The organism is Nocardia sp. NPDC004340 (assembly GCF_053602575.1).
The window spans coordinates 1,147,525-1,205,009 of sequence record NZ_JBSGDW010000001.1; the positions used below are offsets into that span (position 1 = coordinate 1,147,525).

Sequence of the window (57,485 nt, forward strand, 5' to 3'; positions counted from 1 at the left end):
TATCGCGCGGAAATCCGCGGACGGTCAGCGCAAGGTGACCTGACGCGAGCGCAGGCCGTCGCGGGAACGACGCTCGTCGGAGGTCAGCGGGGCGTCCGACTTCAGCGCGGCCGCCAGCTTCTCGCCGAATTCGCGTGCGGGGGCTTCCCATTCGCTGGCGTGGCGCTCGCGGTCCAGGTCGAAGACCGGCACCAGCAGGCCGTGGGTGCGGAAGGAGCCCGCGAACCGCGAACCCTCGCCCAGGTGCAGGTCTCCGGCGGCGTGCAGGCGGGCCAGGGCCAGCATCAGCTGGTCCTCGTCCTCGGGGCGCACCCAGCGGATGTGCGCCTTCTCGCCGGCGTCGACCCACCAGGCCGCGCCGATCGCGTCCGCGCCCAGCTCCAGGCGGGCCGACGGCATGATGGCCCGGTTGGCCTGCTCGATGGTGGCGGCCACCTGCGGGTCCGGGGTGACGCCCGCGGGCACCCACCAGTTGAAGTCCTGGTGCACCGTGAGGTCCAGGGCCGCACCGGAATCCAGCACCTCGGTCAGCGGGGCGCCGCCGACGCTGGCGGCGGCGAGCGAGTCGCCGGGGGTGGCGGACTGGGTCCACAGGATGGCGGCGGCCAGATCCGCGGCGGGATCGGCCGACTGGAACTGCACCTGCGTGCCAACGAAACCGACCGGCTCGTCACCGGCCCGCACCAGCGCGGCGACCGCACCCGGCAGCACGGTGGCGAGGGTGACCTCACGCTCCGCGCCGACGCTCGGCGTCAGCTTCAAGGTCGCGGTCGCCGACGGCACGAACTCCCGTAGCGCGACCAGATCGCATTCCGCGGCCAGGCCCGCGAAGGGCCGCGTCACGGTCGACGCCGCCGCCTCCTGTTCGGCACGGCGGGCGGCCAGCTTCTGCGCCCGATTGGAGTCCGGCTTGGGACTGTTGCGCTTGCTCTTACCCATGGTTGGCAAACCTACTGTGCCTTTGGCCCTACGCTGCGCTCCGGGCAGGGTTCGCGGCCCCTGGTCCCGATTCTTCCCTCCTCCGCTCCTCCGCTTCGCTCCCCCGCTCCAAGGCGGAGGTCTATCAAGCCGCAGTCCAGAATCGGGACGGCCGCGAACCTTGGGTAATGCGCCTTGCAAGGGCGAGGGTTATGCGGTGGTGAGCACGGCCTTGGTGCGGGCGGGGTGGTTGGTGGCCACCCAGTCCACGCCGAGGTCGGCGCAGAGCTGAATGTCCTCGGGGTCGTCGCAGGTCCAGACGTAGGTGGCGCGGCCCGCGGCGGCGGCCTTGTCGACCAGATCCGGGTGCTCGCGCAGGGTGCGGACCGACGGGCCGATGGCGGTCGCGCCGACGGTGTGCGCCGCGCCGCCGGACAGGTACAGCGAGGACTCGCCCAGCAGCACCGTCGGCAACAGCGGGGCCGCGCGGCGAATGCGCCAGACCGCGGTCGCGGCGAACGACATGACCACGGCGCGTGAATGATCCGCGGAGGCGGGTGCGCCGATGCCGTAGTGGTTCAGCTCGTTGAGCAGGGTGGTCTCGACCAGCGCGCCGTACCGGACCGGGTGCTTGGTCTCGATGAAGAGCTTGGTGGGACGGCTCTTCCAGTCCAGCACCAGCTCGATGAGCTCGCGCAGGGTGAGCACGCCCTCCGGTTCCGCGGCGGTGCCGAAGTTCAGGGCCTTCAGCTCCTCGAGCGTCATCTCGCTGACCGCGCCGGTCCCGTTCGCGGTGCGGTCCACCGTGCGGTCGTGCACGCAGACCAGGTGCCCGTCGCGGGTCAGGCGGATATCGCATTCGACGCCGTCGGCGCCCTCCTGCAGGGCGAGATCGTAGGCGGCGAGGGTGTGTTCGGGTCGCGCCACGGACGCCCCCCGGTGCGCCACCACGAACGGCGCGCGACTGGCCCGGCTCACTTCGCCACTACCTCCTGTTGCTCCGCGTCCGGAGCTGCCTGTACAGCGTTCCCGGCGGCGGCCTCATCCCCGACCACAGCATCATCCCCGACCGGAGCCGCGGGCGCGCGCCGCACGGGCTCGATCAGCGGGCGCGCCGGGCCGGTCGCGATCAGCCAGCGGCGCGGCACCTTCGGACGACCCTGCAGATCCAGGCCCGCGAACGCGCGCACCAAGCCCAGCGAGGCCACCGCGACACCGGCCGCGACCAGATCCGTCCACATCGCCACCAGCACGCCGTCGGCCTGCACCTGCAGCGAATCCGTCAATCGGTAGCCCAGCGCCACCAGCACCAGCACCGCGTTCGACAGCCAAGCGGCCCACCAGATCCGGACCGCGCGCAGCAGCCGCGGATCACCGTCGCCGGTGCGCTGCGCCGCCTCGGTCAGGAAGATGCCCGGCCAGATCAGGTTCGCGACCGGCACTACACAGCCGAGCACCAGCGACAGCAGCGACCGCGAATCCGACTCGCCCACATTCGCGTACGCGGCGCGGCGGGTCTCGGCGAGCCAGCCGACCAGCGCCACCGCCGACAGCAGGGCCAGCGCCAGCGCCAGGGTCGCCGAGACGGTCACGGCGGCATCGGAGATCCACAGCAGCCAGGGCTGGATGAGCCGGGTGCGATTGCGCAGCAGGATCCCGTAGCGGCCCAGTTCGGCCAGCGCCGCCACCACGAAGACGGCCGCGGTCGCGATGAGCAACCGGTCCAACCGGTCGGTCCAGGCGGCCAGCGGGCGGTACGGCTCGGGAGCTTCGGCCGGGGGCCGGTCGTGCAGTCCCCAGCGCGGAATCTGCTGATAGCGCGGCGTCTCCGTGGAACCCGGGCGCCGGACGGGCTGGGCAGCAGGGGATTTGCGCCCCGGCGGGCGGGCCACCCAGCGGTAGTTGCGGCGGTCGGCGGGCGCGTCCACCGGGGCCGGTGACAGCAGCACGCCGTGACAGCGCGGGCACCAGTGCAGCGGTTTGCCCTGAACCGCCCAGCGAGCACCGCAGCGGGCGCACGGCTGTACAACGGCGGATCGCGATCGGCCCACCTGTCCCCCGTTCATCGCTCCACCTCTCCGCGCCTAGTAGATCTTCGCCTCGGGACCGTCCCCGGCGAGCGGACGGCCGGTCTGCTGCCAGGCCACCATGCCACCGGAGACATTGATCGCCTCGTAACCGATCTGGTTCAGGAACTCCACCACCGCGATGGACCGGCCGCCCTGCCGGCAGATCACGTAGATCTCGGCGTCGATGTCCAGGTCGTCGAGCCGGGCGGGGACGTCGGTCATGGGGATGTGGATGGCGCCGGGCGCGCGGCCGAGCTGCCACTCGTCGTCCTCGCGGACGTCGAGGAGCTGGGCCGGTACGGGCGCGGCGGAGCCCCAGCCGTCCGCGGCGTCGAATTCCGCGGGCACCTCATCGATGGGCACCGAGGGCACGTGGGGGTTCGTCACGGTTTCGATCCTGCCACGCGCGCGCGAGGGCTGTGGAGTTCCGTACCTGCACAGGGTTGGTTTCGGGAGTTATCCACATAATCCACAACCTGATCCACAGGTTGATAGACGACTGATTCGTCCGGGTCGGCCGATCCGGAAGTCCCCTCCCCGTTCCGGAGCGGCCGACCCGAAGGCCTGTCTCAGAAGGCCTCATCCAGTCTGACGCCGCAGGTCGGCCCGCGGTTCCATTCGCACCGGAAAAACACGACATAACTAGAGAAAACCGGAAATCCACGGTCCAGCCAGGCAAGATCGGTAGCCTGGCGCTATGACTGTGAGCAGGGGGCTACTCGACGGCCTGGATATCAAGGGACTGAACCTCGCGCTGTCGGAGGCGACCTGCCTCGGCATCGACGTCGATCCGGCGGCGGCCACGCTGAGGCTGGAATTGGACGTCTTGACTCTCCCCGCGGACGGCCCGCCACCGGCCGACTGCGACATCTACCTCAACCTCCTCGGCGTCAGCCGGATCGCCGCCTCCCTGCGCCGCCAGCGCTGGGACGACCTCGAGCCGATTGTGCTTCCGCTCACCGTCGACGGCCTGCACGACGCCGTCAACAGCTTCGGCGGCGGCGCGCTGCACGGGTGGGACTTCCTCGACCTCAGCGACAGCTCCTGGAGCCAGTGGCGCAAGCTGCTCAGCTTCGACACGGTGCTGCGCGACGAACCCGGCGCCCACCTGATGGAGTTCTCCCAGGAGGAGGGCATCGACCCGCGCGAACTCGACATCCGCGTCTGGTTCGACGCCGCCGAGGTCACCGACAAGCAGGGCAATCCGATCCCGTTGCCGGAGTTCATCGCCGGCGGCGTGCGCTGGTGGCAGGCCCACGACGCGGGCGACCCGCGCACCCAGCGACCGGACGTGGTCCCGCCGCTCTAGGCGGCGGTCACCCCGGTCGCATGATCGGGGCAGTAACCGCCGGGGTTCTTCGCCAGGTACTGCTGGTGATAGCCCTCGGCGTAGAAGAACGCGGAAAGGTCCGGGAGCGGGGCGATCTCGGTGGTGATCTCCCCGAACCCGGCCGCCGACAAGCGTTCCTGATAGTCGGCCCGCGACGCCGCGGCCGTCCGCGCCTGCTCGTCGTCGAGGGTGAAGACGGCCGAACGGTATTGGGTGCCGCGATCATTGCCCTGCCGCATGGTCTGGGTCGGATCGTGGTGCTCCCAGAACCGCCGCAGGATCGCGGCGTAGTCGATCACCCGCGGATCGAAGACCACCAGCACGGATTCGGTGTGACCGGTACGGCCCGAACAGGTTTCCTCATAGGTCGGGTTCGGGGTGTAGCCGCCCGCGTAGCCCACGGCCGTGCAGTACACGCCCTCCAATTCCCAGAACCCCTGCTCGGCGCCCCAGAAACAACCCATGGCCAGCACCGCGAGTTGCGTGCCCGCCGGAAACGGGGGTTTGAAGGAATGACCGCTGACGTAGTGCTTGCCGGGCACGACCAGCGGTTCGGAACGCCCGGGCAGAGCTTGCCCGGGAGTCACCATGGTCGGCTCCGGCAGTCGCAAGCGACCGACGAACTCGTCGTACCACGACATGACTCCAGGCTACGGGACGTGTAGGAGATATATCTGGGCCGGAATGCGGGGGCACGCAGCCCGGTTGCGAACGAGCGGGTGTACGAATGATGGTTGGGTGCGCCTCGGATCATGCCGAGGGCACGCGGCCCCCCGACACGGAAAGGGACATCGTGGCTGTTTACACGTTGCCAGAACTCGATTACGACTACAGCGCCCTGGAGCCCTTCATCTCCGGGCAGATCAACGAGATCCACCACACCAAGCACCACGCCGCCTACGTCGCGGGCGTCAACGCTGCCCTCGAGAAGCTGGAAGAGGCGCGGGCCAAGGACGACCACGCCGCCATCTTCCTCAACGAGAAGAACCTCGCGTTCCACCTCGGTGGCCACGTGAACCACTCCATCTGGTGGAAGAGCCTGTCCAAGGACGGCGGCGACAAGCCGGTCGGCGACCTGGCCTCGGCCATCGACGAGGAGTTCGGCTCCTTCGACAAGTTCGTCGCGCAGTTCTCCGCCGCGGCCAACGGCCTGCAGGGCTCCGGCTGGGCCTGGCTGGGCTACGACACCCTGGGCAACAAGCTGCTCACCTTCCAGCTCACCGACCAGCAGGGCAACGTGCCGCTCGGCATCATCCCGCTGCTCGGCCTGGACATGTGGGAGCACGCCTTCTACCTGCAGTACAAGAACGTCAAGGCCGACTACGTGAAGGCGTTCTGGAACGTCGTCAACTGGGCGGAGATCCAGGACCGCTACTCCAAGGCGGTTTCGCAGGGCAAGGGCCTGATCTTCGGCTGACGCCCCCTCATGCTTGCGGAGGCCCGCGAACCGGTCGGTTCGCGGGCCTTTCGGCATTTCAGGGGGCCGGGTGCTAGCACTCTTTGGTACTTGTGTGCCAGTTAGCTTCGGGTACAACCTGGTGTTCCCACTGGCAACACCGGGCACAGCCGCCCCCTGGGAAGTTCGGGAGGCACATCATGAGTGGTCAGATCGGCGTCATGCCCTTCCAGGCCCATGGTTCGCTGCAAGGATTCGTGATCTCCGGACGCTGGCCCGACTCCACCAAGGAATGGGCGCAACTGCTGGTACTGGCCGTGCGAGTGGCCGGATTGCCGGGCCTGCTGCCCACGTCGACGGTGTTCGGAGCACGGGAAGAGCTGCCCGACGACCCCGATCCGGCCATGGTGGGGCTGGTGATCGCGGAAGGGCCCGTACTCGGGGACGAAGCGTTGCAGCCCGGCAGGTTTGCCGGACATGTGCCACCGGCCTTGATCATGTTGCATCCGCCGCGCGAAACGCGACCCTCACTGCCCGAGTGCTCGGGCGCGGCCTCGGGCTGCCTGCTGCTGCCGGGCCTGCCGCATCTGGGGCTGGAACACCGCGCGGCCTGGGTGGAGACCGATTCCGACGGTGCGGTGACCTCGATGGTTTCGCGAGTCGGGGTGGATCCGATCAGTGATCCCGACACCGCGGTTCTGGCTATGCTGCTGGCCGCGTAAGGGAACCCGAAACCTTCCGGCAGCATCGCCAAACTTATTGCGCGCATTGCGATTTGGACGACAGCGGTTTGCATGCGCCCGGTTTGCCGGAGTAAAGTTGCCCCCGAGCGAAGGGGAGTAGCCCCCAATCACGTCGTCGACATACTGATCCCCCGGGATCCGGCACGTGAACCGGAGTCTTCCGGTGGGCGAGACCTTCGGCCGACAAGAACCAAACCGATTTACCGGTGCGGTGTCGGCTGAAGCGCCCCCGCATTCAGCCGACAGGCCGGAGACCTGGGAGCTGACTTCATGATCGCCACGATATTGCTGAGTTTCGGCGTGCTGTTCCTCGCCGAACTGGGCGACAAATCTCAGCTCATGGCGCTGACCTTCGCGCTGCGCTACCACTGGTGGACCGTGCTGTCCGGCATCACCGTCGCCAGCGTGCTGGTGAACCTGATCGCGGTCGGCGTCGGCCACTTCCTCGGCGCGGCCCTGCCGACCGGCGTCATCTCGCTGTTCGCCGCCGCCACCCTGATCGGCGTCGGCCTCTGGACCCTGCGCGAGACCCTCTCGAACTCCTCGGACGCCGATGACGAGGTCGCGCCGCAGGTCAGGTCCCGGTCCGCGTTCCTGGTCGTGCTGTCGGCCTTCCTGCTCGCCGAGCTCGGCGACCGCACCATGTTCGCCACCATGGCACTGGCCACCAACAACAACTGGGTCGCGGTGTGGATCGGTTCGGTCGCGGGCATGGTGGCCGCGGGCGCGCTGGCCATCGTGATCGGCGTGACCGTCGGCAAGCACATCCCGGAGCGGATCATCGCGGTCTGCTCTGGCCTGCTGTTCCTGTACTTCGGTGCGCTCACCCTGCTCGAGGCCTTCGCGCACGGGCTGGGCACCCCGCTGGCCGCGCTGCTGTCGCTGGCGCTGCCCGCCCTCGCCGGCGGCGTGCTGCTGGTGCTGCGCCGGCGCGCCGGGACCCCGGCCGGTTCAGTCGCCGAGCACGTTGTCGCCGAACAGGTCCCCGCTGCGCCGCACGAGGTCCAGTAGCGGCGCGCGCAATTCGCGCAATCCCTCCGGGTCGCCGACCGCGATGCGCGCGGTGACCATCGAGCTCAGCGCGGCGACCAGGGTCTGACAGGCGAAACGCTGCGACTCGGTCTCGGCGCCCAGCACGTCGGCGACCATGGCCACGAAGGTTTCCTGCAGGTGGGTGCGCCGCGCGATGGCCTCCGGGCCCGCGGCGTACACCTCGACGAGAAACACCCGGGCGTAAGCCGGTTGGGCGGCCAGCGCCTCCAGATACGCGCCGAGCAGCCGTTCCATCCGTTCGGTGCGCGTCTCCCCGTCGAACTCGGCGCCGGTGGCCGCCAGGATGCCGGTCAGCATGAGTTCCGTGGCCCGCTCGTAGGCGGCCTCGAAACAGTCCTCCTTGGAACGGAATTGCTCGTAGAAGGTTTCACGGGAAACCCCCGCGCGCTTGATGACCGCGGCCACCGGCGTTCCGACATAACCGTTCTCGGCCATCGCCTCGGCCATGGCGGCCAGGATGCGGTCGCGCTGGGCGGCCACCACGTGCTCCCGGGGCAGGCCGTGACGGCCGCGGGGTAGTTGGCGGGTTGCCGATTCGGTCATACGCGGGACTCCAGGTGGCCTCGGTCGTTCAGGCGAGCTTTCTCATTCTGCGGGGCCGGGCCGGTTGCTCGGTGGTGAACCCCGTTGGTTCCGTATCGGCGATGGCCAGTCCACTCGCTACACCCCGGCGCAGCGAGAAGTCGATCAGGTGCTGGGTGAGCGGGCGGCACCACAGCGCCATGCTCACCCAATACGGCGAGACGATGTGGCGGGAACGGCGGGCCAGCGCCCGCTCACAGGCGTCGATGGCCGGGCCCAGCGGGGCGACGCCGGAGACGGTGGACCGGCCCAGAATGCTGCGGGCGGCCTCGGTGCCGAAGCCGCGGCTGGTCATCTCGGTGTCGAGTTCGGCGAAATAGGCCATGCCCACTTTGGCCCCGGTGTGCCGCAATTCGATGCGCAGGGTGTCGCCGAGCGCCTCGACCGCGGCCTTCGAGGCGCTGTACGCCCCGGCCAGGGGCAGATGGATGGCGGCGGCCAGCGAGGAGACGATCAGGATGTAGCCGCCCGGGTGCGCGATGTGCGGTCCGGCGGCGCGCATCGTGTAGTAGACGCCCAGCACATTGACGGCGAGGGTCTCCTCGAGCACGGTCGGGTCGCCGCCGAGCAGGGACAGCTGCCGGGCGATGCCCGCGTTGCAGACCACCGCGTCCAGGCCGCCCAGTTCCGCGGTCAGCGAGTTCACCACCCGTTCCACCTGGGCCGGGTCACCGATATCGCAGTACCGCCAGGGCGCGTCGCCGCATTCGCTCGCGACCTGGGCCAGCAGCGTCTCCTCGATGCCGAGCAGCGCGACGTGCGCCCCGTGCGCGTGCAGCTGACGGGCGAGCGCGGCCCCGATGCCGCGGGCCGCGCCCGTGATCAGGATGCGTTTGCCGGCCACGCGCGGGATCCGGCGGCGGAAACCACGGCGATGACCGACCGTGCTGGCGTTCATGAGCTGAAAATACCACTTCGACGAACACCCGTGTTCGCAAATCTCGAGAGCCTGTTGTGTAGGCCCGCACACAGTCCCGCTAGGGTGCCTATTGACGGATGGCCAGCGAGAGGGCCGTCCCTTGTCGAGAGGACCAAACCGTGGAGATTTCGGGCTCCGCCGCCATTGTCACCGGAGGTGCTTCCGGTCTGGGTGCGGCCACCGCCAAGCGTTTCGCCGATGCCGGCGCGACCGTGTTCGGCCTGGATCTGGCTCAGTCCATCGAGCGTGCGGGTGACAATGTCCCGGCCGGCGTCACCCTCATCCCGACCGACGTCACCAGCGGTGACGAGGTGGCCGCCGCGGTCGCCAAGGTCGTGGAATCCGGTGTGCCGCTGCGCATCGTCGTCAACTGCGCCGGCGTGGGCTGGGCGGGACGCATCCTGTCCAAGAACGGCCCGCACGACCTCGAGCTGTTCCGCACGGTCATCACCGTGAACCTGCTCGGCTCCTTCAACGTCATGCGCCTGGCCGCCGACGCCATCGCCAAGACCGATCCGGTCGACGAGTACGGCTCGCGCGGCGTCATCATCAACACCGCCTCGGTCGCGGCCTTCGAGGGCCAGATCGGGCAGATCGCCTACTCCGCCTCCAAGGGCGGCGTCGCCGGCATGACCATCCCGGCCGCGCGTGACCTCGCGCAGTTCGGCATCCGCGTGAACACCATCGCGCCCGGCATCATCGACACCCCGATGCTCGCCGGCGTCACCGAGGAGTACCGCAAGGGCCTCGAGTCCGGCGTGCCGTTCCCGTCCCGCCTCGGTCGCCCGGACGAGTACGCGCAGCTCGCGCAGTACATCACCGAGCACGACTACTTGAACGGCGAGACCATCCGTATGGACGGCGCCCTCCGTATGGCTCCGCGCTAACCGCTGTGAACAACACAAGGCCCGCACCGGAATCCGGTGCGGGCCTTGTTATTTCACGTGTGGGGAGCGGGGTGCGACCCCGCGGCCTCCCTTAGTGCGGGCGAACAGCGGCCGCCTGGGGGCCCTTCTTGCCCTCGGTGATCTCGAACGAGACCGCCTGGCCCTCCTCGAGCTGACGGTAGCCGTTGCCCTCGATCTCCGAGTAGTGGACGAAAACGTCGGGGCCGTCCTCGCGGGCGATGAAGCCGTAGCCCTTCTCCGCGTTGAACCACTTGACGGTGCCCTGAACCATTACCTTCTCCTGACGAGGTGTTTCTTTTTATTGCGTGGGCGTCGCGGCTGCGACACCCGGGTCGATCAGAAGGCGGCTTGCAACTTGACTGGCAAGGTGAAGCAACGCCCGCACACTGTTCCGCGCGAGCATGTTGAAACACGAACACGAAAAACTTACGACCAAGACATACAACGTACGCCCCGGCCGCTAGTTCCCGGAAATCACCGAGCATGCGCACCGTCACATCTCGACCCGGCTGAGCATGACCGATTCCCGCTCGCTATGGATCGGGAACGTAGCGGCGACGCCGCCACGACCCGATCCGGCGCGCCAGGTCAGAGCGTGCGGGTGAGCCGATCGGCGAGGATCCGGGCGAAGTGCGCCGGGTCCTTCAACTCCCCGCCCTCGGCGAGAACCGCCGTGCCGTAGAGCAATTCGGCCGTCTCGGTGAGGGCGAGCGGCTTGTCCTCGTCGCCGGACACCTGCGCGTACGCGTCGCGCAGACCCGTCACCAGAGCGTGGTCCGGGTTCAGTTCCAGGATGCGCTTGCTGTGCGGCAGCTCCTGGCCGGAGGCGCGGTACATGCGTTCCAGCATCGGAGTGAAATCGAACACATCGCCGACGATGCAGGCCGGGGAGGTGGTGAGCCGGTTGGTCAGGCGCACCTCCTTGACCTCCGCGTCGAGGGTCTGCTGGAGCCAGCCGAGCACGCCGGAGAAGTCCTTCTCCTGCTGTTCGCGCAGCTGCTCGGAGGCCTTCTTCTCGTCCTCGGTCTCGAGGTCGACCTCGCCCTTGGCGATGGAGACGATCGGCTTGCCCTCGAACTCGGTGACCGAGCCGACCCACATCTCGTCGACCGGGTCGGTCAGCACCAGCACCTCGAGACCCTTGGCCCGCAGCGCCTCCATGTGCGGCGAGTTCTCGATCTGCTGCCGGGACTCGCCGGTCATGTAGTAGATCGCCGACTGGGTCTCGGGCATGCGCTCGACATACCCGGCCAGCGTGGTCAGTTCGCTCTCGGAGTGCGTGGACGCGAACGACGAGACGCCCAGGATGGTCTCGCGGTTGTCGGCGTCGGAGAGCAGGCCCTCCTTGAGCACCCGGCCGAACTCGCGCCAGAACTCCTGGTACTTGGCCTGGTCCTCGGCGTTCTTCAGATCCTTGACCGTGGACAGCACCTTCTTCACCAGGCGCTTGCGGATCATCTGGATCTGGCGGTCCTGCTGCAGGATCTCGCGGGACACATTGAGCGACAGGTCCTGTGCGTCGACCACGCCCTTCACGAAGCGCAGATACTCCGGCATCAGCTCTTCGCAGTTGTCCATGATGAACACCCGGCGCACGTAGAGCTGCACGCCGCGCTTGTGCTCGCGGGTGAACAGGTCGAACGGCGCGTGCGAGGGAATGAACAGCAGCGCTTGGTATTCGAAGGTGCCCTCGGCCTTCATCGGGATGATCTCGAGCGGATCGTCCCAGGCGTGGGCTACGTGCTTGTAGAACTCCGTGTACTCCTCGTCGGTGACCTCGCTGCGCGGGCGGGTCCACAACGCCTTCTGGGAGTTCAGGGTCTGGGTCTCGACGATGGTCTTCTCGACCTTGTCCTCGCCGTCGCCCTCCATGACGGTGCGCTCGACGTCCATCCGGACCGGCCAGGCGATGAAGTCCGAGTACTTCTTGATGATCTCGCGGAGCTTCCACTCCTGCGTGTAGTCGAAGAGGTGATCGTCCTCGTCGGCCGCCATCAGGTGCAGCGACACCGCGGTGCCCTGCGGGGCGGTGTCGAGTTCCTCGATCGTGTAGGTGGGGCTACCGGCCTCCGATTCCCAACGGGTACCGGTGGTTTCGCCCGCCTTGCGGGTGGTCAGGGTGACCTTGTCGGCCACCATGAAGGTCGAGTAGAAGCCGATGCCGAACTGGCCGATCAGCTCCTCGGCCTGCTGGTCGCCCGCCTTGGCCTCCAGCAGCTGCTGACGCAGCGCGGCGGTGCCCGACTTGGCGAGGGTGCCGATCAGGTCCACCACCTCGGCGCGGGACATGCCGATGCCGTTGTCGCGCACGGTGAGCACGCGGTTGTCGCGGTCGACCTCGAGCTCGATGTGCAGATCCGAGGTGTCGGCGTGCAGGTCCTTGTCGCGGAAGGTCTCCAGGCGCAGCTTGTCCAGCGCGTCGGAGGCATTGGAGACCAACTCCCGCAGGAAGGTGTCCTTGTTCGAATACACCGAGTGGATCATCAGCTCCAGCAGCTGATGGGTCTCGGCCTGAAACTCCAGGTGTTCGACGTGTTCGGTCACGACGCGATATTACGACGGTCGAAGTCGGCGATGGCGGGAACCTCGGCGTCCGCGCGGTCGGTCATCCAATCCCGCAGTACCTGGGTGGCGCGGCAGTCGTCCTCGTTGTACTCGAAGATGCGGGTGCGCTGCGACAGGTCCGGTTCGCCGCCGTCGTAGGCGACGGCCAGGCGGTACCAGGCCATCGACGCCTCGCCGCCGGCCTCCGCGTCACGCCAGTGGAAGCCCGCGACCGGCGCGATCTTCTTGAGGCCCTTGCCGTTCGGGCAGATGAACTGCTCCGACACCGCCTGAAACATGTCCACCCACTGCGGCCCGTCCACGAACCGCTGCACCTCCCGCTCGGTGGGGATGCCGGGGCGGCCCGCGAACCGGCGCGCCGACTCGTAGAGCCACTTGTCCTCGGCGGTGCGCGAATAGCAGTAGGCGGCAAAGGATTTACCATCGGCGGCGGCCTGCGCGCGCACGCCCATCAGCCAGGTCCAGAACTCCGCGAAGGAGCGGCCCTCGTCCTCGGTGGGCAGCGGATCCCAGGTGACGAACGGGCGGTACACGCCATCGAGCAGGGTGCCCCACAGGTAGGCGCCGTGCTCCTGGAAGCTCTCCAGGTCCACGTCCACCTCGACATCGGCGCGGGTCACCCGCACCCGGTCCACCCGGCGGACCAGCGGCGCGCCCGTCGCCCAGGCGCGGGCGGTGACCACGGCCTCGGTGAACGGCTCGTACTGCCAGTCGTCCGGGTCGTCGCCGCTCCAGGCGGCCAGCTCGTCGATGGTCTCGACGCCGTGGCGGCGCAGCACCTCCGCGCGCGAGCCCGGGGCCACCAGACTCACGTCACGGTGGTCGGCCAGCCACTGCCCACAGCTGCGGCCACCCTCCTCGGGGGCCCGGCCCCACCAGGGGCACTGACGGCATTCGGGGACTTTCGAAGGGACGGTGGGGAGTTCGCCGCGCACCACCGCGATGCGGTCGGCGTAGCGGATGTCGTAGTCGTCCAGCAGCAGGGCCAGGTCGTGCACCAGGATGCGGTCGAAGTGGTAGCCGATGGCGCCGCCGGTCAGGCTCGGGCTGGCCAGGCCGTGCCGCTGCAGCATGCGGTACAGGTGCGCGAGGCGCTGGAGGTCGCGCGGCTGCGGCCGGGTGCGGACGTGCCTGTCCTCCTGGGGATTCCACTCGTACAGGCCGCTGGTCACCGGGTGGTGGTCGGCCGGGTCCGGCTGGCGGGGGTCGGTCACCTTGTGGTTCACCACGATGACCGGGCGGTATCCGCCGCGATCGGTGTCTCGCCACAGGATTTCGCACCCGCCGCGACGGCCGGTGTCGGCCTCCTGCGGCAACAGCCCGCCCCAGATGCGGTCGGCGCCCGCGGCCATGGCGGCCATGGTGGCGGCGGCCCGCGCGGTCGCGGGCTGCTTGGGATCGATCACCGTCCAGCTCTCGGGCGCCGCGGCGACCAGGGTGTCGCGCACCTGAGATCTGTGCGCGGCCGCCGCTTCTCGTCGCTGTTGCACGCCGGCGTCCTCGGCGACTCCGGTCAACACGCCCGGATGGGTGGCGTCCAGGAAAAGCCGGTGCCGGCACCCGATCAGCGCGCGCGCGTCCACGAACGCCGTCCGCTCGCCATGGTCACCGATACCCGAATACACGCCAGTCAGTATGGCCTCATCCCCCGACAGGGTCGGCGGGCCGCCCTGTTTCCGCCAGGCGCTCGCTCCGGCGGGAACCCACCCGTTAGGGTGATTCGCACACTGCGTTTCATGGGCGGACAGGCATTTCCCCCGGCCCTGTACTGCCATGGCGAACCAGCATGACGGAGGCCATCAATGGGGTTGTTCACCAAGCGCAAGAAGCGGGTCAGCCGCCGAGCCGAGGCGAAAGCCCTCAAGCACAAGGCCGGCATGGAGGCCAAGCTCGGGGCGCGCAACGAGCGCAAGCGCAACCGCGCCGAGGCGCGCACGCAGCAGCAGGTCGCCAAGGCCGAGATCGCGAAGCTGCAGGCCGAGGAGAAGGCCGCCGAGAAGGTGGCCGCCCGCGCCGAACGGGACCCGTTCAGCGCTGCCTCGATCCGCAAGTACCTCGGCGTGGCCCGGATCCTGGTGCCGGTGCTGGCGCCGCTCGCCTACCGCGGTGCCACCTTCGTGCGGGGGCAGCTCGACACCCGCCGCGCCCAGCAGCTCGGCGTCGGCCTGGACCAGCTCGGCGAGTTCGCCGGGCCGGGCGCCAAGCTGCAGGCCCGGATCGCGGGCGTGGAGTCGACGCTGGCCGAGATCGAGGCCAAGCACACCGACACCGAGACCAAGAAGTTCGTGGCCGCCAGCCGCGACCGGCTCGACAGCCTGTCCGCGGCGGTCCGCACCGCCGCCCAGATGCCGGTGCCGCGGCGCCGCGCGGTGCACGCCTCGATCTCCAACGAGCTCTCCGGCATCGAGGCCGACGTGCTCAACCGGCTCGGCGTGCGCTGAGTCACCCATGAGCTCGGTGCGCGGCGGATCGGCCGGGGTGGCCATGGCCGCCCTGGCGGTCGGCGCGCACGGGTTCGCGGGCGGCGGCTACCCCGGCACCTCCGGGCTGATGCTGCTGATGCTGGCGGCGGCCGCGCTCGGCGCGATCGCCGCCGTGCTGCGGCCGCCCGCCGCGCTGCCGCTGCTCATGCTGGCGGGCCAGCCCGTCTGCCACGTCGCGCTGAGCGGCCTGGTGCAGCACGGGCACGCCGCGCGGGCAATGGAATTCACCACGCACGGGCCGATGGTGTTCGCGCACGCGGTCGCGGGCCTGGTCTGCGCGTTCGGGATCCTGGTCGCCGAGCGGCTCTACGAACTGATCTCCCGGGCCGTCCGAGTCGCGCTCACCCGCCCCGCCGGACCGCCCGCGCGGGTCGCGCGGCTGTGCCCGGCGCACCACTCCCCCACGTCGAAAACCCTTCTCGCACTGGGCGCGGCCGGACCGCGCGCGCCCCCGGTCACGGTGTAACCCCGCTCCCTAACTTCCCGTAACCATTGTCAGAGAAGGCAATACATCCATGAACACCTCTCTTTCGCGTGCCCTGATCACGTCGGCGGCCGCCGCGGGGCTGCTGCTGTCCGGCGCGGGCATCGCCGCCGCGCACGTGGTGGTCGACGCTCCCGGCGCTACCCAGAAGGGCTACACGGTCGCGACCTTCCGGGTGCCGACCGAGTCCGACACCGCTTCCACCACCAAGGTTTCGGTGACGCTGCCGAATCTGAAGAGCGCGCGCACCGAGCCGATCGCCGGTTGGACCGCCAAGGTCGAGAAGAACGCGCAGGGCCAGGCCGTGTCGGTCACCTGGACGGCCGATCCCGGCAACCCGGGCGTGGCGCCGGGGCAGTTCCAGCGCTTCGCGGTCTCCCTCGGGCCGCTGCCCGAACAGGCGAAGGTCAGCTTCAACGCCAGCCAGACCTACAGCGACGGCAAGGTCGTGGACTGGAACCAGCCCGCGAACGCCGACGGCACCGAGCCCGAGCATCCGGCCCCCACCCTCACCCTCGCCAAGGGCACCGGCCACGATGACGACGCGCCCGCCGCCGACGCGGACAAGGGCGACAAGGCCACCGACGACACCGCCCGCTGGCTCGGCGGCGTCGGCCTGGCGCTCGGCGCGCTGGGCGCGGCGCTCGGCCTGGGCAGCGTCATCCGGGGACGGCGGTCATGAGCCGCAAGGTCGCCGGTCTGATCACCGGCCTGCTGGTCACCCTGTTCGCGTTGCTCGGCGGCGGTGTGGCGGGCGCGCACTCGGCCGTGGTGGGTTCCACCCCGGAGAACGGCGCGCAGATCGACACCTCCCCCGCGACGGTCAGCGTCACCTTCAACGAGAGCCTGCAGCCCGCCTACCCGTCCATGACGGTCACCGGGCCGGACGGCAATCTGTGGTCGAAGGGGCAGCCGAAGGTGGACGGCGCGACGCTCAGCGTCGAGGTCGGTGAGCTGGGTCCGGTGGGCGAGTACAAGATCGCCTACCGGGTCACGTCCGCCGACGGGCACCCGGTCAGCGGCACCCGGTCGTTCACGCTCACCAAGGCGGGCAACGGAACTCCGGGCCCGAAGTCGGACGCCGGCGCCAAGTCGGGCGGCTCCGACGGCGGGGTGCCGCTGTGGATCTTCATCGTGTGTGCGGTGGTGCTGTTCGGCGGCGGCCTGGCCTTCGCGCTGTTGGGTGGACGGGGTAAGCGGCGCTCGTGAACCGGCCCGGCCGCATCGATCGTCGCCGGGAGCGCGGGACGACCGGCGGTAGCAGCTCACCGAGATGGCTACTGCTGCTGGTCATTCCTGCCGCCCTGGCCGGGGCCGGGCTGGCCTGGGCGCTGGCCGCCGAGGATCCGGTGCAGGCCGAGGCCCCGGTCCGGGTGCTCGCGGACTGCGCGGGGGCGACCGTGCTGGGGCTGGCGGCGCTGCCGCGGCTCTCGGACCGGTTGACCCCACACTGGCGGGCGCTCACCGTGGCCGCCGCCGCGTGGGCGGTCATGGAATTCGCCATGCTCGTGCTGGAAGCCGCGGAGGTGCAAGGGATTCGGGCGCGGCGGCTGAGCGGGACCCAGTTCGGCGACTATCTCGCGCACGTGAGCGGCGGGCAGATCGGAATCGCGCTGCTCATCGGGACCGGGGTGGTGGCGGCCTACAGCGCCTTCGGTTTCCGGCGACCGGATCGGGCCACCGCGGATCTGGTGCTGGTCTTCACCGCCGTGACGCTGGCGCTGCGGCCGATCACCGGGCACATGTCGCAGCAGACCTTCGGGTCGGTCCTGGCGGCGGTGCACGCGCTGGCCGCGGCGGCCTGGTTCGGACTGCTGCTGGCGCTGGCGATGACCGTGCGCACCCGCGGCGAATGGGCGGCGCTGCTGCCGAAGTACTCGAATCGGGCGCTGCCGCTGGTGGTCACGGTGGCCGTCACCGGGCTGGTGAACGGGCTGGTGCGGATCGGCGGGGTCAGTCCCCTGGTGACCACCGGGTACGGGCGGATCCTGCTGGCGAAGACGGTGCTGGTGGCGGTGCTGATCGGGCTGGGCTGGTGGTGGCGGCGCGGCTGGGTGCCGAAGGCCGCCGATCACCGGATGACGGCGGAGCAGTCGCTGCGGCGCGCGATTGTGGAAGTCCTGGTGATGGCGCTAGTGTTCGGGTTGGCCGCGACGCTGGCAGTGACCGCGTGATAGATGGCATGCATCACAACCCCTGCGACAAAAACTAGAACACGTTACAGTTGCGCCCATGACAGAAGTCAAGATCGTCGCGGATTGCGCCGCCTCGGCCGAATCCGCCTTCGCCTATGTCAACGATTACCGGCATCTGCCGAAATTCATCAATGAGATCAGCGCCTTCACGCCGCTGACCGAACAGATCGAGGGCGTGGACGCCACCTTCGACGGCACCATTCAGCTCGGGCCGATCGCGCTGCACTCCACCATCAAGATCGTGCGGCACGAGCCCGGATACGCCATCGCGGTGAAATCCATCAAGGGCTTCGAAATCGAATCCACCTTCCTGTTCCACGACAAGGGCGCCGAATCCTGCACCATCGACGCCATCGTCGACTATCGGGTTCCCGGCGGCCTGGCGGGCAAGATCCTCGGCAAGACCATCGAGCCCTTCGTGAAGCTCGCGGTGAAGAGCTCCACCGGCAACCTGGTCAGCCAGGTCTCGGCCTTCCACGCCGAGCGCACCGGCGCCGAGCCGGACCGCACCAACGCCTGATCCAGTCCACGGGTCGTCAGAGCCGCCGACCCCCCGCGGTTGTCCGCCGCGCGCTCCCTGAGGGATCCTGGGCGCATGTCCGAACGCACCACCCCCAGCCCGCTGCAGCGCCTCGGCTACATCTGCGGCCGGCCCCTCCCGCCGTCCATGCGGGACTGGGTGCTTCGTGACCTCACCGGACCCGGCGCCACCCGCCGCTACCTGCTGCGGATCCTGATCCCGATCATCCCGGTGCTGTGCCTGTTCCTGCTCATCCCCGGCCCGCTGTGGATGGGCCTGGCCATGATGGCCCTGCTGTATCTGCCGCTGATCTACTTCACCGCGGCCCTCACCTACGTCTTCCGCCGCAATCGGCTCATCAAGAACGGCCTGGACCCCGCCCTGGCCGACGCCGACCGCCGCGCCCGCGAGGCCGCCGACCGCACCGCCTACGAACAGCGCCACGGCCGCGCCTGACCCTGTGTCCCCGGTCTCGATTCGAACCCCCCGACCGCCGCGAGGAATACGCTCGAAGGCAGTGATAATCGGCTTCGGGTTCGATGGAGAACCAGATGGAACCTCAATGGGCGGCACCGCAATTCCTGGCGAGTGATGCTGATCGGGAACACGCGATCGAGGCGCTGAAACAGAGTTTTCAGGCCGGGCGGATCACGGTCGAGGAATTGTCCGAACGCATCGGGCACGCGCTCACCGCGCGGACCTGCGGGGAAATCGACCGGGTGATGAGCGGATTGCCGTGGCAACCGGTCACCCCGATGCGATATCCCGCGTATTACGCGCCCTATCCGCCGCCGCCCGCGCGGTCGAAGGGCATGGGGATCGCCGCGTTCGTGCTCGGAGTGTTCGGCTTCCTGTGCGGATTCACCGCGGTCCCGGCGGTGGTGCTGGGCCTGGTCGCGCTCACCGTCGAACCCGAACGCCGCGACGATCGGGGATTCGCGATCGCGGGGCTCGCGGTGGGCGCGATGTGGATGCTGGTCTTCGGGTGGATCTACTTCAGCTGACCGCTCGCTCGAAGGCCAGCAGGTCGGCCTCGGTCTGGCGGAACAGCCAGTAGTCGCCGAGGAAGCCGAGCACGCCCGCCACACACAGGCCGTAGAGCGGGACCAGCACCAGCGCCACCTCCCCCGTGTCGAGGAACATCAGGCTGGCGATCACCCCGACCAGCGGAATCGCCACGGCGACCGCCAGATAGCGGGTGCAGCGGCGGCCCAGCGCGCGCAGCGCGTCCCGATCCTCGGCCGTCTCGCCGTGGGTGAGCAGCCGCGGATAGAAACAGCGCACGATGAAGAAGGTCACCACGAAGAACGGGTAGGCGACCGCGATCGCACCCGAAACCAGCAGCGTCGCGACCAGATTCGCGATCCGGCCCGGCGACAGGTCGGTGAGGACGACCAGCGACACCGCCGACACCACGGCCGCCAGCACCCACCACACGAAGGCCAGCAATGCCACCCGGTCACCGTTCTTCAACGTGTCCCGGCGGGCCAGCGACAGGGCCGCGGAATCGTAGGTGCGGCCCCGGCGCAGACCACGCCACACGATGAAGGCCCGGCGGCACAGATAGTTGGTGACCACGATGGCCGCGGGCGTCGAGATCAATACCAGCGCATTGCCGACCACCTGCAACCGCGCCCGCTCCTCGGGCGTGAACCACAGCGCCCACAGCGGATGGTTGTGCAGATTCGCGTAGGTCATGCCGAGCGCGTCGCCGACCAGGCTGGCCACCGTGATCAAGGCCAGCAGCGACCACGGACCGACCCGGGCCCGCCAGCTGTGCTCGGGCGGATCCACCAGATCGCGGGCCCGCTCGTCCAGGCACAGCTCCAGCTGCTGGGCCAGGGCCGCGCCGTCCGCCCAGCGGTTCTCGCGGTCGGGGGCCAGGCATTTCAGCAGCACCCGGCGCAGGGTCGCCGGGCAGTCGGACGGCAGCGCCTCGAGATGGACCGGATCCACCTCGTGGCGGCGCAGTCGCAGCATGCGCTCGAGCGAGGACTCCGAATCGCCCGCGCTGGTCTCGTCGTCGAAGGGGCGGTGGCCGGTGAGCAGTTCCCACAGCACCACCCCGAGGGCGTAGACATCGCTGCGCCCGTCCAGCGCCTCGGCCGTCTCCGGCAGGTGCGGATGGCAGGCGGCCAGCTGTTCCGGGGACATGTAGGCCAGGGAGCCGCCGAAGTAGGCCAGCGGACTCGCGCCCGCCACGTGGGTGCTGAAACTGATGTTGAAGTCCGCCAGCTTCGGGCTGCCGTCCGCGGTGAGCAGCACGTTGGCGGGCTTGATGTCCCGGTGCAGGACGCCGTTGGCGGAGGAGTAGTCCAGCGCGCGGGCCAGCCGGGCGCCCAGCCACGCAACGGTTTCCGGCCAGGTCCGCTCCGCGTGCTCGGTGCGCGTGGCGGATTCGCCGGGCACCAGGCCGCCCTTGTCGCGCATGGCGGCGTTGACGGCCTCCAGCAGGATGCCGCCGTTCCGTTCGGCCGGTTCCCGGGAACGCACCAGCCCCAGCACCTTCGACAGCGTGCCGCCCGGAAGGTACTGCATGTAGAGCAGTTTCAATTCCCGGTCGGCCAGCAGCCGCTGATCGAAGACGCGCACGATGTGTTCGTGGTCGAGCTGGGCCAGGGTTTCGGACTCGGTGCCGTGGTTCTGCGAGATCTTCACCGCGACCAGGCGTTGCATGGATCGCTGCCGGGCCAGGAAGACCCGGGCGAAGGCGCCCGCGCCCAGTTCCACCAGCAGATCGAAGTCGTCCATCCGGTCGCCGACCTCGATGCCCTCCAGCGCGTGCTGAGCCTGCGGGCGGGCGATCAGGGTGCTGCGGTAGTCGTGCTCGGCCCATTCGGTGGGAGCCGCCTCGGTCGGGTAGCAGCTGATGTCGAGGGCGATGCCGGAGCGCTCGAGCGCGTGGAACTCCTCGTAGGCCAGGTCCGGGGGCAGTGGGCCGGAACGCAATTCGTCGAACTCGCCGCGGTATTCGGCCAGGCGTTTGGGGAAGTCGTAGCGGATCCAGCGGTATTCGAGGTCCACCTTGATCAGTTCGATCAGCGCGACGCGACGCAGTTGCGGCGCGCGCGGCAGGAATTCGACCAGGTTCGGCGGGGCGCCCGCGGCCTCCCAGGCGGCCTGGAACCCGGCGATGGTCGACGCCAGCAGAGATCGGATCTCGTCGACGCCATCGGAGTCGATCACCGGTTCCACGTACATGCCTCCCCCGACCTGGATTCACCGGGTGGTCGCCAGTATGCGCCCGAGAATCCGACTGAGCGGTTGATTCATTCCTGTAGATAGATCGCGGAGCGAGCGCGGAGCGCATCACCCCCGGCTCGGGGCAGCCGGCCGGAGCCCCCGCACGGCCGGTCGCGGAGCACTATTGTCGCGGTATGAGTGAGCAGTTCCCGGAACGGATCTGGGGTTCCCGTACCAACCTGCTGTCCCGGCTGGCCAGCCCGTTCGCCGCCACCAAACTCGGATCGCTGGTCATCCGCAAGCTGACCCCGCTCGATCGCCGGGTGATCGAACGCAGCGGCGGCAAATACACCGTCCTGGGCCCGATCGGCGCGCCCGTCATCCTGCTCACCACCGTCGGCCGCAAGTCCGGCGCACCCCGCACCACCCCGCTGCTCTACGTGCACGACGGCGACATCCTGTACGTGATCGGCTCCAACTTCGGCCAGGCCCACCACCCCGCCTGGACCGCGAACCTGCTCGCCAACCCGGCCGCCGAGGTCGCCATCGCCGGGCAGCACCTGCCCGTCACCGCCGCCCTGGTCACCGACGAGGACCGCAAGCGGGTGATCTTCGAACGCTTCGAGGAGACCACCGAGGCGTACACCGCCTACCGCAATCGCACCGGCCGTGACTTGCGGATATTCGCCCTGACAAGATAGTTCTCGTGACCGAATCAACGAACGTAGTGGCAACCGCCGACCTAGCCGACGAGATCGGCCCCGAGATCCGAAGCTGCGACACCCAGTTCATTCAGTTCGGTGGCCGCGACACCTTCGCCGGCCGCATCGTGACCATCAAGACCTTCCAGGACAACCTGCTGGTCAAGCAGACCCTCGGCGAGCCCGGCGCGGGCCGCGTGCTGGTCGTCGACGGCGGCGGCAGCATCCACACCGCGCTGGTCGGCGACATCATCGCGGGCCGCGGCGTGGACAACGGCTGGGCCGGCGTCGTCATCAACGGCGCGGTCCGGGACTCCGCCGTGCTACGCACCATGCCCATCGGCATCAAGGCGCTCGGCACCAACCCGCGCAAGAGCACCCAGAAGGAGGGCAACGCCGAGAAGGACGTCACGGTCGAATTCGGCGGCGTCAGCTTCGTCCCCGGCGACATGCTCTACAGCGACCATGACGGCGTCGTGGTTCGCAGCGAAGACTAGGCCGACTCTCGGGAAGCTCTCAGCGGCTGGAGCCCGGAACCCCCGACAATGGGAACCCGTGTGCCTTCAGCCGCTGGTGACCCGAGCCTTGTGCCCGGCCAACGCCACCACATCCCCGGCGTGTAGCTGCCGTCCGCGGCGCAGCTCCACCTCGTCGTTGACACGTACCAGGCCCTGGGCGATAACGGTCTTGGCTTCCGAACCCGAATCGATGAGGTTCGCCAGCTTCAGGAACTGGCCGAGTCGAATGACCTCGTCCTCGATCGGGACATCGAATGGATCCGACATGGGATACATCCTCACCCGCGACCGCCGCGAGACCAAACCGCGCCCCCGCCACCGGCCGCCACGCGGCGGTGACCGCCACCGGCCGCACCGCGGTTTCCCCCACCAGCCGCACCGCGGCGACGAGACACGAACCGGGTTCTGAGTGCACATGGGTACGGGCAACATTCACACTGGTGCGGTGACTTCCACGCAGGACCGGCCGCACCCCGACTCCGACCACAGACCGGAGCCGCGGTCCCCGGAGGTGCCGCACCGTGGGCACGGCCGGTTGCGGGAGCTTCCGCACCTCGCCGGCACCGCGCTCGGCATCTTCTCGGTCCTCTGCTTCGCCTGGAGCATCTCGCCCGGGCTGCGCTACCTGACCACACACCTGCGCCACTTCGTCGACACCTACTACTTCGACGCACCCGACACCTCGCTGGTGTGGGCCCTGGTCATCGGCCTGCTGGCGGGCGCGACCGCCAGCCGCAAGCGCATCGCCTGGTGGCTGCTGGTCGCCTATATGGCGGCCTTCGCGCTCGCCAACGCCCTCGACTTCGCCTCCGAGGGCGACATCAACGCCCTGGTGGCGTTGATCATCCACGTCGCGGTGATCGGCGTCCTGATCGCGTCCTGGTCGGAGTTCTACACCCACGTGCAGCAGGGCGCGGTGTGGCGGGCGCTGGGCGTGCTCGCGGGCGGACTGGCCGTGGGCAGCCTCGCCGGATGGGGTCTGGTCGAACTGTTCCCCGGCAGCCTGCCCGACCACACCGAGCGCGCGCTGTGGGCGGTGTCGCGGGTGACCGCCACCATCCTGGTCTCCAACGAGGACTTCGACGGGCATCCGCCCCATCCGGTGAACCTGCTGCTCGGCCTGCTCGGCGCCATCGCGCTGCTGGCCGCGGTGATCACCCTGTTCCGGTCGCAGCGCTCCTCCAACGCGCTGACCGGACTCGACGAATCCGCGCTGCGCGGGCTCATCGAACGCTCCGACGTCGAGGACTCGCTCGGCTACTTCGCCACCCGCCGCGACAAGGCCGTGGTGTTCGCGCCGAGCGGCAAGGCCGCCATCACCTATCGCGTCGAGCTCGGCGTCTGCCTGGCCTCCGGCGACCCGATCGGGCCGAAGGAGGCGTGGCCGCACGCCATCGACGCCTGGCTCCGGCTCACCGACCAGTACGGCTGGGCCCCCGCGGTGATGGGCGCCAGCGAGCTCGGCGCCACCGCCTACCGGCGGGCCGGTCTGTCCGCGCTGCGCCTGGGCGACGAGGCCATCCTCGAGACCCGTACCTTCTCCCTCGCCGGACCCGATATGAAGCCGGTCCGGCAGGCCGCCAATCGTCTTGCCAAACAAGGCATCACGGTGCGGGTGCGCCGCCACAAGGAGATCTCCCTCGAGGAGATGCAGGACGTCATGCGGCGCGCCAACGAATGGCGCGACACCGAGACCGAACGCGGCTTCTCCATGGCCCTGGACCGGCTCGGCGACCCGCTCGACGGCGACTGCCTGCTCGCCGAGGCGGTCGCGCCCAACGGGCAGGTGCTCGGCATGCTGTCGTTCGTGCCGTGGGGCCGCACCGGCGTCTCCCTCGACCTCATGCGCCGCGACCGCACCGGCCCCAACGGGCTGATGGAACTGATGATCTCGCGGCTCGCCCTCACCTCCGACCAGTACGGCATCACCCGGATCTCGTTGAACTTCGCGGTCTTCCGCGCGGTCTTCGAGGAGGGCGGCCGGATCGGCGCCGGACCGGTGCTGCGGCTGTGGCGCGGCGTGCTCATGTTCTTCTCACGCTGGTACCAGCTCGAGGCGCTGTACCGCTCCAATGTGAAGTACCAGCCCGAATGGGTGCCGCGGTTCTCCATGTTCGAGGAACGCCGCCACCTGCTGCGGGTCGCCACCGCCAGCGCGCTCGCCGAGGGCTTCCTGCCCCGCTTCGGCCGCGAACACGACGCCTCCGCCCACACCGGTCTGCGGCCCTCGGTGCCCGCCGGCGTCACCGGCCTGCACGCCGACGGCAGCCCGCCCGACCTGCCGCCCGAGGAACTCGAGGAGAACGGCCGGCGCCGCCCCGAACAGGTGCGGGTGCGGATGGACAAGCTGGCCAAACTCCAGGACTCCGGCGTCGAGGCCTACCCGGTCGCCTATCCGCCCACCCACACCGTGGCCGCGGCCCGCGGCTGCCCGCAGGGCACCACGGTGCGAGTCTGCGGGCGGCTCTTGCGGATTCGCGACTACGGCGGCGTCATCTTCGCCGTGCTGCGCGACTGGTCCGGCGACATCCAGCTGCTCATCGACAGCGGCCGGGTGGGCGCGGACCGCAGCGAATCGTTCACCGAGTTCTTCGATCTGGGCGACCTGATCGAGGTGAGTGGCCAGCTGGGCCGCAGCCGCCGCGGCGAGCTGTCCCTGCTCGCGCAGGACTGGCGGATGATCGGCAAATGCCTGCACCCGCTGCCCGACAAGTGGAAGGGTCTCTCCGATCCGGAAGCCCGGGTGCGGCAGCGCTACGTCGACATGGCCATCAATACCGACATCCGCGAGGTGATGGCCAAGCGCAGCGCGGTGGTGCGGTCGCTGCGGGACAGCCTGCACGGCTGGGGCTTCCTCGAGGTCGAGACCCCGGTGCTGCAGCAGGTGCACGGCGGCGCCAACGCGCTGCCCTTCACCACCCACATCAATGCCTACGACCTGGACCTGTACCTGCGCATCGCGCCCGAGCTGTACCTCAAGCGGCTGTGCGTGGGCGGCATGGAGAAGGTGTTCGAACTGGGCCGCGTCTTCCGCAACGAGGGCGTCGACTACAGCCACAACCCCGAGTTCACGATCCTGGAAGCCTATGAGGCGCACAGCGATTACGAACGCATGATGCACGCCTGCCGCCAGCTCATCCAGGCCGCCGCGGTCGCCGCCAACGGCAGGATGGTGGCGCTGCGCCCCGGACCCGACGGCGTGCTCACCGAGGTCGACATCTCCGGCGACTGGACCGTCAAGACCGTGCACGGTGCCGTGTCCGAAGCGCTCGGCGAGACCATCACCCCCGACACCGACGCCGAACGCCTGCGGCTGCTCTGTGAGAAGGCGGGCGTCCCGTTCCAATTGGGCTGGGACGCCGGGCAACTCGTGCTCGAGATGTACGAGCACCTGGTGGAGGCCACCACCCAGAACCCCACCTTCTACATCGACTTCCCCACCTCCGTGTCCCCGCTCACCCGCGCGCACCGGCACATCGCCGGTGTCACCGAACGCTGGGACCTGGTCGCCTGGGGCGTCGAATTGGCCACCGCCTACAGCGAATTGACCGATCCGGTGGAACAGCGCCGCCGCCTCACCGAACAGTCCATGCTGGCCGCCGGCGGCGACCCGGAGGCCATGGAACTCGACGAGGACTTCCTGCAGGCCCTCGAACACGCCATGCCGCCCACCGGTGGCCTCGGCGTCGGCGTGGACCGGGTGGTCATGCTGCTGATCGGCCGCAGCATCCGCGAAACCCTGCCCTTCCCGCTGGTGAAACCGCGCGGCGCGGGCAGCTGAACCCGGCAGGACCGGGGTAAACCCTGATTCCCGCGGCCGTCTCCCCGGTTAATCTGGGAGTTCGGCCCGGGAGGGCCACCGGCCACACCGATTGGGGACTCCATGCATTACCTAGATCTCATGACCCAGGCGACACTGCTGGACCACCATGTGTGGACCCACCCCGACACCTGGAACGCCGCCCTCGAGAACACCGCCGCCCGCCGCTCCAGCAGCAAGCGCGGCATGAGCTTCTGGGGCTTCCTGGGCGTCTGCTGCATCGGCATCGTGATCCTGATCCTGGGCATCGTCTACCTGATGCGCCGCAAGAAGGGCTGACCCCCGGCACCCCCGGGGTGCGCTGCGGGCCGGGTGCGGCAGAGTGGGGGTGTGCAGTTGATCCTCGTCCGCCACGCCCAGCCGCAGCGCGTCCAGGCCGAATCCGGCCACGCCGACCCGGATCTCACCGCGCTCGGGATCGAACAGGCGGGCCGGGTTCCGGCAGCACTCGCCCAGCACCGGATCGCGCGGGTGGTCAGCAGCCCGCAGCAGCGGGCCCGCGAGACCGCGCGGCCCACTGCCGAGAAGCTCGGGCTCGACATCGACATCGTGGACGGGCTCGCCGAATACGACCGCGAGCTGCCGATGTACATCCCCATCGAGGACGCGCAGCGGGACTTCCAGGAAACCTACGAGCGGATCAAGGCCGGGCATCTGCCCGAGCAGATCGACGGGGATGCCTTCATCGCCCGGGTGCGCGACAGTGTCACCGCCATCGTGGCGGCCGCCGCGCCCGCCGACACCGTGGTCGTCTTCGCGCACGGCGGCGTGATCAACGTGCTGCTGCAGGACGTGCTGGGACTGGCGCGCCCGCTCACCTTCCCGATCGACTACTGCTCGATCACCCGAATCCTGTACTCGCGCACCGGTGGCCGCACCGCCGCCACCGTCAACGAGAACGGGCACGTCTGGGACCTGCTGCCGCGCGCGCAACGCGCCCTGCCCTGACCGGCGCCCGACCAACGCTCAGCCGACTCCCAGCCCGGTCGCACATACCCCGGAGGCCCGGGCCTTTCGATGGGACTCGTGAGCCGCTCCCCCCGCGGCGCACGATCCCGACAGAAAGGCACCACGATGTCCGCCCTCGACAAGCCCCGCCGTCGTCTCGCCATGCGTCTGGCCGCGGCCGGGTTCCTGGCCGCCATCCCGCTCGCCGTCGTCGCCCTCCCGGCGAACGCGGCGACCCCCGCAGACACCGCCACCCCGGTCGTCGCCCAGCAGATCGACGACAACGGGCCGTGGGACCACGATCACGACCGGGACCGCGACCGCGATCACCACGACCGCGATCACGACGGTGACCGGAACCGCGACGGCGACTGGAACAACAACAACGGCGACAACGGCTGGAACAACAACCCCGCCCCCACACCCGCGCTGCCGCCCACCGGCTCCTTCGGCTAGATCCCCGCAGACAGTCGAAAAGGCCGCTCCCGGAATGGGAGCGGCCTTTTCGATGCGGTGCGATCCTGGGGCGCAGGACCTCTCACCCGAGGATCAGGCGTTGGTCGCGATCCAGTTGTGCATCCAGGTCAGCGCGGTCTGGCCGCCGCCGACGCCGTAGCTGCCGTAGCTGGTGTGCTTGCCGCTGCGGTAGAACTGCTCGAGCTGGTGCGCGTACTCGCTGTCGGCGCCCTCGGCCAGCTGCGCCTGCAGGGTGCCGAAACCACCCTGGGCCATCAGGTCATTGAGGATCGACCCGAACTCGAGCTGGGTCTGCCACGGGTTGAAGTTGTTCGGGTTCGTCGCCTGCGCCAGGAAGCCGGCGAAGCGGGTGACGAAGTCGGTCTCCTCGGTGGAGCAGTACAGGTCGCCGAGGGCGCACACGGTGCGCACCTTGTCGCTGACCCAGCCGAAGCCGCCGGCGCGCGGCCCGCCCGCGCCCGCGCCCGGGGCGAACGGACCGATCTGGGCGTCGGTGGGCGAACGCCGCGGGTCGGAGATCAGCGCGACGGCCGCGACGCGATCCGGCGGCACCACGCCGTGGCCGCTGCCGATCTCGGCGGCGAGATCGCCTGCGGCGTCGGCGCCCTGGCTGTAGCCGGTGATGGCGATCTTGGTGCCCGAGCACCGCGCGGCCACGGCCTGGACCAGACCGCGGGCGTTGTCGACGGCTTCCTTCTTGGAGGCGGCGTAGATGTCGCCCTCCCACGGGAAGGCGGTCGCCGCGTAGGTCACGTAGTCGACATCACCGGGTAGACCATTGGTCACCGTGGCCAGCATGCCGGGCTTGGGGTCCTTGTCGTGGCCGGTCTCCCAGGTGCCGGGGACGGCAACCGTGTAGAGACGCGGGCAACTCGGGTCCGCCGAAACGGGACCGCTGCCCAGGACGATTCCCGACATGAGCACGCTCGCCGCTGCACCCGCAGCCGCGACAATATTCTTCAACCGCACCCTTGCTCCAGTTCACGCTTGTGCCGGGACATCTCACGCGTCCCGTATTCCCGATCATGGTGCGGTCGCCGGATGACACTCCGGTGCACTCCGGGTTAACCCAGGTAACCGCCCCGTATGAGTTCGCCGGAACAAACTGGTCGACGAGATCAGCGACACACCGCCGACAAGCATAAAGGGGCCTAGTCAGCAGTGCCAGACGAGCAGGCGAAGACGTCCGATTCCGGCCGAACATTCACCGGCGCAGCAATATCCGGCAAACCCGGCGGATCAGCCCTGAAGCGCGGCCTCGAGCATCGGCCAGGAGCGGTGCAGCGCGTCTTCCCAGTACCGCCAGGAATGCGTTCCGGAGGGCCGGAATTCGACCTGCGCCGGGATGCCGAGCGCGCCCAGCCGGTCGGCGAGCTGATGCGTGCATCCATTGGTCGCGGCCTCGATCAGCCCGCCCAGGATGATCTGGTTGGCCAGCGTCGCCGGGCGACCGCCGATCGACGGCGAGTCCAGGGTGTCCATCGGACCGGGCAGTCCGGTGGAGTTGGAGATGAACAGCGCCTTGCCGCGCAGCTTCTCGGCATTGAGCACCGCGTCGTGCCGGGCCCAGTCCGGGTCGCCGGGCGGACCCCACATGTTGCGGGAGTCGGCGTCGCCGCGGTCGAGCACCATCTGAATGTACTTGCGGCTGTTGTCATCGGCGGTGGAGGCGCAGCCGCTGTAGGCGGCGACCGCGCGGTAGCGATCGGGCGCGAGGATGGCCATGTTCAACGCGGAGGTCGCGGACATGGAGACGCCCGCGATGGCGTTCGCGCCGGAGGTGTTCAGCGCCTTGTCGATAATGGGCGGTAGTTCGGCGGTCAGGAAGGTTTCCCACTTCTGGCGGCCGATCGCCGGGTCATCCTGTTGCCAGTCGGTGTAATACGAGAATTTACCGCCGACCGGCGATACCACATTCACGTTCTTGTCGGAGAAGAAACTGACAATATCGGTTTGCCGATACCAGGTCGCAGCGTCCTCGCCGCCGCCCGCGCCATTCAACAGATACAGCGTCGGTCGCGGCACGCTGTTGTCGAATGCGGTGAGGACCTGGAGCGTGATCTCCCGGCCCATGGCGGCCGAATAGACCTTGAACTCTTCCTGCCGCTGTCCGGGCCGATCGATCGAAACGAGGTGGGATTCCGCGGAATTCGCGGGATCGGCCGTGGCCGTACCGATGGCCTCCGGCGACAACGTGAGGGCCAGCGAGAACGCCAGGCCCGCAATCGCGGTGAGTGCCGGTGACTTACGGGTGCGCATCGGTACGGGTGTTCCTATCGATCGAATCGGCCCGGTCGGGGATCAGCTGCCGATGTACTTGCGGATCGCGTCCGAGATGATGTCGGAGAACGAACCGGTCGAGCTGGTCTGACCGTCCGAGGAACCCAGGCCGTTGTTGTTCAGGCTGCCGAGGGCGGACTCGCCGACGGTGTTCGGGCGGGCGGTGAAGCACGCGGTCAGGTTCGGCAGGCTGTTGCTGACGCCGACGGTGCCGGCGACGCCGATGCCACCACTGGTGACCTGCTGACCACCGGAGAGGTTGGTGGGCACGCGGTAGGTGATGGTGTAGGTGACCGGGTTACCGGAGTTCACGAACCAGCCCGGGTTGGTGACCTTCCAGCCGCCGCCGTTGGGCTCGGGGGTGACCGCCTCGGTGCGCTGGCCACCGGCCAGGTGGTAGGCGGTGACGCTGGCCTCGAGCGGCGCGCCGAAGCCGGACGGCGGGTAGTCGGTGATGGTGTTGACGTACGGGTTGCCGATGCCGGTGGTGCCGACGACGATCTTGTAGGTCGCCGTGGTGCCGACGCCGATCGAGTCACCGTTGACCGACTTGTCGTAGGTCATGGTGATGCCGACGGTGCTGGCATCCTTCTTCTCGGCGTGCGAGCTGATGGCGCAGGTGCCTTCGGCGGACGCGACGCCGGTTTCCATGACGGCCATGCCCATACCGGCGAAAACCATTGCGCCAGAAGTCGCGATTGCGGCCGCGCGGCGATTACGGAACATTACTTTTCCTCCAAAGATGTCCCGAGATCCTCCGGGACCGATCCATACTTACCGAGCGCTGCGGACGACTCGGAGAGGTGGACTCCACACGAGGGGTAAGTAAACAGGTGTAACTGGTCCCCTGTCCAGGGTTTGCGAAAACTACTCGAAGCTACTGACTAGTAAACATTTCACATACGTTTATCGCATGACCAAAAGTGTCCCGGCATGACAAAAGGTGCCCCAGAACCGAAGTCCGGGGGCACCTTCGAGCGTTCGCTCAGTGGCTGCGGATCAGCGCTGGGCGACCATCGTCGGGGTGATCGGGGACGGCAGCGCCGTCTCACCCTCCAGGTACTTGTCCACCGCGGCGGCCGCCGCGCGGCCCTCGGCGATGGCCCACACGATCAGCGACTGACCGCGGCCCATGTCGCCGGCGACGAAGACGCCGGGCACCGTGGTGGCCCAGTCCTTGTCGCGCATGACATTGCCGCGCTGGTCGTAACCGACGCCCAGACCCTCGAGCAGGCCGTTCTTCTGCGGACCGACGAAGCCCATGGCCAGCAGCACCAGGTCCGCCTCCAGGGTGAAGTCGGTGCCGTCGACCTTCTCGAAGCGGCCGTTGACCATCTTCACCTCGTGCGCCTGCAGGCCGGTGACCTTGCCGTCCGCACCGACGAAACGCTCGGTGTTGACGGAGAACACGCGCTCGCCGCCCTCCTCGTGAGCCGAGGAGACGCGGTACATCAGCGGGTAGGTCGGCCACGGGGTCGAGGCGGCCCGCTCCTCCGGCGGACGCGGCATGATCTCGAACTGGTGGATCGACTCCGCGCCCTGACGGTGCGAGGTGCCCAGGCAGTCCGCGCCGGTGTCACCGCCACCGATGATGACGACCTTCTTGCCACGCGCGTTGATACGCGGCAGGCCGTCCTCGTCGGTGATCTGGTCGCCCAGCTGCACGCGGTTGGCGAGCGGCAGGAACTCCATGGCCTGGTGGATGCCGTCCAGGTCGCGACCCGGGATCGGCAGGTCACGCGCGATGGTGGCGCCACCGGCCAGGACGACCGCGTCGAACTGCTTGCGCAGCTGCGCGGCGGTGATGTCCACGCCCACGTTCACGCCGGCCTTGAAGATGGTGCCCTCGGCCTCCATCTGCGCGACACGGCGGTCGATGAAGCGCTTCTCCATCTTGAATTCCGGGATGCCGTAGCGCAGCAGGCCGCCGATGCGGTCGTCGCGCTCGAACACGGTCACGGTGTGACCGGCCCGGGTCAGCTGCTGGGCGGCGGCCAGGCCCGCGGGGCCGGAGCCGACGACCGCGATGCGCTTGCCGGTGAGACGGGTCGGGTAGACCGGGGTGACCCAGCCCTCGTCGAAACCGTTCTCGATGATCTCGACCTCGACCTGCTTGATGGTCACCGGATCCTGGTTGATGCCCAGGACGCAGGACGCCTCACACGGAGCCGGGCACAGGCGGCCGGTGAACTCCGGGAAGTTGTTGGTCGCGTGCAGCCGATCGAACGACTCCTTCCACGCGCCCTTGTACACCAGGTCGTTCCACTCGGGAATCAGGTTCCCGAGCGGACAGCCGTTGTGGCAGAACGGGATACCGCAGTCCATGCAGCGGCTGGCCTGCTTCTGCAGGGTCTCGTGGGAGAACTTCTCCTCGTAGACCTCTTTCCAGTCCAGCAGTCGCAGCGGAACCGGACGGCGCTTGGGCAGTTCCCGGGAAGTGTGCTTCAGGAAGCCTTGTGCGTCACCCATTTACGAACTCCTGACTAATGCGCTGCGCGCACGGAACAACGGTGGTGCTGCGTTGCACCGCAAAGGTGAGGTCAGCCACGAGCTGCCTTGAATGGTCACAGCGCCTCGTCCACGCCAAAGGTGATGTGTTACCCACGAGCCGCCTCCATGATGGCCTCGTCCACGTTCCGGCCGGCCTTCTCGGCCTCGGAGATGGCGAGCAGGACCTTCTTGTAGTCGCGCGGCATGACCTTCACGAACTTGGTCACCTGCTGCGACCAGTCGCTCAGGATGCCTTCGGCGACAGCCGAACCGGTCTCGTCGCGGTGCTGCGCGACGATGTCGTGCACGATCTGCGCGTCGTCGGACGAGAGCTGCTCCAGGTCGACCAGCTCGGTGTTGAGGTTGGCCTCGAAGGTGCCGTTCGGGTTGTACACGTAGGCGATACCGCCCGACATGCCCGCGCCGAAGTTGCGGCCCGTCTCACCGAGGATGACCACGCGGCCACCGGTCATGTACTCACAGGCATGGTCGCCCACACCCTCGACGACCGCGGTGGCGCCCGAGTTGCGGACGGCGAAGCGCTCGCCGGCCACACCGCGCAGGAAGGCCTGGCCGCTGGTGGCGCCGAACAGGATCACGTTGCCCGCGATGATGTTCTGCTCCGCGACGTAGGACTCCGGCGCGTCGTCGGACGGGCGCACCGTGATGCGGCCACCCGAAAGACCCTTGCCGACATAGTCGTTGGCGTCGCCGACCACCCGCAGGGTGATACCGGCCGGGACGAACGCACCGAACGAGTTACCGGCGGAACCGGTGAACGTGATGTCGATGGTGTTGTCCGGCAGGCCGACTCCGCCGTACAGCTTGGTCACCTCGTGGCCGAGCATGGTGCCGACGGTCCGGTTCACGTTGGTGATCTTGGAGTCGAACTTGACCGGCTTGCCGCGCTCCAGGGCGTCGGCCGAACGCACGATCAGCTCGTTGTCCAGCGCCTTGTCCAGGCCGTGGTCCTGGTCCTTGGTGCGGCGGCGGTCCTGGAACATGAACGCGGTCTCGACGTCGTCCAGGATCGGCGACAGGTCGAGCTTGGCGGCCTTCCAGTGCGCCTTGGCGGCGGTGGTGTCGAGCAGGTCGACCCGGCCGACGGCCTCGTCCAGGGTCCGCAGACCCAGCGACGCCAGCAGCTCGCGGACTTCCTCGGCGACATAGAGCATGAAGTTCTCGACGAACTCCGGCTTGCCGGTGAAACGCTCACGCAGAACGGGGTTCTGGGTCGCGACGCCGACCGGGCAGGTGTCGAGGTGGCAGACGCGCATCATGATGCAGCCCGAGACGACCAGCGGAGCGGTCGCGAAACCGTACTCCTCGGCGCCCAGCAGCGCGGCGATCATGACGTCGCGACCGGTCTTCATCTGACCGTCGACCTGGACCACGATGCGGTCGCGCAGACCATTGAGCAGCAGGGTCTGCTGGGTCTCGGCCAGGCCGAGCTCCCAGGGGCCACCCGCGTGCTTCAGCGAGGTCAGCGGCGACGCACCGGTACCACCGTCGTGGCCGGAGATGAGCACCACGTCGGCGTGCGCCTTCGAGACACCCGCGGCGACGGTGCCGACGCCCGGCTCCGCGACCAGCTTCACGTGAATCCGCGCCTGCGGGTTCGCGTTCTTCAGGTCGTGGATCAGCTGCGCCAGATCCTCGATCGAGTAGATGTCGTGGTGCGGCGGCGGCGAGATCAGGCCGACGCCCGGGGTGGAGTGCCGGACCTCGGCGACCCACGGGTACACCTTGTGCGCCGGAAGCTGGCCGCCCTCACCGGGCTTCGCGCCCTGCGCCATCTTGATCTGGATGTCGGTGCAGTTGGTCAGGTAGTGCGCGGTCACGCCGAAGCGGCCCGAGGCCACCTGCTTGATCGCGGAACGACGCCAGTCGCCGTTCTCCTCCGGCTCGAAGCGCGCCGGGTGCTCGCCGCCCTCACCGGAGTTCGAGCGACCGCCCAGGCGGTTCATGGCGATGGCCAGGGTCTCGTGGGCCTCGGCCGAGATGGAGCCGTAGCTCATCGCGCCGGTCGAGAAGCGCTTCACGATCTCCGACGCCGGCTCGACCTCGTCGATCGAGATCGGGTTGCGGTGCTCGTTCTTGAACTTGAACAGACCGCGCAGCGAGGCGAGACGCTCCGACTGGTCGTCGACCAGCTTCGTGTACTCCTTGAAGACCTTGTACTGGCCCGAGCGGGTGGCGTGCTGCAGCTTGAACACCGTGTCCGGGTTGAACAGGTGGTACTCGCCCTCACGACGCCACTGGTACTCGCCGCCGATCTCGAGCTCGCGGTGCGCGCGCTCGTTGCGGTTCTCCAGGAACGCGATCCGGTGCCGCTGCGCGACCTCGTCGGCGATGTCGTCGAGGCCGATGCCGTCCAGCGGCGAACGCAGACCGGTGAAGTACTCGTCGACGAGCTCCTGCGCCAGGCCGACGACCTGGAACAGCTGCGCGCCACGGTAGGAGGCGATGGTGGAGATGCCCATCTTGGACATCACCTTCAGCACGCCCTTGCCGGCCGCCTTGTTGTAGTTGTAGACGGCCTTCTTGAAGTCGGCCGCGTGATCGCCGGTGCTGCCCGGCATCTGCAGCGCGCCACGCTCCAGCATGTCCTCGATGGACTCGAAGGCCATGTAGGGGTTGATGGCCGCCGCGCCGAAGCCGACGAGCATGGCCATGTGGTGCACCTCGCGGGCGTCACCGGCCTCGATGACCAGGCCGACCTTGGTGCGGGTGCGTTCCCGAACCAGGTGGTGGTGCACCGCGGCGGTCAGCAGCAGCGACGGGATCGGGGCCAGCTTCTCGTTCGACTCGCGGTCGGACAGCACGATGATGCGCGCGCCGCCGTCGATGGCCGCCGAGACCTGACGCTGCACGGCCTCGATGGCCTTGCGCAGCCCCTTGCCGCCCTTCTTGACCGGGTACAGGCCGTGCACGACGACCGAACGCAGGTCGGGACGGGAGCCGTCGTCATTGATGTGGACGAGCTTGGACAGCTCGTCGTTGTCCAGGATCGGCTGGGTCAGGGTGATCTGACGACAGGACTCCGCACCCGGGTTCAGCAGGTCGGCCTCCGGGCCCACCATGCTGCGCAGCGAGGTCACGACCTCTTCGCGGATGGCGTCCAGCGGCGGGTTGGTGACCTGCGCGAAGAGCTGCGAGAAGTAGTCGAACAGCAGGCGCGGCCGCGAGGACAGCACCGCGATCGGGGTGTCGGTGCCCATCGAGCCGAGCGCCTCGCCACCGGTCTGCGCCATCGGCGAGATCAGGATGTTCAGTTCCTCGGTGGAGTATCCGAAGATCTGCTGGCGGATCAGCACGCGGTCGTGCGACATGTGCACGTGCGGGCGGTCGGGCAGGTCGCTCAGCTTGGTCGGGCCCTCGTCCAGCCACTGCTGGTACGGGAACTCGGCGGCCAGCGTCGACTTGACCTCGTCGTCGCTGATGATGCGGCCCTGCTTGGTGTCGACCAGGAACATGTGGCCGGGCTGCAGGCGCTTCTTGTAGACGATCTTGGCCGGGTCGATGTCGAGCACGCCGACCTCGGAGGCCAGCACGACCAGGCCGTCCTCGGTGACCCAGATGCGGCCGGGGCGCAGACCGTTACGGTCCAGCACCGCGCCGACGACCGAACCGTCGGTGAAGCACACCGAGGCCGGGCCGTCCCAGGGCTCCATGAGGAAGGAGTGGTAGCGGTAGAACGCGCGCTGCTCCGGGGTCATGGACTCGTGGCGCTCCCACGCCTCCGGAATCATCATGAGCACGGCGTGCGGCAGGCTGCGGCCACCCAGGTGCAGCAGCTCGAGCACCTCGTCGAAACGCGCGGTGTCCGAAGCGCCCGGGGTGCAGACCGGGAAGATCTTCTCCAGGCGGTTGTTGCCCTCGGAGTCGGTGCCGAACACGTCGGAGTTCAGCAGCGCCTCACGGGCCCGCATCCAGTTCTCGTTACCGGAGACGGTGTTGATCTCACCGTTGTGGGCGACGCGCCGGAACGGGTGCGCCAGCGGCCACGACGGGAAGGTGTTGGTGGAGAAGCGCGAGTGCACGATGCCCAGCGCCGACTCGACCCGGTCGTCCTGCAGGTCCAGGTAGAACGCCCGCAGCTGCGGGGTGGTGAACATGCCCTTGTAGACGAAGGTCTCGCCGGACAGGCTCGGGAAGTACACCGACTCCTTGCCGGTCGCACCCTCGCCGGCACCCGACTTGCCGAGCTCGTGCTCGATGCGCTTGCGGATGACGTAGGCGCGGCGCTCCAGGTCCATGCCGGAGAGCTGCTCGGCGCCGCCCTTGGGGGAGGCGATGAAGATCTGCCGGAAGGTCGGCATGGCGTCGCGCGACAGCGCGCCCAGCGACGACTCGTCGATCGGGACCTCGCGCCAGCCGAGGACCTCGAGGCCCTCTTCGCGCACGATCTTCTCGACGCCGTACCCGGCGCGAGCGGCCTCGCGGCGTGCCTGCGGCAGGAAGCCGATGCCGGTCGCGTAGGAACCTTCGGCGGGGAGCTCGAAGTCGACCACGGCACGGAAGAACTTGTCCGGGAGCTGGATCAGGATGCCCGCGCCGTCACCCGAGTTGGGTTCGGCGCCGGCCGCACCACGGTGCTCCAGGTTCAGCAATGCCGTAATAGCCTTGTCGACGATGTCGCGGCTGCGGCGGCCGTGCATGTCGACGACGAATGCGACACCACAGGCGTCGTGTTCATTCGCCGGGTCATAGAGCCCGATGGGTCCAGGGGACCTGTGGCCAGGAAGTTGCGTCATGCCTCTGCCTTCACAAAAAACAGGCCTTCGAAGAATGCGGCCTTCGTCGAACGCCTCCGGTCTGGACTGCGTCCGGACGTTTCGGAGACCAGCGGCGCTGATGGTCACTCCGTGCAGTCAACTTTGCAGTTGTCCACCCGCTTCGATTACCTAGTCGGGTGCTCGGTGGTAACGGAACTCTTACGCGTTCGCTACATGCCGTGCCGTTCTCGCCCGCTAGGCTGAGCACCGATCGGGCCTCTGTCCGTATGGGGAGATACACCGAATTGTGTGGTTCGGCGTAAGAGCAAACGATAAGTCAGGACTGGAGCCCAACCAACTCAGGTAAGGCTAATTCCAGCTTCTAGCTGGGCTTCTACATCCGGTCCTCCAACACACGCGCGTTCTCCAGTGTAAAGCAGGGGTGCCCGTGCGTTTCAGTTGAGTTCACCACTGTGACGCACCCGCGCGAGGTCGACGGCCGGACGGTCCAGCGCAGCTCCAGACTGCCTCCCACCTGCAATGAATCAGGTTTCCCCACAAGCGGATCCGGCAAACCGGGCGTTAGGCCGCTAACTTTCCGGACAAGTTCCGTTGCTCCGGCAACCGCCCGGGAGACATGGGCTCGCAACGTGCGGACCGTACGGAATTTTTCCTGAATGTGGGATTCAGCACACGTTCAGCAAACCGTAAATCTGTCTCCCGACTCGGTTTTCGGCGATATCCGAGACCGGACGCGGGTGATCAACACCACCTCGAGGGCCCGAAAAGGGCGATGTGAGCCTGACCACATCACACCCGCCGCGGTCGGTGTAACCGCCGGACGCCTGTCACGCTGAGACAACGAATCAGCGACAGTTTCGCTCTGCCGAACCACCTGGGACGTAGAGGATGTGAGCCTCCCATGACAGATCCCCACGTCCATTCCCCGGCCGGACCCGGCGACCTGCTGGTCTGGCTGGGTGGGGCGCAACCGCAGCTCACCGCCGGTCCCGAGCGTGCGGGCTACACCGTCACCGGTGCGGTGGTGGCCCTGTTCGCGGTCACCGCGGGAGGCATCACCGCCGCCGCGACCGGGGCCGCGGGCTGGCCCGCCCTCGGCGTCGTCGCCATCGCGCTGATCGCCACCCTCCTCGTCGGGGCGCTGTCCCGGGCCCTCGCCACCGCGGCCACGCCCGATCGGCGCGAGGACCGGCGGGCCGTCGCCGAATTCGCCGGGCGCATCGCCGTCGCGGTGCTGGCCGGGGTGGTGGTGGCCGAACTGGCCTGCACCCTCCTGTTCTCCGGCACCGTGCACCGGCGGCTCGACGAGAACGCACAGCACGCGGTGGAATCCGCGCCCGCCGTGGTCACCGCACGCACCGACCTGGACCAGGCGAAAGCCGCGCGCGGCGCGCTCGAACAGCAGATCGTCAAGGCGCAGAACGACGTCGCGACCGCGCTGAAGATCGCGCGCTGCGAGATCAACCCGGCGCAGGACTGCGACGGGATCCCCCGGACCGGCGTCCCCGGACGCGGTCCCGAGGAGCGCACCGCCAATCAGATGCTCGACGGCGCGCGGAACCAGCTCACCGCCGAGCGGAACAAGGTGGCCGGGCTCGACGACAAGGTCACCGCGCAGGACAAGGCCCTCGCCGACGCCCGCAAGGCCGCCTATACCGACGGCGACCGCGGACTCGGGGCGCGCTGGGTGGCTGTGAACGACTACACCACAGGGCATTTCGGGGCGTTCGTCCTGCGCTTCGCCGTCGCCCTGCTCCTGATCACGCTCGCCCTGCTGCCGCTGCTGCTGCGCTGGTGGCGTGGTGAGACGGCGTTCGACCGCAGCGTCGCGGTCAGCACCGAGACCGACCGGATCGACCAGGCCGCCGCCACCGCCATCGCCGTCAAACAGGCCGAGGTGCGGGTGGAGACCGAAAACCTGCGCGCGGAACAACAACTCACCGCCGCGCGGCTGGCCGCGCACGCCGACACCGCCATCGACCGGGAACGGCAGCGCACCCGCATCATCGCCGCCATCGGCAATTTCGAGATCGGCATCACCGAGCCCGCGCAGCGCGCCGTGGCCGAATTCGACTCCGCCACCAGACTGGAACTTCCGGCCGGGACCGCGGCCGGAGATCGAAAGGACAGCACCGTGTCCCAGGAGGGGATCGTGACACAGTCGCCGAACCTGCCCGCCCAGCTCACCTCGGGTGCGCTCGCCCCCGTGCCGTCCGGCGGCGCGCTCGCGCCCGCCGCGCCGGCGCCCCAGCCCGCCAAGGGGGGCGGGCTGGAACTGCCGATCATCGGCACGGTGCCGTTCACCGACACCGCCGCCCGCTGGATCCGGCCGCTGGTCCCGTCCTTCGTGGCCAATGCCATCGACACCGCCACGCATCCGCTGCGCACGGTGCGGCAGGCCTTCGAGGAGGCCGAGGAGATCACCTTTACCCTGCGCCGCACGCGCAAGGTCACGGTGGACTCGGAGGATTCCGCGCAGCCGCAGCAGCACCAGCAGCAGATGTACGCGCAGCCCCAGCAGTACGGATACCTGCCGCAGGGCGCGCCCCAGCAGGTCTACGCGCAGCGGGTGGCCTCCACCGTGGTGGATCAGCCCTACGCCGCCTACCCGGGATACGCCCCGCTCCCCCAGGGTCATGTGGTGGACCCGGGCTACCCGCTGCCCGCGGCCCCGCAGCAGGACGCGCTGGCGGGTCGCCGCAACCCCGAACTCGACTACCGCGCCCCGCGCGAACTGCCGCCGGGCAGGGGCCAGGAGTAGCCCGCGGAAACGCGCTGTGGCCCGGAATGTTTCACGTTGAACACGGAAACATCCGGGCCACAGCCTTTTTCGACTACTCCGCCGCGGTCTTGCGGGTCGCCGCGCGGTAGGCGACGAACGCGGTCAGCAGCAGGATGACCGCCGTCGAGGTGGCAGCCAGATGGATGCCGCTGACGAACGCCGTGTGCGCCGAGTTCAACAGCTCTCCGGCCGCGGGTTCCGGTAGCGCCCGGGCGGTCTCGATGGCCCCGCCCAGGGACTCGCGCGCCGCGTCCGCCTGACCCGACGGCACGTGCGTCAGATCCAGACCGCCGCGGAACGCCGCCATCACGGCGCTGCCCAGCACCGCCACGCCCAGGGCGATACCCATCTCCATCGCGGTCTCCGAGATGGCGGCGGCATTGCCCGCGCGCGCCTCCGGAGCAGTGCTCACGATCATGTCGGCCGACACCGTCAGGGCCACACCCTCACCCAGTCCGATCAGCAGGAAGCCGACGATGAACGGGGTCACCGAACCCGAGGGATCGGTGGGCAGCAGCCAGTACAGGCCCGCGCCGAGCGCGACCGTCGCCAGGGAGCCCGCGAGCACGGTCGCCGGACGCCAGTACCGGACCAGCCAGGCCGCGGAGAGTGCGCCCAGCATGGAACCGACCGTGCCCGGGATCAGCAGCAGTCCGGCCTCCAGCGGCGACTTGCCCAGCACCAGCTGCAGATACTGCGAGCCGAAGAACAGCACACCGGCCAGCGCGAACACCGACAGCAGGTTGGTGAACACCGCGGCCCGGAAGGCGGGCAGCCGGAACAGGTCCAGGTCGATGAGCGGAGCCGACAGCCCGCGCTGACGACGCACGAACAACACGCCCGCCGTCACACCCACACCGGCGCTGATCAGCAGGTTCAGGCTCGGACCGTGGGCCGCGAACTCCTTGACCGCGTACACCACCGGGATCAGGGCCAGCATCGACAACCCGGCGCTCACCAGGTCGAATCGGCCCGGGTTGGGGTCCCGCGATTCCGGTACCAGGACCGGTGCCAGGACCAGCAGCAGCGCCATGACGGGCAGGTTCACCAGGAACACCGAGCCCCACCAGAAGTGCTCGAGCATCCAGCCGCCGAGCAGCGGGCCGAACGCCGCACCGGAGGCGGCCATCGCACCCCAGACCGAGATGGCCAGGGTGCGCTGACGGGCGTCGGCGAACATCGACCGGATCAGGCCCAGGGTGGCGGGCATCAGGGTCGCACCGGCGACACCCTGCAGGACGCGGGCGGCGATGAGCATCTCGGGGCTGATCGCCCAGGCCGCGAGCGCCGACGCGGCCGCGAATCCGGCCGCGCCGATGAGCAGCAGGCGCCGGCGGCCGATGCGGTCGCCGAGGGTGCCCATGGTGACCAGCAGGCCGGCCAGCACGAACGAGTAGACGTCGATGATCCAGAGCAGCTGCGGGGTGGTGGGCGCGAGGTGCGCGGTGATCGAGGGGACCGCCAGGTCGAGCACGGTGGCGTCGACGGCGATCAGCAGCAGCGCCAGGGCCAGCACGGCGAGCCCGGCCCAGTCCCGGGGGCGCGCCTTGGGCGCGGCGTGCGGGGTCACGGGCCGGTCGAGGGTCGAAGGAGTTCCGGAACGCGCGGTCGAGTGGGTGGTCATCAGCTTTTCTCTCTCGGTTCTGAACCGTCCAGACGGTACAGTACCAGCCTGAACCGTCCAGCCGGTACAGTCAACCCCGTGACCACCCGCGACCCCGCCGGCACCCGCGACCGGATCCTCGACGCGCTCGAGAACCTGCTGCTCGACAGGGGCCTGTCCCAGGTGACCCTGGAGAACGTCGCCGCCACCGCCGGCGTCTCCAAGGGCGGACTCCTCTATCACTTCAAGAGCAAGGACGCGCTGCTCGCCGGACTGCTGCGCCGCGTCACCGAACGGGCCGACCAGCAGGTGCGCACCGCGATCGAACAGGGCCGATCGGTGGCCGAGTGGTATCTGCAAGCGCCACACCCCGACAACGAATCCGACGCCGTCGAGCTCGCGCTGTACCGATCCATGCTCGCCGCCATGCGGACCGTCGACGCCCCGGCCGGCGGCGTCCAGGCCGAGACCGACCGGGCCATCACCGAGGTGATGACCTCCTGGAAGACGGCCCTGGACAACGAGATCGACGACCCGGTGCGGGCCGAGATCGTGCGGCTGGTCGGCGACGGCGTCTACCTGCGCGCACTGATGGGAATGCCGCCGATCGAACCGGACCTGTACCGCCAGGTCGTCGCCCGGCTCCTGGGGCCCGAGTCCGGATAGACTCGGGCCCGTGTTGCCGACCGCCGCCGACTCCGTCGGTTCGCCGACCGGCTCGGTGGGGGAACCGACTTCGACCGACCCGGCTGTTGTTCCGATTCGCCCGATGCAGTTCCGGGAACTGCTGGACCTGCCGTTCGCGCTGATCCAGGCCCGGATCACGATCCTGGCGGCCCTGCTCGGGGTGGCCTGGGTTGCCGCCGTGCTGGTGTCCGTCGCGGGCACCGCGGCCGCCGCCGCGATCACCGGTGATTCCGACCTCGGAACCTTCTGGGGCGCGCTGCTCACCAGCCTGCTGTGTGCTTGGGCGCTACGGTTTTTCGTACGCGGGGTGACCGTGCCCGCCGGACTGGATGTCGTGTACCGCAAGCCGTCGACCTGGCGTGGCGTACTGCGCCGACTGCGCTCCGGAGCCGGACCGCTGCTCGCCTACCAGGTGATGTACACGCTGATCGGAGTCGGCGTGCTGGCCGTGGGCGCTCCCCTGATGTTCACCGCGCCGTTCGCGGTCATCTGGCTGGCGTGGCTGCGTGGACGGCGATTCACGCTGGTGCCCAGCGTCTTCGACGGTTCGATCGGCTACCACGAGGCCGCCCGGCGGGCGAAACTGCTTGCGGGCGGGACGGAATGGCAGTTGGTCGGGCTGTGGCTGTACCTGCGTGTCCTGCTGCTGGTGCTGATCGTGCCGCTGCTGGCGTTGCCGCAGTTCATCACCGACTTCTCCGGCACCCACCGCTGGACGGTGACGGTGCTGGTCCTCTCGATCGCGCTGCTCGTGGTGGCGATCGGCGAGCTGGTGGAATCCGCCACCCAGGTCGTCACGTACGTGGACCGGCGCTGCCGCCGCGAAGCCTGGGACATCCGGGTACCCACGGGAGGCGCCCGATGACCGAGCTTCCGCACGCCGCATCTCCCGGGTATGCCGCGCCGCCCGAGCCCGCGCTGGGCCCGGCCGCCGCGCACCTGGCCGCGGCCGAGGAGGCCGCCCGGCGCGGGGACTTCGGGGTGGCGCTGCGCGAACGGTATCGCGCCGTCACCCGCGGCCTGGAACAGCGCGGCATCCTCGACGAGGAGCGGGCCCGCACCGCGCGGGAGACGGCGCGGGCCGCCACCGCGGCGGTCCACGACGCGGGTGAACTGCCCTCGGCGGCACACAGTTTCGACGAGGTCGTCTACGGCGGCCGGTACGCCACCGAATCGGAGTACCGGCAGCTCGAACAAGCCGACCGGTTCTCGAGCGCGCCGCCGCCCAAGGCCGGGCCGGTCGAGCTCACCGAGAAACGCAAGGTCCGCAAGACCAAGGCCGCCAAGGACAAACCCGCCCGCGAGCGCCCGGAACTGCCGGAGCTGCTGCGGGATTGGCGACTGTGGGCCGCGCTCGCCGCACTGCTGGCGGTCGTCGCGCTGGTGTACGCGCTCTCCCACCTCGGGCACGCGCCCGCGCCGACGCACCATCCGGACACGCCGCCGACGCATCAGCCGAACCCGAGCCGGGAACCGGACCGGCCGCCGAACTTCGGTAGCGGCGACGACTCCATCTTCGAGCGGCTGCCGGGCTGGCTGGCCTTCGGCGGTCTGCAGTTCCTCATCGCGTGGGTCGCGGTGCTGTGGTGGCGCGGCCGTCGGCGCGGCGCGATCGTGCGCGAACCGCTGCCGGTCGAGGCCCCGGCTCAGGAACTGCTGGCCGGACAGGCCGGGCTGTACCGGAAATCCCGCGATCACGACCATGTGGCCGCCAAACTGCGGGCGGCGGCGCTGCGCCGATTGCGCCCCGTGCTCGGCGTCACCTCCGACACCCCGGCGGAACTGGTGGTCGGGGCGCTCGCCGTCCGCACCGGCGCGGACCCGGCCGTCCTCCGCGCCGCCCTCTACGACCCGGTCACCGACCGGGAGACCCTCGAACTCGTGGCGGCACAACTCGAATGGATCGAAGCGGAGGTCTTGTGACCAACCTGTCCAAGGACGTGGTGGACGCCCACCACGCCGGCACCCCGGCGACCGACGGTCAGGCGCCGACCGAGCAGGACGCGCAGCAGGCGCTGCTGGCCCTGCGCGCCGAGATCGGCAAGGCCGTGGTCGGCAACGATCATGCCGTCATGTTCCTGGTGCTGGCGCTGCTGTGCCGCGGCCACGTGCTGCTGGAAGGCGTTCCGGGCGTGGCCAAGACACTGCTGGTGCGGGCGCTGGCCACCGCGCTCGACCTGGAGCACGCCCGCATCCAGTTCACCCCCGACCTGATGCCCGGCGACGTCACCGGCTCCCAGATCTACGATCCGCACTCGGCCGAGTTCACCTTCCGCCGCGGCCCGGTGTTCACCAATCTGCTGCTGGCCGACGAGATCAACCGCACCCCGCCCAAGACCCAGTCCTCGCTGCTGGAATCGATGGAGGAGCGCCAGGTTTCGGTGGACGGCGTGCCACAGCCGCTGCCGGACCCGTTCGTGGTGGTCGCCACCCAGAACCCGATCGAGCAGGAGGGCACCTATCCGCTGCCGGAGGCGCAGCTGGACCGGTTCCTGTTCAAGGTCGACGTCCAATTGCCCGGGCGCGACGACGAATTCCGCATCCTGCAACGGCATGCCGCCGGCTTCGACCCCCGGGACCTGGCCGCGGCCGGACTGCGGCCGGTGGCCGGTCCCGCGCACATCGCGGCCGCCCGCGCCGCGGTCGCCCAGGTCGCCATCAGCCCCGAGGTGCTCGCCTACACCGTGGACCTGTGCCGGGCCACCCGCACCTCCCCCGCCGTGGCGCACGGCGCGTCCACCCGCGGCGCGACCGCGCTGATGGCGGCCGCGCGGGCCTTCGCCTGGTTGCACGGCCGCGGCTACGTCACCCCCGACGACGTGAAAGCCGTTGCGACGCCGGTGCTGCGGCATCGGCTGCACCTGCGGCCCGAACACGAGGTGGAGGGCGTCACCGCCGAGGGCGTGCTGGCCTCGCTGCTGATGTCCGTCCCGGTTCCGGTGTAGCCGGTGGTCGTCACCGGCCGGCTGGCCGCCGCCGCGGTGCTCGCGGCGCTGTTCGTCACCCTGGTGCTGCCGTCGTGGCTCGGCGTGCTGGTCGCCACGCTGGCGCTGGCCGCGCTCATCGGGCTCGACCTGCTGCTGCTGGGATCGCCGGGCGCGCTGGAACTCTCGCGCGAGCCGCTCACCAGCGTGCGCACGGGCCGCAGCATCGACGTGGAACTGGCGGTGCTCAACGGCGGCGCCCGTCCGGTGCGCGGGACGCTGTGGGACGACTGGCCGCCCAGCGCCCACGCCCGGCATCGCACGCACCCGTTGCACCTGCCGCCCAACACCAGGATTCGGCTGCGCACCGAACTCACCCCCGCCTATCACGGCGACCGGGTGGCCGGTCCGGTGACGCTGCGCCTGCTCGGTCCGCTCGGGCTCGCCGGACGTCAGGTGCGCCGCGAGGTGCCCGCCCGTTTGCGCGCGCTGCCGCCGTTCCGCAGCGAGCCGCTGCTGGCTTCCAAGGTCAAGCAGTTGCAGCAGCTGGAAGGCCGCAACACCACCACGATTCGCGGCCAGGGCACCGAATTCGATTCGTTCCGTGAATATGTCGCGGGCGACGACGTGCGCACCATCGACTGGCGGGCCACCGCCCGCGCCAATGACGTGCTGGTCCGCACCTGGCGGCCGGAACGCAACCGGCACGTGGTGATGCTGCTCGACACCGGACGGGTGAGCGCGGGCCGCATCGGCGGCACCGATAGCGCAGGCGGCGGCACCCGCCTCGACGCCGCCATCGAGGCCGCCCTGCTGCTCGGCGGACTGGCCGCCGCCGGGGGCGACTCGGTGGACCTGCTGGCCTACGACCGGCGGCTGCGCACCGAGGTGCGCGGCGTCGGCGGAAAACGCCTGCAGCTCAAGCTGATGCACGCGCTCGCCGGACTCACCCCCGAGCTGGCCGACACCGACTATCGCGGCATGCTGCGCGCCACCCTGCAACGGGCCCGCCGCCGCAGCCTGGTGGTCTGGTTCACCCACCTCGACGCCGCCACCGTGCAGGAGGGCCTGCGGCCGGTGCTGCCGGTCCTGGCCGAACGGCACCGGGTGCTGGTGGTGTCGGTGACCGACCCGGAGGTGGCGGCCGCCGCCGTCCACCGCACCGGCCTGACCGATCTCTACACGGCCGCGGCCGCCGAGAACGTGATCGCGGAGGAGGCCGTGGCCCGGGAGACCCTGCGCCGCGCGGGCGTCCGCGTCATCACCGCGCCGCCGGACCTGCTGCCCGGCGCGCTGGCCGAGGAATACCTCGAACTCAAACGGACCGGAGCGCTGTGACCGGCGCGGGTTGGGCGACCGGCTGCCGCGGCGGGAAGAACGGCGGCGGCAACTGCCGCCGCTGCCGCTCGGCCAGCACCGCGCCCAGGATCTGCAGGGGCGGATAGCCGTTCAGGGGCGCGGTGCGCAGGCTCGCGCACACCGAGACCACCAGCGCCCGGCCCAGCCCGTCCTGCACCTCGGGGGTCAGGGTGCGGAACCGCAGCAGATACTGCCGCACCGCGAACGCCTGGTCATCGGACAGCCCGGACAGGTCCAGCTGCCGCGCCCAGCCCGCCAGCCACGGCGGCGGCGCGGCCAGCGCGGCGAACGGCAGCCGGCTGCGGTCGTGCACCACCACGGTGCCCGCCAGCGCGTCCCCGACCCGGCGGCCCTGCGGCGAGCACAGCGACACCACGACGGCGATCAGACCGGTGCCCAGCGCCCAGAAGTCGACGATCCCGGCCAGGCCCCGGGTCACCGCGTGCTTGAAATCGATGGGCCCGCCGTCGGCGCGCACCACCCGCAGCCCCACCGCCATCTTCCCGAGCGAACGCCCGCGGGTGAGGGTCTCGAACACCACCGGATATCCGATGGCCGCGCACACCAGGCCCACCAGCATCGCCGCGTCCCGCCAGGCGGCGTCCGCGCCGATCCGCACCAGCACCAGCCGGAACAGCAGGATCAGCGTCACACCCAGCATGAACTGCACGATCAGGTCGAGCAGGAACGCCGCGGCGCGCGTCGGGATCCGCGCGATGGGCAGTTCGACGGCTACGGCCTCGCCGGTGGTGAAAAGTGCCATGGTGGTTAGCATTTTGTCAGCCGTAGCGCAGGAGGGGAACTCATGGATCTGGACGCTTACACCTTTGTCCACAGGCCTTCCTGGGATCGCCTGGATCGGCTGGCGGCGCGCGGCAAGCGGCTCACCGGCGCGGAGGCCGACGAACTGGTGCGGCTGTACCGGGTGGCCTCACAGCAGCTGGCGCGGTTGCAGACCCGGGAGGCCGATCCGGAGCTGATCGCCGGGCTGTCCGCGGTACTGACCCGGGCGCGCGGACGAATCCTGAGCGCGCGCATCGACACTCCACACGAGATCGGGTACTTCTTCACGCACCGCTTCCCGGCCGCCGTGTACCGGGCCTGGCCGTGGTGGCTGTCGGTGGCGACCGTGTTCCTGCTCGGCGCGGCGGCGCTCGGCGCGGCGGTGGCCAATTCCGAGACGACGCGGAAGCGTCTCGGGCTGAACATGGATACAGACGCCTTGACGAGGCCGGGCGGCGAATTCGAGACCTACTACTACGAGCACTCACACGACGCGTTCGCGGCGAAGGTGTGGACCAACAACGCGTGGGTGTCGGCCATGGCGCTGTTCATGGGGGTGCTGGTGCTGCCCGCGCTCTACCTGTTGTTCATGAACGCGCTGAACCTCGGCGTCAGTGCCGGGCTGATGGCGGAGGCGGGCCGGCTGGAACCGTTCTTCGGCTGGATCCTGCCGCACGGAATGCTCGAGCTCACAGCCATTTTCGTGGCCGGCGGGGCGGGCCTGAAGCTGGGCTGGACGCTGATCGACCCGGGCCGGGAGAGCCGTCCGCAGGCGCTGGCCCGGCAGGGGCGCGCCACGGCGGTGATCGCGCTGGGCCTGGCCGGGGTGCTGCTGGTGTCGGGATTCCTGGAGGGCTTCGTGACGCCCAGCGGATGGCCCACCGCGGTGCGGGTCGGGATCGGGGCGGTGGCCGAACTCGGTTTCCTGGCCTACGTATTCGGGCTCGGTCGCCAGGCGGCGAGAGAGATGGACGACACAGCGCGAGCGATGAACGACGCGGCGCGGGAGTCGGGCCCGGAGCACATCACGGGCAATTCGATCGGGAACCATCCGGAACCGGCTGTGAGAGTGGCGACTTCGTAGTCGCGAGCACCGTTCGGATTGAGTTCCACTGGCCGCAGCGAGTCCGGCTCAGCTGCGGCCAGCGTTGCCGTTGACTCTACACAATCGTTATGGCTACGCAACCTCCGACTTGCCCACCGGGCGTATAACGCGACCAGGCGAAATGCACCCTCCCCGTAGGGAACCCGGCACCATCGCTAATTCTCCGCATACCCTTTGCGGGCGGTCTGCGGAGGGCCCCGAAACTATCCCCGCGGTTGCGTTTCAGGACCCGTTTCAACCCATTGCGCGCGATGCGTTTCGAACGCCGTCATCCGGTTTGCAGAAAACTCGCAAATTCTCCGCTCACCACCGGTTCAACCCCCGTTAAGCTGGCGTTTCGTACCAGCTCAGCCTGATTGCCAAGCAGTCGCTTGGGGTCAAACAAACCTCAAGTTTGTTTCGAATGGTTTTAGCTAAATGATCATCAGGCAACGCTGGACAGTAATCGGGCGCATACCCGAGGCGACATCCTCCGGCAAACGATTTTCACCCCTCGCGAGGCCCAGAAACGGCCTCTGGCAACGCCTCTCGAAACCCACCCCCGACAGGGTATGCGACGTTCGTCACATCCATGGATTCCCGGATCAGCCGGGCAGACCGGACCGAGACCGGGTCCGGACAAAGAACGAGACCGGGTCCGGACAAAGAAGAAGGCCCCCGATCCGGTGGGATCGGGGGCCTTCCTCGTGGTGGGCGAAGGGGGACTTGAACCCCCACGTCCTTACGGACACTGGCACCTGAAGCCAGCGCGTCTGCCATTCCGCCACTCGCCCGAGCGACGAGAAGAACGTATCACGGGGTTTGCGCCAAAACGAAATCGCCTGGTTATCGGGGGTGCGCATGCTTCGCTGCGCAGTGGGTACGCCCCGGGAACCTGGGCTCGCCGCCAAGAGTTACAGGTGTGGACGATCGTGGATATCATGCAAAGACCGTGTCCTTCCGGCGACACGCCATGCCTGCGTGTTGCGTTCCGGGACGCTCCACGCACGACTATTGGCAGGTCAGAAACGACACGACCCGGGAAGGAGGGGCGATGGGGTTCGTTTCCCGCTTCGAGCGCCGCCTCCAGGGTGCTGTCGGTGATGTCTTCGCCCGTGCGTTCGGCGGCAGTGTGGTTCCCCAGGAGGTCGAGGCCGCACTGCAGCGTGAGGCCGGCGACCATGTCCAGGATCTGGGCGGGGGACATCTGCTGGCTCCCAACAGCTACGTCATCACTGTCAACGAGTCCGATCTCCGGCAACTCGTGCACGGTGAAGGCCAGCCGGATCAGCAGGTCGCCACGGAGGATTACCAGCTCACCGTGCGTGCGTTCGCCAAACATCTGCAGGACCACATCCGTGAACAAGGGTGGCAGACCTACGGCGAAGTGCACGTGGAGTTCGAGGCATCCCCTACGCTGCACACCGGACAGTTCAGGACGCGCGGCCGGGTGGATCCGGACGCGGGCAGGCGGGCCAGCCCGTCACCGGGACCTGAACGCCCACAACGACCCAACCCGCAACCAGGAGCTGGCCCCATGACGCAGAACTCAGGCTACGACCCCAGCCGTGAGCCCGCGGAGTCCGATCCGCGGAACCGCGGGTACGCACCCCCGCCTGCGGGCCGGCCCGGTCAGCAGGGGTACGGCGAGTACGGCTACGGCCAGTCCGAGCAGGGCTACGGCGAGTACCAGAACGGCTACGACTACCAGCAGCAGGGCGGCGGCTACGGCGCCCAGCAGCAGGGCGGGTACGCCGAGCAGGGCTACGGCCAGCAGCAGGCGGGCTACGGCGCGCCCGATCAGGCCTACGGTCAGCAGCAGGGCTATGCCGACCAGCAGGGCTACGGCCAGCAGCAGGGCTACGAGCAGGGCTACGGCGACCAGCAGGGCTACGGCCAGCAGCAGGGCTACGCCGACCCGGGCTACGGCCAGCAGCAGGGCTACGGCCAGCAGGGGTACGAGCAGGGCGGCGGCTACGGCGGCCAGCAGCAGGGCGGGTACGCCGACCAGGGCTACGGCGGCCAGCAGCAGGGTTATGCCGACCAGGGCTACGGCGGGCAGCAGCAGGGCTACGAGCAGGGCTACGGCGACCAGCAGGGCTACGGTCAGCAGGGCTATGACCAGCAGCAGGCGGGTTACGGCGCGGCTCCCGCGCGGGGCGCCTCGGGCTACTCGGCGACGCTGCAGCTGGACGACGGCTCCGGCCGCACCTACCAGCTGCGCGAGGGCAGCAACATCATCGGTCGTGGGCAGGACGCGCACTTCCGGCTGCCGGATACCGGAGTTTCCCGGCGGCACATCGAGGTTCGCTGGGACGGTCAGACCGCGATGCTCTCGGACCTCGGTTCGACCAATGGCACGCTGGTCAACGGGTCTCCCGTCCAGGATTGGCAGCTGGCCGACGGGGACGTCATCCGCGCCGGGCATTCCGAGATCCTGATCCGGATCGTCTGATCCCGTAAGCTCGCGGTGCAGGTCACGATATGACTAGGAATTCCTCGGTCGTATCGTGATCGCAACCGGTCGACGGCCCTATGATGCTGCCATTACGCGCGGCGGACTCTGGCCGCGCTGACACGCAACACACCGGTTGGGGGTCACGGAGCCATACCTCCGTAACTGCCCCGTACCTACGACACGGTCGAACAGGAGGTGGAGCACCGTGCAGGGACTGATCCTGCAATTGACCCGTGCGGGGTTCCTGCTGCTGTTGTGGCTGTTCGTGTGGGCGGTGCTCCGGACCCTGCGCAGCGATATCTACGCGGCTTCCGGCCTTCGGGTCGCGCCTCGGGCCGCAGGCGGTTCCGCGGTGCTCCCATCTTTTCGCCGGGGCCAGAAGGGCGCCAAATATCTCGTGGTGACTCAGGGTTCTCTCGCCGGCACTCGAATCTCACTCGGCCAGCAGCCGGTGCTGATCGGGCGCGCGGACGACTCCACACTGGTCCTCACCGACGACTACGCCTCCACCCGCCACGCGCGACTGTCTCCGCGCGGTGAGGATTGGTACGTCGAGGATCTCGGTTCCACCAACGGGACCTACCTCGACCGGTCGAAGGTCACCACTCCGGTCCGAGTTCCACTCGGTACCCCTGTCCGTGTCGGCAAGACAGTGATCGAGCTGCGATCGTGACACTTGTTCTCCGCTACGCAGCGCGCAGCGACCGTGGTCTCGTCCGAGCCAATAACGAGGACTCCGTCTACGCCGGTGCGCGACTGCTCGCGCTGGCGGACGGCATGGGCGGCCACGCCGCCGGTGAGGTCGCCTCGCAGCTGATGATCGCCGCACTGGCGCATCTGGACGACGACGAGCCCGGCGACGACCTGCTCGGCAAGCTGAATCGTGCCGTGCACGAAGGCAATGCGTCCATCGCCGACCAGGTCGAGGAGGAGCCGGAACTCGACGGCATGGGCACCACGCTCACCGCCATCCTGTTCGCCGGCCGCAAACTCGGCCTCGCCCACATCGGCGACTCCCGCGCCTATCTGCTCCGAGGCGGTGAACTGGCCCAGATCACCCGTGACGACACCTTCGTGCAGTCGCTGGTGGACGAGGGACGAATCACCCCGGAACAGGCCCACACTCATCCCCAGCGCTCGCTGATCATGCGGGCGCTCACCGGCAACGAGATCGACCCCACCCTGGTGGTGCGCGAGGCCCGGGCCGGAGACCGCTACCTGCTGTGCTCGGACGGCCTGTCCGACGTGGTCAGCGACGAGACCATCGCCAACACCCTGCGCGAGGGCACCACCGACGAGGCGGCCGACCGGCTCATCGAATTGGCCTTGCGCAGTGGCGGTCCCGACAACGTGACCGTGGTGGTCGCCGACGTCATCGACCTGGACTACGGCCAGAGCCACCCCATCGTGGCGGGCGCGGCGTCCGGCGAGGACGAGGACACTCCCCCGCCGAACACCGCCGCCGGCCGGGCCGCCGCCATGCGCCCGCCGCGGGCCACCCCGCGCCGCACGGTGGCGCAGCCCGAACCCGAACCGCCCAAGAAGAGCCACAAGCTGCGCTGGCTGGCGCTGTCGCTGGCCCTGCTGGTGGCCGTCGGCGCGGGTCTCACCGTGGGCTACAACATGATTCGCAGCAACTACTACGTCGGCGTGGACGGCGAGAAGGTGGTCGTGCTGCGCGGCCTGCCCGGTTCGGTGCTGGGCTACTCGATCCGCGATGTGGATCAGGTCGGATGTGTCACGCGCTCCGGTGAATTGACGCTGGCCGCGCCCGGTGACAAGTTCGCCGCCGGTTGTGTCTCGCTGACCCGTGAGGCGCTGCGCCCCAGTGGCCGGGATTCGGTCGACAAGGGTCTGCCGCCGGGCTCGCGGGACGACGCCATCAAGCAGATCCGCATGCTGGTGTCGACCGAGCTACTGCCGCCCTGCGACACCAAGGCGCAGGCTCCCAGCACCCCGACCACGACTCCGGCCCCGCCCGCCGACCCGAACCAGCCGGGCGCCACGGTCACCCCCACCCCCGCCGCGCCGACCGCCGTCCCCGGCGGCCTCAGCGGCGGTGAACGGACCGGCGAGAACCACCCGCTGGAGCACAAGTCCGAGCAGCCGAACCCGCCGGCCACCACCGTTCCCACCACCACGGCACCGCAGAACCCGGGGCAGAACTGCAGGACGGCGGACTGATGTCCGCACCGGCACCGCCGTTCACTGGGGCCTTCCCCAGTCCACCCGGCGGATTCGCTCCTGCGCCGCCGCCCGCCACCCGGCGCAATGTCGAGTTGCTGCTGTTGGGGCTGGCGGCCCTCATCACCACCGTGTCCCTGGTGTTGGTGGAGGCCAGTCAGGAGCAGGCGATCACCTGGGAGATCGCCAAGCTCGGTGCCGCGTACCTGGCCCTGTTCGGCGTCGCGCATCTGGCGGTGCGGCGGTTCGCGGCGTTCGCGGATCCGCTCCTACTACCGATCGCGGCGCTGCTGAACGGGTTGGGCCTGGTCGTGATTCACCGCGTGGACCTAGCGCAGGCCCAGGACGCCGCCTTCGCCAACCTGCCCATCCCCTCCCCCGACGCCAACCAGCAGGTGCTGTGGACGGGGTTGGGGATGGTGGTCTTCATGGGGTTGTTGATCGCGCTGCGCGATTACCGCAGCCTGGCCCGCTACTCCTACACGGTCGGCCTGCTCGGGTTGGTCGCGCTCGCGCTGCCGGCGCTGCTGCCGGACCGGTACTCCATGGTGAACGGCGCGAAGATCTGGATCCGGCTGCCCGGCTTCAGCGTTCAGCCCGGCGAGTTCGCCAAGATCGCGCTGATCGTGTTCTTCGCCGGGGTGCTGGTGTCCAAGCGCGACCTGTTCACCGGCGCGGGCAAGCACGTGTTCGGCATGGAGTTGCCGCGCATGCGCGATATGGGACCGATCCTGCTGGTGTGGGTGGTCTCGGTGGGCGTGCTGGTGGTCGAGAAGGATCTGGGCACCTCGCTGCTGATCTTCGCGACCGTGCTGTGCATGCTCTACATCGCGACCGAGCGAGTGGGCTGGGTGGCGGTCGGGCTGGTGCTGCTGACCATCGGATTCGTGTTCGCCTACAACACGTTCGGGCATGTGCGGGTCCGGGTCTCGACCTGGCTGCACCCGTTCGACGACTACTCCAGCACCGGCTACCAGATCTCGCAGTCGATGTTCGGCCTGGCCACCGGCGGTCTCGCGGGAACCGGTCTGGGCAGCGGGAATCCGTCGAAGGTGCCGTTCGCGAAGACCGACTTCATCATCGCCGCCATCGGTGAGGAGCTGGGCCTGATCGGCCTGGCGGTGATCCTCGTGCTGTTCTGCATCCTGTCGGTGCGTGGCATCCGCACCGCGCTGGCCATCCGCGACAGCTTCGGCAAGTTGCTCGCGTCGGGGCTGGCCTTCACCATTGCCATTCAGGTGTTCGTCGTGGTCGGCGGAGTCACCAAGCTGATTCCGCTGACCGGGTTGACCACCCCGTTCATGTCGTACGGCGGTTCGTCGCTGCTGGCGAACTACGTCCTGCTGGGAGTGCTGATCAAGATTTCCGACGCGGCCCGCCGCCCGGCGCCCGCCCGCAAGCGGGCTGAGCCGATCGCGGACGCGTCGACACAGATGCTGCGCAAGGTCGAGGGGGGTGCCGGGTGAACACGCCTCTGCGCCGGGTGGCGCTGGCGGTGATGGCGATGATCGTCGCGCTGCTGATCAACGCCACCTACGTGCAGGTCCAGATCGGCCCGATCGGCAAGGCCGACAGCCTGCGCAACGATCCGCGCAACGATCGGGTGCTGCTCGACGAGTACGCCCGCCAGCGCGGCCAGATCTCCGCGGCCGGAACGGTGCTCGCGAGTTCGGTCGCGACCGACGACCGCTACAAGTACCTGCGCACCTACCCGACCGATCCGATGGCCTACGCGCCGGTGACCGGTTTCTACTCGCTGCAGAACGGCAACAACGGACTCGAGCACACCGAGGACTCGGTGCTCAACGGTTCGGACAACCAGCTGTTCGGGCGGCGGCTCATCGACCTCATCTCGGGCCGGGATCCGCGCGGCGGCAATGTGGTGACCACGATCAACCCGCTGATGCAGAAGGTCGCCTACGAGCAGCTGACCGCGAAGAAGCTGACCGGTTCGGTGGTGGCGATCGAGCCGAGCACCGGGCGCATCCTGACCATGGTGTCCACGCCGTCCTACGACCCGAACACCCTCGCCGGGCACGACGCCGGCCGGGTCGAGGACACCTACAAGCAGCTGGACAAGGACACCGGCAAGCCGCTGATCAATCGCGCCGTGTCCACCACCTACCCGCCGGGTTCGACGTTCAAGGTGGTGGTCACCGCGGCCGCGCTGTCCAACGGCATCGCGAAACCGGAGGACCAGTTCACCGCCGCGCCGCGGATCACCCTGCCCGGCACCCAGACCACGCTGGAGAACTACAACGGCAGCCACTGCGGTCCCGGCGACAGCCAAACCGCTTCGCTGACAGAGGCTTTCAAGTACTCGTGTAACACGGCTTTCGTGGAACTCGGTATCAAGGTGGGGACCGCGAAACTCAAGGACGAGGCGAGCGCGTTCGGGATCGGCAAGGATCTGCACAACAGCATCCCGATCCCGTGGACCGACAGCACCGTGGGCGACATTCCCGACAACGCGGCGCTGGGTCAGAGCAGCATCGGACAGCGCGATGTGGCCCTGACCCCCTTGGACAACGCGGTCATCGCGGCCACCATCGCCAACGGCGGCGTGCGGATGAAGCCCTATCTGGTCGACCAGTTGCAGGCGCCGGACCTCAGCACGCTGAGCACCACCAAACCGACCTCGGTGGGCCAGGCGGTCACCCCCCAGGTGGCCACCCAGATCACCAATCTGATGCTCGAGTCGGAGAAGAACACGCAGGGAGGGACGCAGCCGCGCCCGTATCAGATCGCGTCGAAGACCGGAACGGCCGAGCACGGCTCGGATCCGCGCAACACCCCGCCGCACGCCTGGTACATGGCGTTCGCACCGGCGCAGAACCCGAAGATCGCCATCGCGGTGATCGTCGAGAACGGCGGCGACCGGGCCCTGGCCGCGACCGGCGGCTCGGTGGCCGCACCGATCGCGCGGGCCGTGCTGGACGCTGGGCTTGGGGGCTGAGAGACATGAGAGTGCAAGGTAGACAGGGTCACGAATGCTGAACAACGGTGCGTTGATCGCGGATCGGTACCGGCTGCAGCGGCTGATCGCCACCGGCGGCATGGGCCAGGTCTGGGAAGCTCTGGACACCCGGCTGGACCGCCGGGTCGCAGTGAAGGTGCTCAAGGCGGAGTTCTCCACCGACCCCACCTTCCGGCAGCGCTTCCGTACCGAGGCGCGGACCACCGCGCAGCTGAATCACCCGGGCATCGCGAGCATTTACGACTACGGCGAGACGCAGGATCCGTCCGGCGGCGAGATCGCCTATCTGGTCATGGAATTCGTGCAGGGCGAGCCGCTCAACGCGGTGCTGTCTCGGCTGAACCGGCTCTCGGTGGCCCAGGGCCTCGACATGCTCGAGCAGACCGGGCGGGCGCTGCAGGTGGCGCACCTCGCGGGTGTCGTGCACCGGGACGTGAAGCCCGGCAACATCCTCGTGACGCCGACCGGTCAGGTGAAGATCACCGACTTCGGCATCGCCAAGGCCGTCGACGCCTCCCCGGTCACCAAGACCGGCATGGTGATGGGCACCGCCCAGTACATCGCGCCGGAGCAGGCCACCGGTGAGGACGCCACCGCCGCCTCGGACGTGTACTCGCTGGGCGTGGTCGGCTACGAGTCGCTCGCGGGCGCACGGCCGTTCACCGGCGACGGCGCGCTGACCGTCGCCATGAAGCATGTGCGGGAGGCCCCGCCGCCGCTGCCCGCCGACCTGCCGCCGAACGTGCGGGAGCTCATCGAGATCACCATGGCCAAGGAGCCGGGCCAGCGCTACGCCAATGGCGGCGAGTTCGCCGACGCGGTGTCCGCGGTGCGTTCGGGTCGCCGGCCCACGCCGCCCGGCGGGCTGCCGTCCGCGGCCATGACCGGCGCCACCCGGGTGCTGCCGCCCGGACCGACCATGATCATCCCGGGCGCGCGGGCCGACCAGGCCACCGCCCGCTACGCCCCGCCGACGCAGCAGCCGATGCGCGGGCCGATGGAACCGCCCGCCGCCCAGACCACCGTCATGTCCGGACCCCGCACCCCGGTCGGTCCGATGACGGTCCCCGGCGTCGAGGGCGCCGGCTCGGGTCGATTCACCAACGGCCAGAAGGCCGTCGCCGGACTGGGAGTGGGTGCGCTGATCCTCGGCGCCACCGCCGCCATCGTTCTGATGAGCAGCTCCTCGCACGAGACCACGCCGCCCGCCCGCACCAGCGCGGTGGTCGCGCCGCCGGTGATCACCCCGACCACCACCACGGCCCCGCCGACCACCACCACCCGGGAACGGCCGGTGCCGCCGCCGGTGGTGACCACCGTCGA

Annotated in this window: 51 protein-coding genes and 1 tRNA gene (1 of these 52 running past the window's edge); 32 read left to right on the plus strand and 20 right to left on the minus strand. The window is 69.1% G+C overall.

Annotation, left to right across the window (positions count from 1 at the left end):
• Window positions 1-24: 24 nt before the first annotated feature.
• The 4 genes from ACWEOI_RS05020 to ACWEOI_RS05035 form a co-directional block, all read right to left on the minus strand.
• The gene (locus ACWEOI_RS05020) at window positions 25-939 is read right to left on the minus strand and encodes a DUF5926 family protein (protein ID WP_452358982.1); all 915 of its coding nucleotides are present in this window, start codon (window positions 937-939) and stop codon (window positions 25-27) included.
• A gap of 189 nt (window positions 940-1,128) precedes the next feature.
• On the minus strand, window positions 1,129-1,896 hold the full coding sequence (locus ACWEOI_RS05025; protein ID WP_433669622.1) for a glycerophosphodiester phosphodiesterase: 768 nt from the start codon (window positions 1,894-1,896) through the stop codon (window positions 1,129-1,131).
• Complete coding sequence (locus ACWEOI_RS05030; protein ID WP_452358983.1) at window positions 1,893-2,867, minus strand: DUF4328 domain-containing protein; 975 nt, start codon at window positions 2,865-2,867, stop codon at window positions 1,893-1,895. Before ACWEOI_RS05030 ends, ACWEOI_RS05025 begins: the two co-directional genes overlap by 4 nt.
• Window positions 2,868-3,002: 135 nt before the next feature.
• The gene (locus ACWEOI_RS05035; RefSeq protein WP_433669619.1) at window positions 3,003-3,374 is read right to left on the minus strand and encodes a rhodanese-like domain-containing protein; all 372 of its coding nucleotides are present in this window, start codon (window positions 3,372-3,374) and stop codon (window positions 3,003-3,005) included.
• 310 nt (window positions 3,375-3,684) lie between these two features.
• On the opposite strand from ACWEOI_RS05035, the gene ACWEOI_RS05040 reads away from it, so the two are divergent.
• Complete coding sequence (locus tag ACWEOI_RS05040) at window positions 3,685-4,296, plus strand: hypothetical protein (RefSeq protein WP_433669617.1); 612 nt, start codon at window positions 3,685-3,687, stop codon at window positions 4,294-4,296.
• Here ACWEOI_RS05040 and msrA read toward each other — a convergent pair.
• The gene (msrA, locus tag ACWEOI_RS05045) at window positions 4,293-4,958 is read right to left on the minus strand and encodes a peptide-methionine (S)-S-oxide reductase MsrA (RefSeq protein ID WP_433669615.1); all 666 of its coding nucleotides are present in this window, start codon (window positions 4,956-4,958) and stop codon (window positions 4,293-4,295) included. The genes ACWEOI_RS05040 and msrA overlap by 4 nt on opposite strands.
• A gap of 152 nt (window positions 4,959-5,110) precedes the next feature.
• Here msrA and ACWEOI_RS05050 point away from each other — a divergent pair, with 152 nt between their 5' ends.
• From ACWEOI_RS05050 to ACWEOI_RS05060, 3 genes are all read left to right on the plus strand, one after another.
• Window positions 5,111-5,734, plus strand: coding sequence for a superoxide dismutase (locus ACWEOI_RS05050; protein ID WP_357088365.1), 624 nt, complete (start codon window positions 5,111-5,113; stop codon window positions 5,732-5,734).
• Between the two features lie 179 nt (window positions 5,735-5,913).
• A complete protein-coding gene (locus ACWEOI_RS05055) occupies window positions 5,914-6,435 on the plus strand; it encodes a peptidase (RefSeq protein WP_357088368.1) in 522 nt (173 codons plus the stop codon).
• Window positions 6,436-6,726: 291 nt separating this feature from the next.
• Window positions 6,727-7,467, plus strand: coding sequence for a TMEM165/GDT1 family protein (locus ACWEOI_RS05060; protein ID WP_433669613.1), 741 nt, complete (start codon window positions 6,727-6,729; stop codon window positions 7,465-7,467).
• Here the strand turns inward: ACWEOI_RS05060 and ACWEOI_RS05065 are convergent.
• Both ACWEOI_RS05065 and ACWEOI_RS05070 read right to left on the minus strand, forming a co-directional pair.
• Window positions 7,408-8,052 (minus strand): TetR/AcrR family transcriptional regulator, encoded by a 645-nt coding sequence (locus ACWEOI_RS05065; RefSeq protein ID WP_452358984.1) that lies wholly within the window; start codon window positions 8,050-8,052, stop codon window positions 7,408-7,410. The two genes, ACWEOI_RS05060 and ACWEOI_RS05065, sit on opposite strands and share 60 nt — an antisense overlap.
• Window positions 8,053-8,080: 28 nt before the next feature.
• Window positions 8,081-8,989: an SDR family NAD(P)-dependent oxidoreductase gene (locus ACWEOI_RS05070; protein WP_433669610.1), complete on the minus strand. Its 909-nt coding sequence runs from the start codon at window positions 8,987-8,989 to the stop codon at window positions 8,081-8,083.
• A gap of 140 nt (window positions 8,990-9,129) precedes the next feature.
• On the opposite strand from ACWEOI_RS05070, the gene ACWEOI_RS05075 reads away from it, so the two are divergent.
• Entirely contained in the window at window positions 9,130-9,897 is a 768-nt protein-coding gene (locus ACWEOI_RS05075; RefSeq protein ID WP_452358985.1) for an SDR family NAD(P)-dependent oxidoreductase, read from the plus strand.
• A gap of 91 nt (window positions 9,898-9,988) precedes the next feature.
• Here the strand turns inward: ACWEOI_RS05075 and ACWEOI_RS05080 are convergent, their stop codons facing one another.
• The 3 genes from ACWEOI_RS05080 to ACWEOI_RS05090 form a co-directional block, all read right to left on the minus strand.
• Entirely contained in the window at window positions 9,989-10,189 is a 201-nt protein-coding gene (locus tag ACWEOI_RS05080; RefSeq protein ID WP_033085228.1) for a cold-shock protein, read from the minus strand.
• Between the two features lie 317 nt (window positions 10,190-10,506).
• The gene (gene htpG / locus ACWEOI_RS05085; protein WP_452358986.1) at window positions 10,507-12,462 is read right to left on the minus strand and encodes a molecular chaperone HtpG; all 1,956 of its coding nucleotides are present in this window, start codon (window positions 12,460-12,462) and stop codon (window positions 10,507-10,509) included.
• Complete coding sequence (locus ACWEOI_RS05090) at window positions 12,459-14,108, minus strand: TM0106 family RecB-like putative nuclease (RefSeq protein ID WP_433669604.1); 1,650 nt, start codon at window positions 14,106-14,108, stop codon at window positions 12,459-12,461. The genes htpG and ACWEOI_RS05090 overlap by 4 nt, the downstream gene beginning before the upstream one ends.
• Before the next feature lie 177 nt (window positions 14,109-14,285).
• Here ACWEOI_RS05090 and ACWEOI_RS05095 point away from each other — a divergent pair, with 177 nt between their 5' ends.
• From ACWEOI_RS05095 to ACWEOI_RS05130, 8 genes are all read left to right on the plus strand, one after another.
• Window positions 14,286-14,924 (plus strand): DUF6474 family protein, encoded by a 639-nt coding sequence (locus ACWEOI_RS05095; RefSeq protein ID WP_433669603.1) that lies wholly within the window; start codon window positions 14,286-14,288, stop codon window positions 14,922-14,924.
• Between the two features lie 7 nt (window positions 14,925-14,931).
• Window positions 14,932-15,432, plus strand: coding sequence for a hypothetical protein (locus ACWEOI_RS05100; protein WP_452358987.1), 501 nt, complete (start codon window positions 14,932-14,934; stop codon window positions 15,430-15,432).
• A 49-nt stretch (window positions 15,433-15,481) separates the two neighbouring features.
• The gene (locus ACWEOI_RS05105; protein ID WP_379278178.1) at window positions 15,482-16,132 is read left to right on the plus strand and encodes a YcnI family copper-binding membrane protein; all 651 of its coding nucleotides are present in this window, start codon (window positions 15,482-15,484) and stop codon (window positions 16,130-16,132) included.
• Window positions 16,129-16,659, plus strand: a complete 531-nt coding sequence (locus ACWEOI_RS05110; protein WP_452358988.1) for a copper resistance CopC family protein — start codon at window positions 16,129-16,131, stop codon at window positions 16,657-16,659. Before ACWEOI_RS05105 ends, ACWEOI_RS05110 begins: the two co-directional genes overlap by 4 nt.
• Complete coding sequence (locus ACWEOI_RS05115) at window positions 16,656-17,624, plus strand: copper resistance D family protein (RefSeq protein WP_452358989.1); 969 nt, start codon at window positions 16,656-16,658, stop codon at window positions 17,622-17,624. The genes ACWEOI_RS05110 and ACWEOI_RS05115 overlap by 4 nt, the downstream gene beginning before the upstream one ends.
• Window positions 17,625-17,682: 58 nt before the next feature.
• A complete protein-coding gene (locus ACWEOI_RS05120; RefSeq protein WP_433592366.1) occupies window positions 17,683-18,165 on the plus strand; it encodes an SRPBCC family protein in 483 nt (160 codons plus the stop codon).
• Window positions 18,166-18,240: 75 nt separating this feature from the next.
• Window positions 18,241-18,621, plus strand: coding sequence for a DUF5313 family protein (locus ACWEOI_RS05125; protein ID WP_379278185.1), 381 nt, complete (start codon window positions 18,241-18,243; stop codon window positions 18,619-18,621).
• Between the two features lie 95 nt (window positions 18,622-18,716).
• Window positions 18,717-19,169, plus strand: a complete 453-nt coding sequence (locus ACWEOI_RS05130) for a DUF1707 and DUF4190 domain-containing protein (protein WP_433669595.1) — start codon at window positions 18,717-18,719, stop codon at window positions 19,167-19,169.
• Here ACWEOI_RS05130 and ACWEOI_RS05135 read toward each other — a convergent pair.
• The gene (locus ACWEOI_RS05135) at window positions 19,162-21,366 is read right to left on the minus strand and encodes a protein kinase domain-containing protein (RefSeq protein WP_433669593.1); all 2,205 of its coding nucleotides are present in this window, start codon (window positions 21,364-21,366) and stop codon (window positions 19,162-19,164) included. The genes ACWEOI_RS05130 and ACWEOI_RS05135 overlap by 8 nt on opposite strands.
• A 176-nt stretch (window positions 21,367-21,542) precedes the next feature.
• Here ACWEOI_RS05135 and ACWEOI_RS05140 point away from each other — a divergent pair, with 176 nt between their 5' ends.
• Together ACWEOI_RS05140 and rraA are read left to right on the plus strand one after the other, a co-directional pair.
• Entirely contained in the window at window positions 21,543-22,049 is a 507-nt protein-coding gene (locus ACWEOI_RS05140; RefSeq protein ID WP_433669591.1) for a nitroreductase/quinone reductase family protein, read from the plus strand.
• Window positions 22,050-22,054: 5 nt separating this feature from the next.
• Window positions 22,055-22,546: a ribonuclease E activity regulator RraA gene (gene rraA / locus ACWEOI_RS05145; RefSeq protein WP_433669590.1), complete on the plus strand. Its 492-nt coding sequence runs from the start codon at window positions 22,055-22,057 to the stop codon at window positions 22,544-22,546.
• 66 nt (window positions 22,547-22,612) lie between these two features.
• On the opposite strand, the gene ACWEOI_RS05150 is transcribed toward rraA, so the two are convergent.
• On the minus strand, window positions 22,613-22,834 hold the full coding sequence (locus ACWEOI_RS05150) for an RNA-binding S4 domain-containing protein (RefSeq protein ID WP_357088410.1): 222 nt from the start codon (window positions 22,832-22,834) through the stop codon (window positions 22,613-22,615).
• Between the two features lie 178 nt (window positions 22,835-23,012).
• Here ACWEOI_RS05150 and lysX point away from each other — a divergent pair, with 178 nt between their 5' ends.
• The 4 genes from lysX (at window position 23,013) to ACWEOI_RS05170 (ending at window position 27,791) form a co-directional block, all read left to right on the plus strand.
• Window positions 23,013-26,348, plus strand: a complete 3,336-nt coding sequence (gene lysX / locus ACWEOI_RS05155; RefSeq protein ID WP_433669588.1) for a bifunctional lysylphosphatidylglycerol synthetase/lysine--tRNA ligase LysX — start codon at window positions 23,013-23,015, stop codon at window positions 26,346-26,348.
• A gap of 120 nt (window positions 26,349-26,468) precedes the next feature.
• On the plus strand, window positions 26,469-26,666 hold the full coding sequence (locus tag ACWEOI_RS05160) for a hypothetical protein (protein WP_357088413.1): 198 nt from the start codon (window positions 26,469-26,471) through the stop codon (window positions 26,664-26,666).
• Window positions 26,667-26,717: 51 nt separating this feature from the next.
• On the plus strand, window positions 26,718-27,335 hold the full coding sequence (locus tag ACWEOI_RS05165) for a histidine phosphatase family protein (protein ID WP_452358990.1): 618 nt from the start codon (window positions 26,718-26,720) through the stop codon (window positions 27,333-27,335).
• A 126-nt stretch (window positions 27,336-27,461) separates the two neighbouring features.
• Window positions 27,462-27,791 carry a hypothetical protein gene (locus ACWEOI_RS05170; RefSeq protein WP_452358991.1) on the plus strand — a complete coding sequence of 110 codons (330 nt, stop codon included), beginning with the start codon at window positions 27,462-27,464 and terminating at the stop codon, window positions 27,789-27,791.
• A 93-nt stretch (window positions 27,792-27,884) separates the two neighbouring features.
• Here ACWEOI_RS05170 and ACWEOI_RS05175 read toward each other — a convergent pair whose 3' ends face one another.
• From ACWEOI_RS05175 to gltB, 5 genes are all read right to left on the minus strand, one after another.
• Window positions 27,885-28,730, minus strand: a complete 846-nt coding sequence (locus ACWEOI_RS05175) for a cutinase family protein (protein ID WP_433669582.1) — start codon at window positions 28,728-28,730, stop codon at window positions 27,885-27,887.
• Window positions 28,731-29,051: 321 nt separating this feature from the next.
• Window positions 29,052-30,071, minus strand: a complete 1,020-nt coding sequence (locus tag ACWEOI_RS05180; RefSeq protein ID WP_433669581.1) for an alpha/beta hydrolase-fold protein — start codon at window positions 30,069-30,071, stop codon at window positions 29,052-29,054.
• Between the two features lie 42 nt (window positions 30,072-30,113).
• Window positions 30,114-30,773, minus strand: coding sequence for a hypothetical protein (locus ACWEOI_RS05185; protein WP_357274979.1), 660 nt, complete (start codon window positions 30,771-30,773; stop codon window positions 30,114-30,116).
• Window positions 30,774-31,091: 318 nt separating this feature from the next.
• Window positions 31,092-32,561, minus strand: coding sequence for a glutamate synthase subunit beta (locus tag ACWEOI_RS05190; protein WP_433669579.1), 1,470 nt, complete (start codon window positions 32,559-32,561; stop codon window positions 31,092-31,094).
• 128 nt (window positions 32,562-32,689) lie between these two features.
• Entirely contained in the window at window positions 32,690-37,339 is a 4,650-nt protein-coding gene (gene gltB, locus ACWEOI_RS05195; protein WP_452358992.1) for a glutamate synthase large subunit, read from the minus strand.
• 883 nt (window positions 37,340-38,222) lie between these two features.
• On the opposite strand from gltB, the gene ACWEOI_RS05200 reads away from it, so the two are divergent.
• Window positions 38,223-40,082: a DUF4407 domain-containing protein gene (locus ACWEOI_RS05200; protein ID WP_452358993.1), complete on the plus strand. Its 1,860-nt coding sequence runs from the start codon at window positions 38,223-38,225 to the stop codon at window positions 40,080-40,082.
• A 73-nt stretch (window positions 40,083-40,155) separates the two neighbouring features.
• Here the strand turns inward: ACWEOI_RS05200 and ACWEOI_RS05205 are convergent, their stop codons facing one another.
• A complete protein-coding gene (locus ACWEOI_RS05205) occupies window positions 40,156-41,727 on the minus strand; it encodes an MFS transporter (protein WP_433669575.1) in 1,572 nt (523 codons plus the stop codon).
• Window positions 41,728-41,805: 78 nt separating this feature from the next.
• On the opposite strand from ACWEOI_RS05205, the gene ACWEOI_RS05210 reads away from it, so the two are divergent.
• The 5 genes from ACWEOI_RS05210 to ACWEOI_RS05230 are packed head-to-tail and all read left to right on the plus strand — an operon-like array spanning window position 41,806 to window position 46,655.
• The gene (locus tag ACWEOI_RS05210; RefSeq protein WP_452358994.1) at window positions 41,806-42,372 is read left to right on the plus strand and encodes a TetR/AcrR family transcriptional regulator; all 567 of its coding nucleotides are present in this window, start codon (window positions 41,806-41,808) and stop codon (window positions 42,370-42,372) included.
• 10 nt (window positions 42,373-42,382) lie between these two features.
• Window positions 42,383-43,258, plus strand: a complete 876-nt coding sequence (locus tag ACWEOI_RS05215) for a hypothetical protein (protein WP_452358995.1) — start codon at window positions 42,383-42,385, stop codon at window positions 43,256-43,258.
• A complete protein-coding gene (locus tag ACWEOI_RS05220; protein ID WP_452358996.1) occupies window positions 43,255-44,316 on the plus strand; it encodes a DUF4129 domain-containing protein in 1,062 nt (353 codons plus the stop codon). Before ACWEOI_RS05215 ends, ACWEOI_RS05220 begins: the two co-directional genes overlap by 4 nt.
• Window positions 44,292-45,338 carry an AAA family ATPase gene (locus ACWEOI_RS05225; RefSeq protein WP_433669568.1) on the plus strand — a complete coding sequence of 349 codons (1,047 nt, stop codon included), beginning with the start codon at window positions 44,292-44,294 and terminating at the stop codon, window positions 45,336-45,338. Before ACWEOI_RS05220 ends, ACWEOI_RS05225 begins: the two co-directional genes overlap by 25 nt.
• A gap of 3 nt (window positions 45,339-45,341) precedes the next feature.
• Window positions 45,342-46,655, plus strand: a complete 1,314-nt coding sequence (locus tag ACWEOI_RS05230; RefSeq protein ID WP_452358997.1) for a DUF58 domain-containing protein — start codon at window positions 45,342-45,344, stop codon at window positions 46,653-46,655.
• Here ACWEOI_RS05230 and ACWEOI_RS05235 read toward each other — a convergent pair.
• A complete protein-coding gene (locus tag ACWEOI_RS05235; protein ID WP_452358998.1) occupies window positions 46,633-47,439 on the minus strand; it encodes an RDD family protein in 807 nt (268 codons plus the stop codon). The genes ACWEOI_RS05230 and ACWEOI_RS05235 overlap by 23 nt on opposite strands.
• Window positions 47,440-47,481: 42 nt before the next feature.
• On the opposite strand from ACWEOI_RS05235, the gene ACWEOI_RS05240 reads away from it, so the two are divergent.
• Window positions 47,482-48,543 carry a stage II sporulation protein M gene (locus ACWEOI_RS05240; protein ID WP_433669563.1) on the plus strand — a complete coding sequence of 354 codons (1,062 nt, stop codon included), beginning with the start codon at window positions 47,482-47,484 and terminating at the stop codon, window positions 48,541-48,543.
• Between the two features lie 708 nt (window positions 48,544-49,251).
• On the opposite strand, the gene ACWEOI_RS05245 is transcribed toward ACWEOI_RS05240, so the two are convergent.
• Window positions 49,252-49,337, minus strand: a tRNA-Leu gene (locus ACWEOI_RS05245).
• Between the two features lie 260 nt (window positions 49,338-49,597).
• Between ACWEOI_RS05245 and ACWEOI_RS05250 the strand changes: the two genes are divergently transcribed.
• The 6 genes from ACWEOI_RS05250 to ACWEOI_RS05275 all read left to right on the plus strand — a co-directional run.
• On the plus strand, window positions 49,598-50,998 hold the full coding sequence (locus ACWEOI_RS05250; protein WP_452358999.1) for an FhaA domain-containing protein: 1,401 nt from the start codon (window positions 49,598-49,600) through the stop codon (window positions 50,996-50,998).
• A gap of 208 nt (window positions 50,999-51,206) precedes the next feature.
• Window positions 51,207-51,674 (plus strand): FHA domain-containing protein FhaB/FipA, encoded by a 468-nt coding sequence (locus ACWEOI_RS05255; RefSeq protein WP_213558686.1) that lies wholly within the window; start codon window positions 51,207-51,209, stop codon window positions 51,672-51,674.
• On the plus strand, window positions 51,671-53,185 hold the full coding sequence (locus ACWEOI_RS05260; protein WP_452359000.1) for a PP2C family protein-serine/threonine phosphatase: 1,515 nt from the start codon (window positions 51,671-51,673) through the stop codon (window positions 53,183-53,185). The genes ACWEOI_RS05255 and ACWEOI_RS05260 overlap by 4 nt, the downstream gene beginning before the upstream one ends.
• Window positions 53,185-54,651, plus strand: a complete 1,467-nt coding sequence (locus tag ACWEOI_RS05265; protein WP_433669557.1) for an FtsW/RodA/SpoVE family cell cycle protein — start codon at window positions 53,185-53,187, stop codon at window positions 54,649-54,651. Before ACWEOI_RS05260 ends, ACWEOI_RS05265 begins: the two co-directional genes overlap by 1 nt.
• Entirely contained in the window at window positions 54,648-56,141 is a 1,494-nt protein-coding gene (locus ACWEOI_RS05270; protein ID WP_357088452.1) for a peptidoglycan D,D-transpeptidase FtsI family protein, read from the plus strand. The genes ACWEOI_RS05265 and ACWEOI_RS05270 overlap by 4 nt, the downstream gene beginning before the upstream one ends.
• A gap of 34 nt (window positions 56,142-56,175) precedes the next feature.
• Window positions 56,176-57,485: the 5' portion of a protein kinase domain-containing protein gene (locus tag ACWEOI_RS05275; RefSeq protein WP_452359001.1), read on the plus strand. Its footprint extends 298 nt past the window's final position; only the first 1,310 of its 1,608 coding nucleotides appear in the window; the start codon lies at window positions 56,176-56,178; its stop codon lies beyond the right edge, outside the window.

Excerpts from the sequence above, each read along its gene's own strand:
- ACWEOI_RS05020 (WP_452358982.1), bottom strand. The coding sequence starts at position 939 with ATGGGTAAGAGCAAGCGCAACAGTCCCAAGCCGGACTCCAATCGGGCG.
- ACWEOI_RS05040 (WP_433669617.1), top strand. The coding sequence starts at position 3,685 with ATGACTGTGAGCAGGGGGCTACTCGACGGCCTGGATATCAAGGGACTG.
- msrA (WP_433669615.1), bottom strand. The coding sequence starts at position 4,958 with ATGTCGTGGTACGACGAGTTCGTCGGTCGCTTGCGACTGCCGGAGCCG.
- ACWEOI_RS05055 (WP_357088368.1), top strand. The coding sequence starts at position 5,914 with ATGAGTGGTCAGATCGGCGTCATGCCCTTCCAGGCCCATGGTTCGCTG.
- ACWEOI_RS05060 (WP_433669613.1), top strand. The coding sequence starts at position 6,727 with ATGATCGCCACGATATTGCTGAGTTTCGGCGTGCTGTTCCTCGCCGAA.
- ACWEOI_RS05065 (WP_452358984.1), bottom strand. The coding sequence starts at position 8,052 with ATGACCGAATCGGCAACCCGCCAACTACCCCGCGGCCGTCACGGCCTG.
- ACWEOI_RS05070 (WP_433669610.1), bottom strand. The coding sequence starts at position 8,989 with ATGAACGCCAGCACGGTCGGTCATCGCCGTGGTTTCCGCCGCCGGATC.
- ACWEOI_RS05080 (WP_033085228.1), bottom strand. The coding sequence starts at position 10,189 with ATGGTTCAGGGCACCGTCAAGTGGTTCAACGCGGAGAAGGGCTACGGC.
- ACWEOI_RS05095 (WP_433669603.1), top strand. The coding sequence starts at position 14,286 with ATGGGGTTGTTCACCAAGCGCAAGAAGCGGGTCAGCCGCCGAGCCGAG.
- ACWEOI_RS05100 (WP_452358987.1), top strand. The coding sequence starts at position 14,932 with ATGAGCTCGGTGCGCGGCGGATCGGCCGGGGTGGCCATGGCCGCCCTG.
- ACWEOI_RS05105 (WP_379278178.1), top strand. The coding sequence starts at position 15,482 with ATGAACACCTCTCTTTCGCGTGCCCTGATCACGTCGGCGGCCGCCGCG.
- ACWEOI_RS05110 (WP_452358988.1), top strand. The coding sequence starts at position 16,129 with ATGAGCCGCAAGGTCGCCGGTCTGATCACCGGCCTGCTGGTCACCCTG.
- ACWEOI_RS05120 (WP_433592366.1), top strand. The coding sequence starts at position 17,683 with ATGACAGAAGTCAAGATCGTCGCGGATTGCGCCGCCTCGGCCGAATCC.
- ACWEOI_RS05125 (WP_379278185.1), top strand. The coding sequence starts at position 18,241 with ATGTCCGAACGCACCACCCCCAGCCCGCTGCAGCGCCTCGGCTACATC.
- ACWEOI_RS05130 (WP_433669595.1), top strand. The coding sequence starts at position 18,717 with ATGGAACCTCAATGGGCGGCACCGCAATTCCTGGCGAGTGATGCTGAT.
- ACWEOI_RS05135 (WP_433669593.1), bottom strand. The coding sequence starts at position 21,366 with ATGTACGTGGAACCGGTGATCGACTCCGATGGCGTCGACGAGATCCGA.
- ACWEOI_RS05140 (WP_433669591.1), top strand. The coding sequence starts at position 21,543 with ATGAGTGAGCAGTTCCCGGAACGGATCTGGGGTTCCCGTACCAACCTG.
- ACWEOI_RS05150 (WP_357088410.1), bottom strand. The coding sequence starts at position 22,834 with ATGTCGGATCCATTCGATGTCCCGATCGAGGACGAGGTCATTCGACTC.
- ACWEOI_RS05160 (WP_357088413.1), top strand. The coding sequence starts at position 26,469 with ATGACCCAGGCGACACTGCTGGACCACCATGTGTGGACCCACCCCGAC.
- ACWEOI_RS05170 (WP_452358991.1), top strand. The coding sequence starts at position 27,462 with ATGTCCGCCCTCGACAAGCCCCGCCGTCGTCTCGCCATGCGTCTGGCC.
- ACWEOI_RS05175 (WP_433669582.1), bottom strand. The coding sequence starts at position 28,730 with ATGTCGGGAATCGTCCTGGGCAGCGGTCCCGTTTCGGCGGACCCGAGT.
- ACWEOI_RS05180 (WP_433669581.1), bottom strand. The coding sequence starts at position 30,071 with ATGCGCACCCGTAAGTCACCGGCACTCACCGCGATTGCGGGCCTGGCG.
- ACWEOI_RS05185 (WP_357274979.1), bottom strand. The coding sequence starts at position 30,773 with ATGGTTTTCGCCGGTATGGGCATGGCCGTCATGGAAACCGGCGTCGCG.
- ACWEOI_RS05190 (WP_433669579.1), bottom strand. The coding sequence starts at position 32,561 with ATGGGTGACGCACAAGGCTTCCTGAAGCACACTTCCCGGGAACTGCCC.
- gltB (WP_452358992.1), bottom strand. The coding sequence starts at position 37,339 with ATGACGCAACTTCCTGGCCACAGGTCCCCTGGACCCATCGGGCTCTAT.
- ACWEOI_RS05200 (WP_452358993.1), top strand. The coding sequence starts at position 38,223 with ATGACAGATCCCCACGTCCATTCCCCGGCCGGACCCGGCGACCTGCTG.
- ACWEOI_RS05205 (WP_433669575.1), bottom strand. The coding sequence starts at position 41,727 with ATGACCACCCACTCGACCGCGCGTTCCGGAACTCCTTCGACCCTCGAC.
- ACWEOI_RS05220 (WP_452358996.1), top strand. The coding sequence starts at position 43,255 with ATGACCGAGCTTCCGCACGCCGCATCTCCCGGGTATGCCGCGCCGCCC.
- ACWEOI_RS05225 (WP_433669568.1), top strand. The coding sequence starts at position 44,292 with ATGGATCGAAGCGGAGGTCTTGTGACCAACCTGTCCAAGGACGTGGTG.
- ACWEOI_RS05235 (WP_452358998.1), bottom strand. The coding sequence starts at position 47,439 with ATGGCACTTTTCACCACCGGCGAGGCCGTAGCCGTCGAACTGCCCATC.
- ACWEOI_RS05240 (WP_433669563.1), top strand. The coding sequence starts at position 47,482 with ATGGATCTGGACGCTTACACCTTTGTCCACAGGCCTTCCTGGGATCGC.
- ACWEOI_RS05250 (WP_452358999.1), top strand. The coding sequence starts at position 49,598 with ATGGGGTTCGTTTCCCGCTTCGAGCGCCGCCTCCAGGGTGCTGTCGGT.
- ACWEOI_RS05265 (WP_433669557.1), top strand. The coding sequence starts at position 53,185 with ATGTCCGCACCGGCACCGCCGTTCACTGGGGCCTTCCCCAGTCCACCC.